Raw genomic sequence first — 57243 nt, 5'->3', positions numbered from 1 at the left:
AACGCAGATAGGGCTTGAGCGGCTGCGCGAAATCGCGTCGTGCATGCAGCGCGAGCCCCTCCTCGATGGCTTCCACGTAAGGCTGCGAGCGATCGCCGCCGAGCGCGATCAAATCCTGGCGACCGAGATAGAGCAAATCGGAGTCAACGTGAGATGTCATGTCAGAGAACCTCGTCGAGCGATGGAGTGGTGAAGGATTGAGCGAAGCGGGCCCGGCGGCATTCGCGCGGGACGCAGCGATGCGGGCGAGCCAATCGTTGTCGTAAACACTTTCGAGATAGCGTTCACCGCGGTCGGGCAGCAGCGTCACGATGCGGGAGGCACCGACGTGCTGCGCGCCGACGTTGAACTCGTAGTCGATCGCCCCGTGGCTGCCTGAGAAAAACTGCTGTACCTGACCGCCCAGCCCTGAGCCAGAAAGATGCGATAGCGGCGATGTCATCGTGAATAGCGTTTCCGCGCGCGGCTCGCCACCTGCCGGCCGTGTCGTGATCGACACGATGCCGCCCGTCGCGCCACTGCCGTAGATCGCGCTGCTGCCGCGCAGTACCTCGATCTTCTCGATATTGTTCGGATCGACGCTGGCGAGATTGCGGGCGGAGTCGCGATTCGTGTTGAGCGGGACACCATCGACCAGCACGAGCACGCTGCGCCCGCGCAGGGTCTGCCCATAGTCGGTGATGGTGTGGCTCGAATCGGCCATCCCCGGCACTACCTTGCTCAGCACCGTGGCGAGGTTGTTCGAGCCTGTCTGGAGCTCCTGCAGTTCATCGTGGTCGATCACCGTAACCTGTTGGGTCGGCTGCACGACGTCGCTGTGCGTGCGCACGTCCGAGATCTGGATCGGTTCGAGTTGCATCGGCTCCGGCTCTGCTTGCGGAGGCGCGTTGAGCGTGGCAGTTGCCGGCTCAGCTTGAGCAGCTTGAGCAGCTTGAGCGGCTTGCGCAGGTTGAGTAGCCTGAGTGGCTTGAGCGGCTTGCGCAGCTTGAGTAGCCTGAGCGGCTTGAGCAGGCTGAGCAGGCTGAGCAGGCTGAGTGGCTTGCGCAGCTTGAACAGGTTGAGCAGCCTGAGTGGCTTGTGCCGACGCGGACAAGGCGACGGCAACCGCGATACATCTGTACTGACCCGCACCCCGGCGGTCCCCGGTAAAGCTCATGCAACGGCTCCTTATAAGAATGTTTTGATCTCACAGGGGTTACCGTTCAGGCGGACGCCGTTGTTGACGTCGGGGTGGAAAAAAATCGCAGAGAAAAAAACGCGTCAGTGACAGGCGATCAGGCGGCCCCGTCGTGTGCGCGAGTGACCGTGTGCTTGCTCACGACCGTGTGAAACTGCTCGATCCGATGGGCGTGATCGAGGATCCACGTGCACACGCCGGCCGCCGCGCACACGACGGCGCCCGCCGCCGCGCGCCGGACTCGCCGGCGACGCGATGCCTTGCGCACAAGGTCTTCAAGAGGGAATAGTTCCCGCAACGCGTCCCTATAGTCTTCGAGCGCGGCGTCTTGGAATGAATCGGAGTCGGGGTCGTGGGAATGCTTATGCGGCATCGGCAGTTGCCGTCTTGTCTTGCAGTGTTGTCCGAAGGAGGGGGGCGAATTCGATCATCGCACGAGAGAGGTGTTTAGCAACCATGTTACGCGAGATGTTCAAGTGTGCAGCCACTTCGTCCTGCGTCATCTCATGAATCTTGTGCAGGACAAATACCTCGCGACAGCGGGTCGGCAGGCCCTGAATGACTTTCTCGAGTTCCCGAACGGTCTGTTTGTAGCTCAATAGACGCTCCTCGCCGATCAGGTCCGCGTGAAGTCCGGCGACATCCTGCTCCTCCTCCAGGACATACGCCGCATGCCTTTCGTCGGCACGCCACCGATCGATAGCGCGATGGATCGACAAATGTCTCAGAAATGCGAGGGGCGTATCCATGGCCTCGCCCGGCGGACGGCGAAGTAGCTGTACACAGACGTCCTGCACGACATCGTGAGCGAACGTCTGATCGCCGAAGCGGCGCCGTACATAGTCAACGAGCTCGTGGTAATGCTTGACTAAGACGCCTACGAGAAATGATTGGGAAGAATCGCAATGAAGGCCGGTCAAGATGCCGAGCGATGCTCACGCATCGCCACCTAAATGTTAACGATTCTCATTGTCAATTTCAGATTGCGTTGCTGTCAACTTGCTTTCGATTAGCTTTCGAAATGACTGAAGCTCCCCAAGCATCCGTCTGACATCAGACCGACGGTGCCATCCTGCTAATCCATCGCCGTGATAGGTATTCGGAATTCGTCATCGCGATTCTTATATTTTGGGATGCCGCCGCGAAGGCGGCGATCGGATGCGATGTGGACTAAGTCAATGCAGCAGATCTGGCGCGTCGATAGCGCAGTCTTAATAAGTTCTGAGATGCGCGGGTGAGGGTTGCGATGCGGGAACTTGCGCAGTCCCCGAATCCGATTGTCTATCGCTCGTCTTCTTCGTCGAGCATTTTCAATACGCCGCGCAGCGCATGCGCGGCCGTCTGGATCCGAATCTGGCGGCGGTCGCCTTTGAGGTGCATCGTCTGACAGGTCGTGTGGATCCGGTCGCTCCAACCAAACGAGACCGTGCCGACCGGTTTCGTCTCCGTACCGCCGCCGGGGCCGGCGACCCCTGTCACCGACAACGCGAGCTGCGCGCGGCTATTACGCAGCGCGCCCTCGGCCATCGCTCGCGCAACAGCCTCGCTGACCGCACCATGACGCTCGATGAGCTCCGGCGGTACGCCGATCATCTCGGTCTTCGATTGGTTCGAATAGGTCACGAAACCGCGTTCGAACCATCCGCTGCTGCCCGAGATATCCGTGATCGCGCCTGCAATCAGGCCGCCCGTGCACGATTCGGCCGTGCTGAGCATCAGGCGCGATTCGCGCAGCCGGTTGCCCACGCGGATCGCAAGCTGGTGCAGGGTGTTTTCATTGTCCATAGTGAATACGTCCCACCGCGATCACGAGCAAAGTCATAAAGGCCGCGACGATATCATCGATCATGATGCCGAAGCCGCCCTTGAAACGCTGGTCGAACCAGCGGATCGGCGGCGGCTTGAGCATATCGAACAAACGGAACAGCACAAAAGCCGCCAGTTGCTGCGAAAACGTCGACGGCATCACGAACAGCATCACGAGCCAGAACGCGACGATCTCGTCCCAGTTCACCGCGCCGGGGTCGGCTGCGTCGAGCCGGCTTGCCGTGAAGGCCGTGGCCCAGATTCCGACGAAGAAACCGAGCACGATCAAGGCAACCCAGCCGGCCGACGTCAGATACGGATTGAGAACCAAGAACGAGACCCAGCCGAACAACGTGCCGATCGTCCCGGGTACGAAGCGCGACAGCCCCGTGCCAAAGCCGAGAGAAAGCAAGTGAGCAGGGTGCGAGCGCATGAAGGCGGCCGTCGGTCGCACGCCGCGATCCTTGGCGGCACCCGCGTTTGTGCCTGCTCCGCCGGCCGCCCCCGCCGAACCACCGGCCGCATTGGCACTTGCGCCGGTTGCGCCCGCATCGGCCCCGCGGTTGCGGAAGTAGCCGAAGCGGCCACCGAAACGCCGGTGCAGCTGCGCCGAGCGTTGGGCCTTCCGTTCAGGGTCGGCGTCGATAATGTCTTTCGGGTCAGTCATCGAAGTGATCGAATCCACGCAATGCAAGCGCCAGCGGTTGACCGCCGGCATCGGTCCAGACGATTCGCGCCGCATCGGCAGCCTCATCGAAGGCCGTAATTGTACCGACGCGGCTCACAGATGTACCGGCCTGGCTACTCGCCGAAAGCACGACGTCTCGTGCGCGCACGGAAGCGGTAAAACACAGCTGGTAGTCGTCGCCGCCCGCAATCGTGCATTGGCGCTGGATTTGCGGGGTCTGTCGCGCGAGTGTCGCCGAGCGCGGCAGTGCATCGACATTGATGCGTGCGCCGACATTCGATCTCGCCACGATATGGCCGAGGTCGCCCGCCAAGCCGTCCGAGATGTCCAGTGCGGCATGCGCAACACCCGCGAGCGCCATGCCGAGGGCGAGTTGCGGTTCGGGCCAGTCCAACGAGCGCTGGACCTCGGCGAGTTCGGCGGCGTTCAAGGTCCATTCGTTGCGCAGGGCGCCGAGCGCGAGCCGCGCGTCGCCGAGCGTGCCCGAGACCCAGACGTCATCGCCGACCTGCGCGGCGTCGCGGCGCAGCGCGCGCCCTGCATCGACGTCGCCGAACACCGTGACACAAAGCGTCAGCGGGCCGCGCGTCGTATCGCCGCCGATCAGTTCACAGCCCGCGGGGTCGGCCAGCGCGAACATCCCCGCGGAAAATTCCTCCAGCCACGCTTCGTCGATAACCGGCAGCGCGAGCGCCAGCGTGAACGCGCGTGGACTCGCACCCATCGCGGCGAGGTCCGACAGATTGACCGCAAGAGTCTTGTGGCCGAGTGCGCGAGCATCGGCCCCCGCAAAGAAGTGCCGCCCCTCGACGAGCATGTCGCTCGAAATGGCGAGCGCCTTGCCCGCTCTCGGTGCGAGCAGCGCACAATCGTCGCCCACGCCGAGCACCGCGCTGCCTGGCGCCTGCGACGGTCGCGAAAAATACCTGCTGATGAGACTGAATTCGTTGAGCATTCGATGAAGATCGCCTCAGGCGTCGTGTCGTGTGGCACCGCAGCAAGCGGTTCCGACCAGGGTTGGCCCGGGTTGAGAAGGGTTTCGGCGCTACAATGGATCTAGATAACTGATTCTAATCCGCCTAGCTTTAAGCGCCTCCATGTCCTCTCCTGCAGACAAACTCCGCGAAGCCGCTCTCGATTATCACGAGTTCCCCACACCCGGCAAGATTGCCATTGCCCCCACCAAGCAGCTCCTGAACCAGCGCGACCTCGCGCTTGCGTATTCGCCCGGCGTCGCCGCGGCCTGCGAAGAGATTGTCGCCGACCCGCTCAACGCGGCGCGTTTCACGGCTCGCAGCAATCTCGTGGGGGTCGTCACCAACGGATCGGCGGTGCTCGGCCTCGGCAATATCGGCCCGCTCGCCTCGAAGCCCGTCATGGAAGGCAAGGCGGTGCTGTTCAAGAAATTCGCCGGGATCGATGTGTTCGACATCGAGCTCAACGAGAGCGACCCGTTGAAGCTCGTCGACGTGATCGCCGCGCTCGAACCGACCTTCGGCGGCATCAATCTCGAAGACATCAAGGCTCCGGACTGCTTCACGGTCGAACGCGAATGCCGCAAGCGCATGAAGATCCCAGTGTTCCATGATGACCAGCATGGCACCGCAATCGTCGTAGCGGCCGCGGTCATGAACGGCCTCAAGGTCGTCGGCAAGGACCTCAAGAAGGTCAAGCTCGTGACCTCCGGCGCGGGTGCTGCGGCGCTGGCCTGTCTCGACCTGCTGGTCGACATCGGCCTGCCGCGCGAACACATTTTCGTGACGGATCTCGCGGGCGTCGTCTACGAAGGCCGCACCGAACTCATGGACCCCGACAAGGTGCGCTATGCGCAGCCGACCGAGGCGCGCAAGCTTGCCGACATCATCGCGGACACCGACATCTTCCTGGGCTTGTCCGCCGGCGGCGTGCTCAAGCCCGAGATGGTCAAGGTCATGGCCAACCGGCCGCTGATCCTCGCGCTCGCGAATCCGAGTCCTGAAATTCCGCCCGAAGAGGCGCTGGCTGTCCGGCCCGACGCGATTATCGCGACCGGGCGCACGGACTACCCGAACCAGGTCAACAACGTTCTGTGTTTTCCGTTCATCTTCCGCGGCGCGCTCGACGTCGGCGCGACGACGATCACGAAGGAAATGGAAATCGCCGCGGTCCACGCGATCGCCGACCTCGCGCGCCAGGAGCAGAGCGACGTCGTGGCGACCGCCTACGGGATCCACGACCTGTCGTTCGGGCCGCAGTACCTGATTCCGAAGCCTTTTGATCCCCGCCTGATCGTCAACGTCGCACCGGCAGTCGCGCAAGCCGCGATGGACGGCGGCGTCGCGACCCGTCCGATCGAGGACATGGACGCCTACCGCCAGCATCTGCAGCAGTTCGTCTATGCGAGCGGCACGATCATGAAGCCGATCTTCCAGGTTGCGCGCAGTGTCGAGCCGGCCAAGAAGCGGATCGTGTTTGCCGAAGGCGAGGAAGAGCGTGTCCTGCGTGCGGTGCAGATCATTGTCGACGAAGGCATCGCGATGCCGATCCTGATCGGCCGTCCGGCGGTCATCGAACAGCGTCTGCAGCGCTACGGCCTGCGCCTCGTGGCGGGTCAGGATTTCACCGTCGTCAACCCGGAACGCGATGAGCGTTACCGCGACTACTGGCAGACGTACTTCAAGATGATGGCCCGCAAGGGCATTACGGAGCAGCTCGCCAAGGTCGAGATGCGCCGCCGCACGACGCTGATCGGTTCGATGATGATCCACAAGGGTGAAGCGGACGGCATGATCTGCGGCACGATCAGCACGACCCACCGTCACCTGCATTTCATCGACCAGATTATCGGCAAGCGCCAAGGGTCGTCGGTCTATGCGGCGATGAACGCGCTGATCCTGCCGGGTCGCCAGATCTTCATCGTCGACACCCACGTGAACGTCGACCCGTCGCCGGCCCAACTGGCCGAGATCACGGTGCTCGCCGCCGAGGAGGTGCGTCGTTTCGGGATCGAACCGAAGATCGCGCTGCTTTCGCATTCCAGCTTTGGCTCGAGCCCCGCGCCTAGCGCGCAGAAAATGCGCGATACCTTGACGTTGCTCAGGGAAATTGCGCCGGATCTCGATATCGAAGGTGAAATGCAAGGCGATGCCGCGCTCGACGGACGCCTGCGCAAGAGCCTGATGCCTGAGTCGACCTTCGAAGGCGATGCGAACCTGCTGGTGTTGCCCAATATGGATGCGGCCAATATCTCGTACAACCTGCTCAAGGTTGCGGCGGGCAACAACGTCGCGATCGGGCCGATCCTGCTCGGCGCGGCACGGCCGATCCATGTGCTGACGGCGACGGCGACGGTGCGCCGCATCGTCAATATGACCGCACTCGTGGTGGTCGATGCGCTTGCCGCCAGCCGGGAATGAGTCTCGCACACTTCCCGGCGGTGGATCAGGGTAGCGACCCAGGGGAATGGACCGGAAACGGTTGGAAATAGTCTTGGGGCAGGCCGGGAACAGGGCGGGAGGCGACCCGCCATGAGGCAAAACCGGTTGGTTGTAAGTTTTACGTAAGTCGGTGATCGAACTTGCGGCTCTGTCTGACGGAGATCGCGACGCAGTCACAGCGCGCGCGCTGCCTACACTTCTTTTGGCCGGGATATCGGGACGGGCCGCGGTGCAAGCCGCGGCCCGCCTCATTTTCAGGCGCCGCGGCGCTGTTTCCTTTGTAAGTCAAACCTTTACACTTGCCAATCGAACGTTGATTCTGCGCGCGGTTAGGGATAACCTTACGCCTTCAGTGGTCGGCTCACGTCCGTTGCCGGCCATGCTTAGCTCGGGGATACGGGTTGACGGCTCGCAAGTGGCTTTCGCGCGGCGCGCGGTCGATACGCACGGTAGCGCTGGCTTTCGGCGTCTCGTCGGCATTGCTGGTCGGCGGCGCGCAGGCTCGCGATTCGAATGCGCAGACATCAGCGGTCGAGTCGGTTTCAGTGGCTCAATTGCCCCGCGAGGCTGCGCAGACGCTCGATGCGATTCGCGCGGGTGGTCCGTTCCGGTATTCGAAAGACGGTGGCATTTTCAAGAATTTCGAGCGCGAATTGCCCGCCCGTCCGCGCGGTTATTACCACGAGTACACGGTGACGACGCCGAAGTCGCGAGATCGCGGCGCGCGACGCATCGTTTGCGGCGGTCCGCCCCGAACTCTGGACGACTGCTACTACACGGGCGATCACTACCAGACCTTTCAACGGATTCTAGAATGACCATGAGCGACAACGTTCTAGCGCAAGACGCCGGTGTCGCAAACGACGTGTTCGGGATGAGCGACAACACCAACCTCTTTCAGCGTGTAATGTCGATGCGCGACGGCGGCCGGGAACGGTCGCTTCGTGAGATTCAACCCGACGAGCCGACCATGACTCTCTTCAAGACCGTGCGTCCGAACATCGTCCAGTCGATTCGGGCGTTTCGCGTGCCCGATCTCGCCGTCGAGGCCGCGCGCCTTGGCCACCACTTCCTCTACGCGTGGTGCGCGAACGCGCAGTCGAAAGCCGAAGTGCTCGAAACGATCGCGACTGAATTCCTGCTGCCGAAGCATTTCGGCAAGAACTACGACGCACTTTACGACTGCCTTACCGACATGGTCGACAAGGCCGGCGCGCAACCGGGCTTCGTCATCGTGCTCGAGGGCGTGCCGACGGCGGTGAAGTTCGACAAGGACGCACGCGAGACGCTGCTCGACGTGTTCCGCGAGGCGGCCGAGTTCTGGGCCGAGCGCAAGGTGGCGTTCCGGGTGTTCTATTCGTTCGCTGCCTGAGGGGTTGCCGCCGTTGGCGCTTACCATCCTCCCCAGCGCGTCGCCAGTGCGGCCAGCATCGCGAGGCCGGCTGTTTCGGTACGAAGAATCCTGCTGCCGAGGCTGATCGGCAGATAACCGGCCGCCAATGCGGCCGTTTCTTCGTCTGCGGAAAGACCCCCTTCGGGCCCGATCAGCAACTCCACCGGGACTGCGGGCGCCGCTTCCGGCAACAATTCGAGACTTCCCTGGGCACGCGGTGAAAGCATGAGGCGCAATGGCCCATCCGCCATGCCCTTGCTGTCGAGCCAGCGATCGAGTGGCGCGGGGGCATCGATTTGCGGAACCCGGTTGCGTCCGCACTGCTCGCAGGCTGCGCACGCGAGTGCGCGCCAATGCTCGGCGCGGCGCTGTGCGCGTTCGCCACTCAGGCGCACGACCGACCTCACGGTCACCAGCGGCACCACGCGCCGGACCCCGAGTTCGATCGCCTTTTCGATCAGCCAGTCCATCTTGTCGCCACCGGCAATGCCTTGCACAAGCGTCACGGCATAAGGGGGTTCGACTTCGCGCGCCTGGTGCTCGCCGAGCAGGGCGGCCGCGTGGCGCTTGCCGATCTCACCGAGCGTTGCGGGATATTCGCCGCCTGTGCCGTCGAACAGCGTCACGGCATCGCCGGTTTGCAGGCGCAGCACCTGGAGGTGCCGCACGACCTCTTCAGGCAATTCGACCGTCGCGCCCGACGCCAGCGCCTGCAACGGTGTCGCAATATGGAAGCGGGGCATGCGCGTCAGTTATCCGAGCCGGGCTGGCGGCCAGTCGGGCCCTTGCTCTTGTGAGCGAGCCCCCAGCGACAGCCGTCCGGGTCCTCGATCTGGCAGAAGCGGTCACCCCAGAACTGGTCGCCGGGCGGCAGCAGCGATTTGCCACCGGCCTCGACGGCCCGCGCATGGAGCGCATCGACATCGTCGACATAGAGATAAAACAACTGCGGCGCTTCCGCGCCGGCAGAACGCGGTGTTTTCGCGGTCGAGCCGAAGGCCCCTTCAGGCGCGAACATGATGACCAGCTCGCCACGGTGGGTCATCTCGACATGCATCGTGGCGCCGTCGTCGTCGACCGCCTCGCGGACCGCGAAACCGAACGCCTTTTCATAGAACACGCGGCTCGCCTGCGCATCGCGCACGGTCAGGTAGGGCGTGAGCCAGGGCACGCCGGCAGGGCGCGGGTCGGCAGCGCTGCCGCCGGTGCGGGGGCCGTCGGCGGGCGGCCCGCCATGGTCGGGATCGGGTGTGGCCATCGGTACTCCACGAAAGCTTGCAGCCGATAGTTTGCCATGCGAGCCCGCCAGATATCTCGCAAACCGCAAATCACCGTCATACCCATCTGGTAAAATCCGGTGCTTTGCCGCGCCCCATCGATGTTCCGATTGCGCCGCGGTGCATTCGCCCCCTGTTTCGATCCGGATTTCCGATATGACGACCACGTCTCTCAGCCCTTCCGCTCCCGTCGCTCCGAACGCCGCCTCGCGCATGGCCAATGCCATCCGTGCGCTCGCGATGGATGCGGTCCAGCAAGCCAATTCCGGTCACCCGGGCGCGCCGATGGGCATGGCCGATATCGCGGTCGCATTGTGGCATCGCCATCTGCGTCACAATCCGGCCAATCCGCACTGGCCCGACCGTGACCGTTTCGTGCTGTCGAACGGCCATGGCTCGATGCTGTTGTATGCGCTGCTGCACCTGAGCGGGTATGACTTGCCGATCGACGAGCTCAAGCGTTTCCGCCAGATGCACTCGAAGACGCCGGGTCACCCCGAATACGGCATGACCCCGGGCGTCGAGACGACCACCGGGCCGCTCGGTCAGGGTCTGGCGAACGCGGTCGGCATGGCGCTCGCCGAGGCGCTGCTCGCGCAGGAATTCAACGACGGCGACGACAGGATCGTCGACCACCACACCTATGTTTTCCTCGGCGACGGCTGCCTGATGGAAGGCATCTCGCACGAGGCCTGCTCGATCGCGGGCACGCTCAAGCTGTCCAAATTGATCGCGCTGTACGACGACAACGGCATCTCGATCGACGGCCACGTCGAGAACTGGTTTGCCGACGATACGCCCAAGCGTTTCGAAGCCTATGGCTGGCACGTGATCCCCGCTATCGACGGTCATGACATCGATGCGGTCGACGCGGCGATCAAGGCTGCCAAGACCTCCGACCGCCCGACGCTGATCTGCTGCAAGACGATCATCGGCAAGGGTGCACCGACCAAGTCGAACAGCCATGACTCACACGGCTCGCCGCTCGGCGCGCAGGAAATCGCGGCGACCCGTGCGGCGATCGGCTGGGAATACGAGCCCTTCGTGATTCCGCAGGACGTCTACGACAACTGGGACGCGAAGGCCTCGGGTGCGAAGCTCGAGACGGAGTGGACCGCGCGCTTCGCCGCCTACGCAGGTAAGCACCCGGCCCGCGCGATCGAATTCGAACGCCGGATGAAGGGCGAACTGCCGCGTGATTTCGCCGCGCAAGCGCAGGCCATCATCGATGCCGCGGTCGCGAAGGGCGAAACGATTGCTTCGCGCAAGGCTTCCCAACAGACACTCGACGGCCTCGCCGCGGCGTTGCCCGAACTGCTCGGCGGCTCGGCCGACCTGACCGGTTCGAACCTGACCAACTGGAAGGCGAGCAAGCCCGTGCGCGCGGGCCACGACGGCGCGATCCAGTGGGGCAATCATGTGAACTGGGGCGTACGCGAATTCGGCATGAGCGCGGCACTCAACGGCATCGCGCTGCACGGTGGCTACCTTCCGTTCGGCGGCACCTTCCTGACGTTCTCGGACTACAGCCGCAACGCGCTTCGCATGGCCGCGCTGATGAAGACCCGCTCGCTGTTCGTGTTCACGCACGACTCGATCGGCCTCGGCGAAGACGGTCCGACGCACCAGTCGATCGAACACGTCTCGAGCCTGCGCCTGATTCCGCACCTCGACGTCTGGCGTCCGGCCGACACGGTCGAAACCGCCGTCTCGTGGACCGAGTCGGCCGCGCATCATGGTCCGAGCGTGCTGATCTTCACGCGCCAGAACCTGCCGTTCAACGAACGCAGCGATCGCCAGGTCGAAGGGATCAAGAAGGGCGGTTATGTGCTCGTCGACTGGGATGAAGAGTTCGTCGCGCGCAAGCTGATCCTGATTGCAACCGGTTCGGAAGTCGAACTTGCCGTCAAGGCCATCGAACCGCTCAAGCAGGCGGGGATCGGCGCGCGCGTCGTCTCGATGCCCGCGACGACGGTGTTCGACCGTCAGGATGCGGACTGGAAGGAATTCGTGCTGCCCAAGGGCGTCGCGCGGGTCGCGATCGAAGCCGGTGTGACGAGCTTCTGGGCGAAGTACGTCGGGCTCGAGGGCGGCGTGGTCGGGATCGACACGTTCGGCGAATCGGCGCCCGCCGGCGAGCTGTTCAAGCATTTCGGCTTCACGGTGGAGAACGTTGTCGCGACCGCCAAACGGGTTCTGGGCTAAGGGTTCCCGGCGAAAGGGTTGCCGCCAGCCAGCTTGGCGACCCGTTAGCCGGTTTTGGGATAATGGTCTTGTGTTTCGGCGCGGCCCAGCCGGTTCAGGCGGGCGCGCTGTTTTTGACAATCAGGAGATAAGGACATGGCAATTCGCGTTGCAATCAACGGCTACGGCCGGATCGGCCGGAACACGCTGCGCGCTTTCTACGAGGAAGGCAAAAAGCACGATATCGAAATCGTTGCGATCAACGATCTCGGCAACGCGCATACCAACGCCCATCTGACCCAGTACGACACGGTGCACGGCAAGTTCCCGGGCACCATCACGGTCGACGGCGACTACATGGTCGTCAACGGCGATCGTATCCGCGTGCTGGCCAACCGCAACCCGGCCGAGCTGCCCTGGGGCGAGCTCAAGGTCGACGTGGTGCTCGAATGCACGGGCTTTTTCACGACGAAGGAAAAGGCCAGCGCACACATCAAGGGTGGTGCGAAGAAGGTCGTGATCTCGGCGCCGGGCGGCAAGGATGTCGACGCGACGATCGTCTACGGCGTGAACCACAAGACGCTCAAGAAAGAACACACGGTCATTTCGAACGCCTCGTGCACGACCAACTGCCTTGCCCCGCTCGTGCAGCCGTTGCATGAAAAGCTCGGCGTGGTGTCGGGTCTGATGACGACGATTCACTCGTACACGAACGACCAGGTGCTGACCGACGTCTACCACGAAGACCTGCGTCGTGCGCGCTCGGCCACGCAGAGCATGATCCCGACGAAGACCGGCGCGGCTTCGGCCGTCGGCCTCGTGCTGCCTGAACTCAACGGCAAGCTCGACGGTTACGCGATTCGCGTGCCGACGATCAATGTCTCGATCGTCGACCTGTCTTTTGTCGCCGCGCGCGAGACGACGGTCGAGGAAGTGAATCAGATCCTCAAGGACGCTTCGGAAGGTTCGCTCAAGGGCATTCTCGAATACAACACGCTGCCGCTCGTGTCGCACGACTTCAACCACAACCCGGCATCGTCGAGCTTCGACGCGACGCTGACCAAGGTTTCGGGCAATCTCGTGAAGGTCTCGAGCTGGTACGACAACGAGTGGGGCTTCTCGAACCGGATGCTCGACACGACGGTGGCGCTGGCGAAGGCGCAATAATTGGTGCGGTAAGTGACGCAACACCTGACGCAGCAAGCGGCACAGTAGAACGGTGCAATATCGGGCGCGTACCCCGTGCCCGATATTGCACCTGTGCCAACGACAAGGGCCCATCGAAACGGATGGGCCCTTGTATTTTCAGTCGCGCAGAAAGCTGCAATGCCCGGTAATGCGGGCGCCGCAGCCAAACGTGTAAGACTACGGCACTATGGGCCGGATCGGCACGCTCGCCATCCGGCAGATTCGGCGGATTCGGCCGAAGCGGCAGTGCCGTTCAGTGTTTCCGGTGCGGACAGTTCGTCTTGGTGCAGCCGCCGTAGAGCGCGAGCGCATGTTCGTGCAGCGCGAAGCCGCGCTCGTTGGCGATCGCCTGCTGGCGGCGCTCGATCTCGGCGTCGTAGAACTCTTCGACGCGCCCGCAATCGACGCAGACAAGGTGGTCGTGGTGGGTGCCTTCGTTGAGTTCGAACACGGCCTTGCCGGATTCGAAGTTGCTGCGGTTGAGCAGACCTGCCTGTTCGAACTGCGTGAGCACCCGGTAAACGGTCGCGAGACCGATGTCGAGCTCCTCGTGCAGCAGATGCCGGTAAACGTCTTCGGCGGTCAGATGACGGACATTGCTATTCTGGAATATCTCAAGGATTTTCAGGCGCGGCAGGGTCGCCTTGAGTCCGATATTTTTGAGATCGGCGGGATTGGTCATGGCTAGGCATCCCTAGAGTACAATACAAGGCCCCAATCATAATGGGTTTTCCTGGGCGGCATCAAAGATCTCGCGTCAACGAACGCGGAACAATGGGTGAAATGAGTTCAACATTCTTCAATCGTGGCTCGCGCCACGCGGGTTTCCTGATTGTCGCCGTCGTGAGTACCGTTGTTCTTGCCTCCTGCGAGACATATAACAACGCGACGCACAAGATCGTCGACCGGATGACGCCTTACCACCTGACGATCGAGCAGGGCAATTTCGTTGCGAATGAAACTGCCGCGAAGCTTCAGAAGGGGATGTCACGCGACCAGGTCAAGGCGCTGCTCGGCACGCCGCTGCTGACCGACGTATTCCACCAGGACCGCTGGGACTATATGTTCTCGTTCCGGCGCGGGCCGGTCGAGATCGTCGAGCAACGCGACCTGACGCTCTACTTCAACGGCGATTCGCTCGATCACTGGACCGGTGCCGAGAATCTTCCGAGCGAGCTGGAACTGCTTGCGGCGATCGACGGCGACAACAAGGCGAGCAATCTTTTGAGGCAGGAACGCGAAGATAAGGCCGCCGCTGCCGCGGCAGCTTCCGCCGCGGGTGAGGCCGCCTCCGCGCCTGCGGTCGTGGCGGCACCGGCATCCGGTGCGGCCGCTCCGGCCCCGAATGTCGCCGCGGCGAACGCCGCGAATGCGGCGACGTCGCTCGATACGACGCCGGCGCGCGATCAGAAGCCGGTTCCGAACGGTTCGCAAGTTCCGCAGCCGATCATCGGCGGCAATGTACAGACGCCGACCGGACAGCCCCAAATCAACCTCAAGCGGCCGCAACCGCCGCTGTACCAGGGTGCGACACAGACTAGCGGCTCGAGCGGTCTCGATCGCGTTCTCGGTGCGAGCGAGGCCGTGCCTGCGGGTGAGCCCGCGAGCGCGCCGTCCGCAGCGCCACCCGGATCCGGAAGCACGAACTGATGAAGATCGCAATTGCAGGTGCATCCGGCCGCATGGGCCGGATGCTCGTCGAAGCCGTGCTCGCCGATCCCGATGCACGGCTCTCGGGCGCACTCGACCGCGCCGGCAGCCCAGCACTCGGCCAGGATGCCGGTCTGTTCCTCGGCAGCAACACGGGCGTGGCGATCACGGACGACATCGAAGCTGTCTTGTCGCAATCTGAATATCTGATCGATTTCACGCGTCCCGAAGGCACGCTGGCCCATCTGGCAGTCGCCCGGCGCCATGGCGTGAAGATGATCGTCGGCACGACGGGTTTCGGCGAAGCACAGAAGGCCGAGCTTGCCGCCGCCGCGCAGTCCTTGGCGATCGTGTTCGCGCCGAACATGAGCGTCGGCGTCAATGTGACGTTCAAGCTGCTCGACCTCGCCGCGCAATACCTGTCGACTGGCTACGATATCGAGATCATCGAGGCGCATCACCGGCACAAGATCGATGCTCCGTCGGGCACCGCGCTGCGCATGGGCGAAGTGATCGCCAAGGCGCTCGGGCGCGACTTGTCGAAGGTGGCGGTCTACGGACGTGAGGGCGTGACGGGTGCGCGCGATCCGTCGACGATCGGATTCGCGACGGTGCGCGGCGGCGATATTGTCGGCGACCACACCGCGCTGTTCGCGGGCGACGGCGAGCGCATCGAGATCTCGCACAAATCGTCGAGCCGCAAGAGTTACGCAAACGGCGCGCTGGTCGCCGCGCGTTTCCTGGCCGACAAGTCGCAGGGCCTGTTCGATATGCAGGACGTGCTCGGCCTGCGCTGAGTCCGGCTGCATCGGGCCCGCTCATTTGGCCTAATGCGTTGAGCCGGCAACGGCTCTGATCTCCATCCACGGAGCCGTTGAATGGGCGAAACCGGCGTCATCCATTTTCTGCGCACCGGCGATGCCGTCACCCATGCGGTCGCCTGGCTGCTGCTCGCGATGTCAATCGCGAGCTGGTGCTTCCTGCTGGTCAAAGGCTGGATACTGCTTCGCGCACGGCGCCAGGCGCCTCGTGCGGTCGCTGCGTTCTGGCAGGCGCCGTCGCTCGGTGAAGGGGTGAGCGCGTTGCGCCACGCCGATGCCGAGCGCGTCTTCACGCCGCTTGCCGAAGCGGCACTCCATGGTATCGAAGCGGATGTCCCGGGCGTCCTGCTGTCGCGCGTCGAGCACGGCGATCGTGTGATGCGCGGCCTGCGGCATGCCCTGCAACGTTCCCAGCGCCGGCTCGAGTTCGGCCAGGTCCTGCTTGCCTCGATCGGCAGCACTGCGCCGTTCATCGGCTTGCTCGGCACCGTCTGGGGGATCTACCATGCGCTCGGCAGCATTGCCTCGACCGGGCAGGCCTCGATTGACAGCGTCGCGGGCCCGGTCGGCGAGACGCTGATCATGACCGCCTTCGGCCTCGTCGTGGCGATTCCCGCGGTGCTCGCCTACAACATCCTCGGACGCCAGGTGCGCCAGCTCGGCGAGGACCTCGACGGCTTTGCGCGCGACCTCCATGCGCTTGCCTGTGCGCCGGCGGCCGCGATCCCGCGCGCGAAGCCCTGAACGGAGGCCTGGCGATGGCATTTGGCAGTTTCGGTCAGGACGAGCGCAGCGCGCCCATGTCCGATATCAATATGACCCCGCTGATCGACGTGATGCTGGTGCTGCTCGTGATCTTCATCATCACGGCGCCGCTGCTCACGCACGCGGTCAAGCTCGACCTGCCGCGCGCGACGGCGGCCTCGGCGCCCGACACCGCGCAGACGGTTGCCCTGTCGATCGACGCGAGCGGCCAGCTGTTCTGGAACCGCGACCCGCTCAGCGAGGCCCAGTTGCGCAGCCGTTTCGCCGCGGCGGGCAAGCAGGCATCCGTGCCTGAGATCCATTTGCGCGCCGATCGCGCGACGCGCTATGAGACGATCGCCCGCGTCATGGCCGATGCCCAGCGTGCGGGGCTCTCGCGCATCGGCTTCGTGACGCTGCCCGACGTCGATCAAAAAGAGGACGAAGGCGGGGGAGCCGGGGCGGCCGCATCCGTCACACCCGCCGCGCCGGCAGCACCCGTGGCACCATCCGCGGCAACACCGGCGGCAACACCGGCGGCAACACCGGCGGCAACACCGGCGGCCGCATCCGGCGCGATACCCAGGCAATAGGCCGGTGCAAGCGTGCCGGCGACGGCGCGACGGTATAATTGCGGCTTGCCCTATTTTTTTCGCGCGCTTTCCTTTTACGGCGCGCGGCCCTCGCGTACCACCCGACCATCCGCCATGCAAGAAAAGTACGTTCCCGCTGACGTCGAAGCCGCCGCGCAATCCGAATGGCGCGAGCACGATGTCTATAAGGCCGTCGAATCTCCCGATCCGGCCAACAAGTTCTACTGCGTGTCGATGCTGCCCTATCCGTCGGGCAAGCTGCACATGGGGCATGTGCGCAACTACACGATCAACGATGTGATGGTGCGCTATCACCGCATGCTGGGCCGCAACGTGCTGATGCCGATGGGCTGGGATGCGTTCGGGATGCCGGCCGAGAATGCGGCGATGGCCAACAACGTGCCGCCCGCGAAATGGACCTACGACAACATCGCTTACATGAAGAAGCAGATGCAGTCGATGGGCCTGGCGATCGACTGGTCGCGCGAAGTCACGACTTGCAAGCCCGACTATTACAAGTGGAATCAGTGGCTGTTCCTCAAGCTGCTCGAAAAAGGCATCGTCTACAAGAAGACCGGCACCGTCAACTGGGACCCGGTCGACCAGACCGTGCTCGCCAACGAGCAGGTGATCGACGGTCGCGGCTGGCGTTCGGGCGCGACGATCGAGAAGCGCCAGATCCCGATGTACTACATGCGGATCACCCAGTACGCCGATGAACTGCTCGACGACCTCGATGGCCTCGGCTGGCCCGAGCGCGTGAAGGTCATGCAACAGAACTGGATCGGCAAGAGCTTCGGGGTCAATTTCGGTTTCCCGTACGAGATCGATGGCGAGGCGCAGCTGCTGCGCGTGTTCACGACGCGTGCCGACACGGTGATGGGCGTGACCTTCGTCGCGGTTGCGGCCGAACATCCGCTGGCGACGCGTCTTGCGCGGAACAAGCCGGATCTCCAGCAGTTCATCGAGGAATGCAAGCGCGGCGGTGTCGCCGAAGCCGATATTGCGACGATGGAAAAGAAGGGGCGCCCGACGGGCTTCTTCGTCACCCATCCGCTGACGCAGGACCGGGTCGAAGTCTGGATCGGCAACTACGTGCTGATGAGCTACGGCGAGGGCGCCGTGATGGGTGTGCCTGCGCACGACGAACGCGATTTCGCGTTCGCACTCAAGTATGCGCTGCCTGTGCGGCAGGTCGTCGGTGTGGAGGGCGAGACGTTTTCGAGCATGGTCTGGGCCGACTGGTATGCCGACAAGGAGAAGGGGCGCCTCGTCAACAGCGGCAAGTACGACGGCCTCACGAGCAAGGAAGCGATCGATGCGATCGCGGCCGATCTCAAGGAACTCGGCCTCGGCGACAAGCAGGTCACGTGGCGCCTGCGTGACTGGGGTATCTCGCGGCAACGTTACTGGGGCACGCCGATTCCGCTGATCCACTGCGATCATTGCGGCGATGTGCCGGTGCCCGAAGCCGACCTGCCGGTCGTGCTGCCCGAGAACCTCGTGCCGGACGGCACAGGCAATCCGCTCGCGAAGTCGGCCGAGTTCCTCAACGTCGCCTGTCCGAAGTGCGGCGCGCCCGCGCGCCGCGAGACCGACACGATGGACACCTTCGTCGACTCGTCATGGTACTTCTACCGGTACGCCTGTCCGGACGCGGCAAACATGGTCGATGCGCGCACCGACTACTGGATGCCGATGGACATGTACATCGGCGGGATCGAGCATGCGATTCTCCACCTGCTGTACTCGCGTTTCTGGGCCAAGGTCAGCCGTGATCTCGGCCTGATCAATTTCGGCGAACCGGCGGCGAACCTGCTCACGCAGGGCATGGTGCTCAACGGCACCTACTATCGCGAAGACAATTCCGGCAAGCGCGTCTGGTACAACCCGCTCGACGTGACGGTCACGCCGACCGGCGCGACGCTCAAGGCCGATGGCGAGCCGGTGATCGTCGGCGGTATCGAGAAGATGTCGAAGTCCAAGAACAATGGCGTCGATCCGCAATCCCTGATCGACTCATACGGGGCGGACACCGCGCGGCTGTTCACGATGTTCGCCGCGCCACCCGAGCAAAGCCTCGAATGGGCCGATTCGGGTGTCGAGGGGGCGAGCCGTTTCCTGCGCCGCCTCTGGCATTTCGGTTTCAATCATCGCGAGGTGCTCGCGAGCGCGAAGTCGGACCGCGCGGCCCTGCGCGCCGCCTCGCTCAGCGATGCCCAGAAGACCTTGCGCCGCGAGATCCACAGCGTGCTCAGGCAGGCCGAGTTCGACTATCAGCGCATCCAGTACAACACCGTGGTGTCAGCCGCGATGAAGATGCTCAACGCGATCGAAGGCGCGAAGGATGCGATCGAGGGCCCGCACGGTCCGGCCGTCCTGCGCGAATCGTACGGCCTCCTGCTGCAGGTGCTCTATCCTGTGGTTCCGCACGTGAGCGTCACGCTCTGGAACGAACTCGGCTATCGCAGCGAGTTCGGCAGTGACCTGCTCGATACGCGCTGGCAGGGGGTCGACGAGAAGGCGCTCGATGTCTCGGAGGTCGAACTCGTGCTGCAGATCAACGGCAAGGTGCGCGGTGCGCTGACGGTGGCAAAGGATGCGACGCGCGAAGTCATCGAGCAGGCGGCGATCGCGCACGAGATGTTCGAACGCTTCGGCAATGGCCAGGCACCGAAGAAGGTGATTGTCGTGCCGGGCCGTCTGGTCAACGTGGTGGTTTGATTGAGGGAGCGAGCGTGATCCGGCTAATGTTTTCCGCGGTAGTCGCCGCGTGCGTGCTGTCCGCTTGCGGTTTCCAGTTGCAGGGGCATGCGGACTACCCGTTCAAGAAGCTCTACATCTCGTCGACCGGCAGCCGTGAAATGACGGCACTGCTCAAGCGCAAGATCGAGGCGGGCACCGACACGAAAATCCTGAAGGACGCGAAAGAGGCGAAGGATGCGGATGCCGTGCTGTCGATCACGGAAGGTCGCGGCCAGGCCACGCTGAGCCTGAATGCCGAGGGCATCGTGGAGGAATATGAGCTCGATCTCACCGTGGCCTACCAGTTGACCGGGAGGAACGGCACGGTCCTGATTCCGGCGTCGAATATCTCGCTGAACCGTTCGATGACCTACAACAACGAGTTCGCGCTCGCCAAGCAGGCCGAAGCGGACCTGCTCTATCGCGATATGGAGCACGACGCGGTCGATCAGCTGATGCGCCGGCTCGCGGTCGTGCATACCCTGGAGCCGGGCGAGGAGCCCGCCGTGCCGGCGATCAATCGCAGGGCGCCGCTGCCGACGCCGCCGCTCTGAGCGGGGACATCGATGCAACTGCGCGCGGATTCGCTCAGCGGCCATCTGGCGAAGGGCCTGGGTCGGCTCTATACCGTCTATGGCGACGAGCCGCTGCTCGTGCAGGAGACGCTCGACGCCCTGCGCGCGGCCGGGCGCGCGGCGGGCTTCACCGAACGCAATGTGTTCACCGCCGAGCGGGGTTTCGACTGGAGCACGCTGCTCGGTGCTAGCCAGTCGATGTCCCTGTTCGGTGATCGCCAGCTTGTCGAGTTGCGCATCCCGACCGGCAAACCAGGCAAGGACGGCGCCGAGGCGCTCCAGCAACTCGCGAAAATGGCCGGCGACGATGTGCTCACGCTGATCAGCTTGCCGAGACTCGACGCCGCGACGCAGAAGACGAGCTGGTTCGGCATGCTGCTCAACGAGGGCATCGCGATCAAGATCGACAAAGTCGAGCGGGCGCAACTGCCGGGCTGGATCGGCCAGCGGCTCGCCGCGCAAGGGCAGAAGCTCGCGCCCGGTGAAGCGGGGCGTCGGGCGCTCGAATTCATTGCCGAGCGTGTCGAAGGCAATCTGCTCGCCGCGTATCAGGAAATCCAGAAGCTCGCGCTGCTGCACCCGGCCGGCGTGCTCGATCTCGAATCGGTGCAGGATGCGGTGCTCAATGTCGCGCGCTATGACGTCTTCAAGCTCAACGAGGCCGTACTGGCGGGTGATGTCGGGCGCACCGCGCGCATGCTCGACGGTCTCAAGGGTGAAGGCGAAGCCGCGGTCCTCGTGCTTTGGGCGTTGACCGAGGAAGTCCGTACGCTGCTGCGGGTCAAGCGGGGAATCGCGGCCGGCAAGCCGCTCGCGACCCTGTTGCGCGAGAACCGGGTCTGGGGGCCGCGCGAGCGGCTGATCGGGCCGGCGCTGTCGCGTGTCAGCGAAGCCGCGCTCGAACGCGGCCTCGAGCTTGCGGCCCGACTCGACCGCCAGGTCAAGGGGCTCAGCGGCATCGGAGGCACGCGACGCGGAGCGGCGATCGCGGGCGAGCTGCCGCCGGCCGATCCCTGGGCGGGCCTCTTTGAACTCGCCATGACGGCCATGACGGCGCCAGCGCGAACGGCATAGAAAACGGCATAGAATCAACCAACCGGCGGCACCGGCTGCCGGGTGAATATGGGTGTGAAGATGGGTGTGAACGAACAAGTATCGGCGCGCGAATCCGCGACGGGCGATGTCGACGAATACATGGATGCGCTCGGCCGCCGTGCACGGGCCGCGTCCCGCGCGATCGCGCGTGCCGGTACGGCCGTCAAGAATGCCGCGCTGGTGGCGATCGCCAAAGCCATCGAACGCGATGCGCCGGCCCTGCGCGAAGCCAATGCGCGTGACGTCGAACGCGCGCGCGCGAACGGCCAGGATCCCGCTTTCATCGATCGCCTGACGCTGTCGGACAAGGCGCTCAAAAGTATGATCGAGGGCCTTCATCAGGTGGCGGCCTTGCCCGATCCCGTCGGCGAGATCGGCAACCTCAAGTTCCGTCCGACCGGCATCCAGGTCGGCCAGATGCGCGTGCCGCTCGGCGTGATCGGCATCATCTACGAGTCGCGCCCGAACGTGACGATCGATGCGGCCGCGCTGTGCCTGAAGTCCGGCAATGCGACGATCCTGCGCGGCGGCTCGGAAGCCATCGAAAGCAATACCGCGCTTGCGCGCGCGATTGGCGAAGGTCTCGCCGCGGCCGGCTTGCCCGCCGATGTCGTGCAGGTCGTCGAGACGACCGACCGTGCGGCCGTCGGCAAGCTGATCACGATGACCGGCTACGTCGACGTGATCGTGCCGCGTGGCGGCAAGAGCCTGATCGCCCGGCTCATGGCCGATGCGCGGGTCCCGATGATCAAGCACCTCGACGGCATCTGCCATGTCTACGTCGACGATCGCGCGGATCTCGACAAGGCTCTGACGATCACCGACAACGCCAAGACTCATCGCTACGGCACCTGTAACACGATGGAGACGCTGCTCGTCGCACGCGGCATCGCGGAGCGTGCACTGCCTGTGCTCGGTAGGCGGTTTGCCGAAAAGCAGGTCGAGCTGCGCGCCGATCCGGCGAGCAAGGCGATCCTGCAGGCCGCGGGCATCGAGCGCGTCGTCGAGGCGACGCCCGAAGACTGGTCGACCGAATATCTCGCGCCGATTCTCGCCGTCAAGGTCGTCGACGGTCTCGACGAGGCGATCGACCATATCAACCAGTACGGTTCGGCCCATACCGATTCGATCGTCACCGAAGATCACGACCGCGCGATGCGCTTCCTGCGCGAAGTCGATTCGGCCAGCGTGATGGTCAACGCATCGACGCGCCTCGCCGATGGTTTCGAGTTCGGTCTCGGTGCGGAGATCGGCATCTCGAACGACAAGCTTCATGCACGCGGGCCGGTCGGGCTCGACGGCCTGACCTCGCTCAAATACGTTGTGCTCGGGCACGGCGAAGTCCGGCAATAGGCGGCGCGCGCGATGCTCTGGATCAAGGCGCTGCACATCGTTTTTGTCGCTTCGTGGTTTGCCGGTCTGTTCTATCTGCCGCGAATTTTCGTGAATCTTGCCATGGAGACGGAGCCCGCGGCGATCGCCCGGCTGCTCCTGATGGCGCGCAAGCTGTTCCGCTTCATGACCATCCTGGCGGTGCCGGCGCTCGCATTCGGGCTCTGGCTATATGTCGGCTATGGCATCGGGCAGAAGCAGGGGTGGATGGACGCGAAACTCAGCATCGTGGTCCTGCTGATCGCCTATCACATCGCCTGTGGCCGCCTGCTCAAACGCTTTGAACGCGGCGAGAACATGCGTCCGCACCGCTGGTACCGGTTCTTCAACGAACTGCCGGTGCTCGGCCTGCTCGCGGTCGTGATGCTCGTGGTGGTCAAGCCGTTCTGAGCGCGGGAGCTCTCGGGGCGCAGAGCAGAAAGGACGCCATGGCTGTGCGTATTAACCTCAGGGGCGAAAAATAGCTCGACTGCGCGTTTCGAATTGCTTGCGAAGTTTCGCCGCTGCCGGTTACACTTTGTAACAAAATGTACCAGTTGCGGCATCTCAGCCTCCTTGTCGTGCTGTCCTTGTAGTGCGGTCTTTGTAGTGCGGTCTTTGTCGCGCTGCTTTTGCCGCGCAGCTTTGTCTTGGCGGGTGCACAGGGTCCTGGTCGTTTTCCGAGTCAACTCGAAATTCCTCACAAGGACCTACCATGGGCAGTCCAGGATTGCTGGCGATCGTCACGCCCGCCGAATTCAGAAAGCGCACCTCGCTGAGGCTGAGCAGTCGGAGCGGCACCACGCTGGCCTTGGACAAGGCCTACGACGACTATTATTCCACCCGCTCGGAAGAGAACAGAAAGGCGCTCTATGCGCAACTGAGCGCGTACCGCAAGGCGCATGGCGGTTCGTGGAACAAATGCGACCGCAACGCCGTCAGCGGTGGCTTGCTGGAGTATCTCCACAACACGACGTACTCCGGGGCCTTGAGTCCGGCGGCGGCGGCGGCACTCGACAAAAAGGTGGCAGCCAACATCCGTGACGTGGAGATTCCGCATGCCCGTTACGGCGTGCTGTACTTGCTGGGCAACGTCAGGCTCGAGATGGACCCCGTGGGAATGGCCATCGAGGGCGCCGGCCTGATAGGCGGAGCGATCGGCGCTGGCGTGACCACCCATTTCAACGAACTCGGTAGCGCCACGAAAGGGACGCGTGCTGCCCTGACCGTGAAAGGCCAGGGTGTTTCGGCACCTCGGCTCGCGTGGATGGGCGCCAAGGCGGTGGATGCGCTAGGGAAGGACGGCATCGAGTCGGCGGTCGCCGCGGCGACGAAGCCCGCCGCTGCCCCCGCGCCGGCGGTCTCTTTCGAGAGCACTGTCGCCAACGCCCTGCCCCTCACCGCGACCGCGCTAAGGATAGCCTCGCTCGGCCTGTCGACGCAGTGGAACAAGAACAAATACCTCGGCGCCGTAGCCTACGTGGGTGCCGCGGCTGTTGCAGTGCCGGCGACGGCGCTCGCCGCGGTGGGGGATGCCGGATTCGTGCTGTGGGAGAAGCTGAAGAAGGCGTTCGACAAGCTGAGCCAGATACTGATGACCGCCTGGCGGGCACGCTACGACCTGTCGATCGCGGAGAAACTGGGCATGCTCCTCAAGAAGGGCGTCGTCATAGCGATAGACCTCATCATGAAGAATGCCGTGCCCTTCCTCAGCGGTGCCGTCGACATCGGCACGGGCGTGGTGCGCACGATCAGCGAGGCCTGCACTCGCATCGCTTCGTGGAACGATCGCCGCCACATTCGCATCCGGTCCGGCCACCCGGAAGAGATCGCCAATTCGATCGAGCACGAGATGACTTTGGGCGTCTGCGGCGGATTGGGCGCGATACTGAAGGGTGCGAGCAGCGTGGCCCTGAGCGTGTTCCTGCCCGGCCTCGGCAGCCTGGTGTCGGCGGTGATATCGGCCGTCGAGTGGCTGGTCAAGCTTTTCAGCCGCCTGGCCGAACAGTTCGCCATCGAGCGTTTCCTCGAGCAAGCGCGCAAATACTACGAAGACGAGGTGAAGCGCTCGACCCTGGTCGACGGGGTCCGTCAACCCAACACCGAGCCAGGCTCCCTGATCACGAACGACAAGAAGTTCGCCGACTTCTTCCGGGAGGGCTGCAACGCCAGCCCGCTGATCCCGATGCTGACGCTCAACGCGGGACTCGGCGGCAGCCTATGGACGATGATCGAGCTGTTCGATACCAACGGCGCGCAGTCGACCACCTTGCACCGTGGCCGCAAGGAGTTCGACATCGGAGGTGACTACTTCAGCCGCCTGAAATACTACTCGGTCAACTATATGAAAAAGAGCGGGTTCAAGATCATGCCGATGGCGACGGGCGACAAGGGCGTGGCCGGCTTCCTGACTCACGCCCAGGGCACCCAGAAGACGGGGCCGCGAAGCCATGTGGCGCCCGCCAGCTGGGGCGGTCGGGCGGTGTCCGCCCTGGCGGGCTGAACGACGGCGTGCATCCGCTGTTGAAGCGGTTGCACGAGCCCGGTCACAGTCGATTAGCGGCCGATCGTTTCCCACAGGAACCGGTACACGAGTGCCGTACTGCGCGCGGCATCGCGTGGATCGGGCGTGGCGCTGTGACCTCCCTGCGTTTCCTCGTAGTACCAGACGTGCGGATGCCCCATGGCCTGCATCTTTGCGGCCATCTTGCGCGCGTGCGCCGGGTGGACGCGGTCGTCCCCCGCGGACGAAGTCAGCAGGATCGGCGGATAGCTGACGTCCGCCGCGACCCGGTGATAGGGCGAATAAGCGGACAGGAATCGGGCGTCGTCGGGCTTGTCGGGATCGCCGTATTCCTCGATCCACGAGGCACCTGCGAGCAGTGTGTGAAAGCGCTGCATATCGAGCAGGGGCACTTCGCAGATGACCGCGCCGAACAAGCCGGGATGCCGGACCATGCATGCCGCGACGAGCAGGCCGCCATTGCTGCCGCCCTGGATCGCCAGTTGCCGTGCGGTCGTGAATCCTTGGTCGACCAGCGCCTGCGCGACCGCAACGAAATCGTCGAAGGCGACCGACCGCTTCTCGCGAAGGGCGGCACGATGCCACTCGGGGCCGTATTCGCCGCCGCCGCGGATGTTCGCAACCACATACACGCCACCCTGCTCGAGCCAGCCCATGCCGGCGGTGCTCGCATACGAAGGTTCGAGCGCGATCTCGAAACCGCCATAGCCATAGAGCAGGCACGGCGCCGCGCGGCGAGTGCCGGCTTCGATGAGTTCGCGCTTGCCGACCACCCAATAGGGGACGGCGGTGCCGTCAGGCGCACGCGCACTGGCGCGAATCACGGTCATGCCGGAAGCATTGAACGAGGCGGGCAATTGCTGGATCCACTTGCGTTCGGCGAGGTCCGTGGCGCGCGCGTCGCCGAGCCAGAGAGTCGGCGGTTCGAGGTAGTGGTTGCTCATCAGGAACAGCGTGTCGTCGAGCATGTCGTCGATGAACCAGACCGAAGTCTCGCTGTCCGCATCGACCGGCAACTCGCGAAACGCGTGGACCTGGGGATCGATGGACGCATGCGCCGCGGCGATGAAGGCGCCGGCACCCGGCGTGGCGTCGGCACTGATCGCGCCGGCGGCAAACGCCATCGCGCCCGAGGCGGCGGACGCGCTCTCGAACGCCGTGATTTCGACATCGGCCACGGGGGGCTTCCAGAAACGCGTGCGCGTCAGCAAGTCGTCGCTATAGCTGATCGCAGCCCACTCCTTGCCGGTTTCGAAACCCGCGAGCGCGGTCTTGTCCGTCGGCGTGAACAATGGCAGGAAGCTGCGCTTGCCTTCGAGGAACGCGTCCTCGGGGATCGCGAGCAGGCAGCCACCGCGGTGCGTCGCCCCGCCGACGGTCCAGTCGCGGCTCGGTGCGATCATGAGCCACTTTTTCCAGGTGTAGACATCCGCATCGAGCGGCACCTCGTATTGCCGCCACGTGTCGCCATCGAGCCAGCTGGTCGTCCCTTCCTCGAACGTGATGCTGCGCATCGCGAAATGCCGACGGCTCTCGATGTCGAACGAGGCCGATGCGGAGATATCGCCCGGCAGGCAACTGAACACCACCGGGGCGTCCTCGAGTGCGGTGCCGCGCGACCAACGCCTGACTTCGCGCGGATAACCCGACTGGGTGACGCTTGGATGGGCCGGGTCGCCGCCGCTCGCGTCCCACTCGAAATAGATCGTGTCGCGATCGATCCAGCTTGCGTGATGCTTGCCGTCGGTCTCGACATTGAAGCCGTCGTCGACGAAGGTGAGCGCGACCAGGTCGAATTCGCGGACCACGATCGCATCGCCTCCTCCTGGCGAAAGAAAGAGCAGCGCACGCTCGCGATCCGGGTAGTGCACCGAGGCGCCGTGCCACGACCAGTCGACGTCCTCGTCTTCGCTGAGTTCGTCGAGGTCCAGCAGCGTCTGCCAGTGCGGTGTGCCGGCGAGCCAGTCCGCCCAGCCGCAGCGGCGCCAGATGCCGAGCGGGTGCGCTTCGTCCTGGCGGAAGTCGTGCGCCCACTTGCCATGTCGCGTCGGCACCACGAGCTGGTCGGGCGACAGAGCGTCGTCGACGAGGCGCTGGACAAGCGTCTCGAAGGCCTCGCCGTGGGCATAGGCGTGCAATGTGCGCGCATTCTGCAAGGCGACCCATTGCGCGACCTCGGGCGTCTCGCTTTGTTCGAGCCAGCCATGGGGATCGTCGCCGGCGGGCCAGGCCGGCGGGGTGTCGCGCGCTTCGCCGACTGAAGCGGGGGCGTCGGACGACGGCGGGGTCGGGGAAAGCCTCGGGGGAAGACTCGGGGGCAGCGCAGGGGGCAGAATCGGCATGAAAAAGTGTTCACTCACATTGGATGTACCTCCGGCATGGTCGCATAAGCCGGGATACGGGGGGGAATGGCGGTCAAACGGGACCCCGGCTCGACACCCCTCGAACCGGATGAGCACTCGCCAAGACTCGATGCACCGGGACACGGAGGTGTCGAACGTTTGGGTTAAAATCCCAGGCTCCACATCTGATAAAACAACAATTCGATCGCGGCGAAGCGGCCGGCAAGGAGTACATTCAATGGTTTCCCCGCATACCCAACTGAAGAAGGTCACCGACCGCGTGATCGAACGCAGCCGTGCGACGCGAGCAGCCTATCTGCAGCGCATCGACGATGCGCAGGGCAAGTTTCCCGCGCGTGGCGCGCTCTCGTGCGCGAACCTCGCACACGGTTTTGCCGGGCTTACCGGCGACGACAAGATGAAGATCAAGGCGATCCGCGAACCGAACATCGCGATCGTTTCCTCGTACAACGAGATGCTCTCGGCGCATGCGCCGTTCGTGAGCTATCCGGACATCATCAAGAAGGCCGCCCGCGAAGCCGGCGGCGTCGCGCAATTCGCCGGCGGCGTGCCCGCGATGTGCGACGGCATCACGCAAGGCAACGCCGGCATGGAGCTCTCGCTGTTCTCGCGTGAAGTCATTGCGATGTCGACTGCGGTAGCGCTAACACACAATATGTTCGACGCTGCGCTGTGCCTCGGGATCTGCGACAAGATCGTGCCGGGCCTGCTGATCGGCGCGCTCCAGTTCGGCCATCTGCCGACCATCTTCGTGCCGGCGGGCCCGATGACGAGCGGGCTGTCGAACGACGACAAGGCCAAGACGCGCCAGCGTTTCGCGACGGGCCAGTGCGGCCGCGATGAACTGCTCGAGGCCGAGGCCCAGGCCTATCACGGCCACGGTACCTGCACCTTCTATGGCACGGCCAACAGCAACCAGATGCTGATGGAGGTCATGGGCCTGCATCTGCCGAGCACCGCCTTCGTTCACCCGCACACGCCGCTGCGCGATGCGCTGACCGCCGAGTCCGCGCGCCGCGTGCTCGAGTTGACCGCGCAAGGCAAGACGTACACGCCGATCGGCCACGTCGTCGACGAGAAGGCGATCATCAACGGCATCGCGGCGCTGCTCGCGACCGGCGGCTCGACCAACCATACGCTGCACCTTGTGGCGATCGCGCGCGCGGCCGGCATCCTGATCGACTGGAACGATTTCGACGACCTGTCGCAGTCGACCCCGCTGCTCGCCAAGATCTATCCGAACGGCAAGGCCGACGTGAACCACTATCACGCGGCGGGCGGCATGGCCTTCCTCGTGCGCGAGATGCTCGCCGCGGGCCTGCTCCACGAGGACGTCACGACCGTCGCGGGCAAGGGCCTGTCGCACTACACGAAGGAACCGAAGCTGATCGACGGGAAGCTCCAGTGGGTCGAGGGCACGACACAAAGCCACGACACCGCGGTGCTGCGCTCGGCTGCCGAGCCGTTCCAGCCCGATGGCGGGCTGCGCCTGATGCAGGGCAAGCTCGGCCGTGGCGTGATCAAGATCTCGGCCGTGGCGGCGAGCCACCGCGTCGTGCGTGCGCCGGCGATCGTGTTCGACTCGCAGGAAGAAGTGCAGGCCGCGTTCGATGCGGGCGAACTCAAGCGCGATTTCGTCGCGGTGGTGCGCTTCCAGGGTGCGCGCGCGAACGGCATGCCCGAGCTGCACCGGCTCACGCCTCCGCTCGGCGTGCTCCAGGACCAGGGTTTCAAGGTCGCGCTGGTCACCGACGGCCGCATGTCCGGTGCCTCGGGCAAGGTGCCCGCAGTGATCCACCTGTCACCCGAGGCTTTGCTCGACGGCCCGCTTGGCAAGGTGCGCACGGGTGATATGCTGGTTATCGATGCCGAAGCCGGCGTGCTCGACGTTGAAATCGATGCTGACGAATGGGCCAGGCGCGAGGTCGCCAAACCCTTGCATCAGGATGCGAATGAAGTCGGCTTCGGCCGCGAGCTGTTCGGCGTGTTCCGCGCCGCGGCCGCGCCCGCGGAATTCGGTGCATCGGTGTTCGGACCCCTGCCGTGCGAAGGCTTGCACGCGGTACCGACGGCCGGCGTCACGGTGTCATAAATATTTTTGAGGCCACAGTCGGAGGAGCAAATAATGATCAAAATCAGTGACATCGTTCGAATCGGTCCGGTCATCCCGGTCCTCGCGTTTGATTCCGTCGATGAAGGCGAAGCGGTCTGCCGCGCGCTCTATGAAGGTGGCGTCAAGGTGCTCGAGATCACCCTGCGCACCGAGGCCGGCCTCGGCGTGATCGAGCGGGCCAGCAAGATCGCCGACGATATCGTCGTCGGCGTCGGCACCATCACGAAGCCGGAACAAGCCGCGGCGTCGCGGCGCGCGGGTGCGCAGTTCGGCGTCTCGCCGGGACTCACGCGCGCGCTGCACGAAGCCGCCGTCGACGCCGGGCTGCCGCTGCTGCCGGGCTGCATGACGCCCACGGACCTCGTGCATGCCATCGCGCTCGGCTATGAAACCGTCAAGTTCTTTCCGGCGCAGCAGGCCGGTGGCGTGCCGATGCTCAATGCCTTCCATGGCCCGTTTCCGACGTTGCGCTTCTGCCCGACCGGCGGCATCTCGCCCGAGACCGCGCCGAATTTCCTCGCGTTGCCCAACGTCGTGTGCGTCGGCGGTTCGTGGATGACGCCCAAGGCTGCCGTGGCGGCCAAGGACTGGGCGGAAATCACGCGCCTCGCACGTGCTGCGAGCCAGCTCGGCCATCACGCGGCAAAGGCAGCCTGAGGTTCGCAGCTTCGAGCTGGGGTGGCCTTCAAAAGTGGGTGGCAGTCGTCAGGGCGGCAAAAAAAGGAACGGAGCCATGATTCTGATAGCGATGGGCGTGTCGGGCAGCGGCAAGACGACGGTCGGCGAGCAGCTCGCGGCCCGTCTTCACTGTGGATTCGCCGATGCGGACGAGTTCCACAGCGAGGCCAACAAGAAGAAGATGCACGAAGGCCATCCGCTGACTGACGAGGACCGCTGGCCCTGGCTGCGCTCGATCCGCGAGGCTATCGAGGCGAAGCGCGCGGCGGGCGTCGATTTCGTGTTCGCGTGTTCGGCGCTCAAGGTGGTCTATCGCGACATCCTGCGCGCCGGCGACAAGGATGTCGTGTTCGTTTACCTGCATGGCACGCGCGAGGTCCTCGCCACGCGGCTCGGGGCGCGCAAGGGACATTTTTTCGACCCATCGCTGCTGCAGAGCCAGCTCGACACGCTCGAGCCGCCGACCGAGGAAGAGGCCATATTCGTCGATATCGACCAGACGCCCGAGCAGGTCGTCGACGAAATCGTCGAGAAGGTCACGCTGCGCCGGTAGGGCAAGGTGGGCGGCGCGTGCGCAGGCTCGTGGGGCGGATAGGTCCATCGACATGCAGTGCGCAGACCGGCGCGGATACGTCGCCGGTATGTAGCGAACAGGCCGGCGCGGATACGTCACCCGGTATGCAGCGAACAAGCCGGCGAGTATGTCAGGGGGCATGCAGCGAGCGGACCGGCGCGTGCGCGGAGTGCGTGCCGCGTACAATGTCGGCTTGATCTTGCCGCTGGAACCCTTGATGTCTTCTTTCGAATTTTTCGCACCGTGCCCGCGTGGTCTCGAAGCCCCCCTTGCTGCCGAGCTCCGCGAAATCAGCGCCCATGCGCCGCTGAAGGTCGGGGCTGAAGTGCCCGGCGGCGTGCACTTCGCCGGCGAGTGGGCCGCGGCCATGGCGGCCAATCTGCATTCGCGCATCGCGAGCCGCGTCCTGATGAAAATCGCGCAGCGGCCCTATCGGAGCGAACACGACATCTTCGCGTTCGCGCTCGAACAGCCGTGGGAGCGCTGGTTCACGGCGAATCAGACCTTGCGCATCGATGTCACGGCGATCAAGTCACCGCTCAAGAGCCTCGAGTTCACGACGCTCAAGGTCAAGGATGCGGTCTGCGACCGGCTGCGCGAGAAGACCGGGGCGCGCCCCAACATCGACACGGCCGAACCGGACGTGCGGATTTTCGTGTTCGTCACGGCGACCGACTGCACACTCTATCTCGACACCTCGGGCGAGCCACTATTCAAGCGTGGCTGGCGCCTCGACAAGGGAGCCGCACCGCTGCGTGAAAATCTCGCGGCCGGCATCCTGCGGCTGACCGGATGGACGCCTGGCACACCCCTCTACGATCCGATGTGCGGCAGCGGCACTTTCCTTGCGGAGGCGGTCCAGCAATCGCTCGGTGTCGCCCCGGGTGTGCAGCGCCGCTTCGGTTTCGAAAAGCTCAAGCAGTACGACATCAACGCCTGGCAGGCGCTGAAGGTCGCGGCGCTCGACAAGCAGCGTGCCGCGCGTACGGCGAAGGTCGACGATCTGCGGATCTTCGGCAGTGACATTTCGGGCGATATGCTCGAAAAGGCGCGCAGCAATCTCGCGCGTGCGGGCGTGCCGACCCTCGTGCTCAAGCAGCTCGACGCGCGCCATATGGTCGCGCCGGTCGACGAGCCCGGCGTGCTCGTCGCGAACCCGCCGTACGGCGAGCGGATCGAGGTGCGTGGCCGCGGCCCGCGCGGCGAAGCGCGGCCGACCTCGCGCAGCGAGCGCGAGCCGGGCCGCGTGCAGCGCGGCGGATACCAGCGCGATGGTGAACGTGCCGGCGATCGCAATCGTGACGACGACGGTGACGGTTCGCGAGGTTTCGAGCGTGCCGAAAGCGAAGAGCTCGGTGCTGAATTCTTCCAGGCCTTCGGCGATGCGCTCAAGCAGCGCTTCACGGGCTGGCACGCGTTCATGCTCTCGTCCGACCGTGGCCTACCCGGCCAATTGCGTTTGCGCGAATCGACCAAGACGCCACTGTTCAACGGCGCGCTCGAGTGCCGGCTGTTCCGCTTCGACCTGATCGCGGGCTCCGTGCGGCGCCGCGAACCGGAAGCGTGATCAGCAGGCGTGATCAAAAGGCTCCCTATCTCCCATCCCGAGGCCGTGCGTTAGTCGGCCGTTCTCGGCAGTCCGCTCCATCCCGGACCATGGTTCCAAGCGCTGGTCGATGCGCTTGAATCAAACCGACCTCTAGCCAGGCGGTTTGCTGGCGCGATCGCGGTCGTCTTCACCCACCTGCGCGTGTGCGGCACCCAAACTGGGTCGTGTTTCGTTGACGAGCAATGCGGTTGAAAAGAAGCAGCCCATGACCGCGGACAGAATAATGAAAATCGAGGCCGCGTCGACCAGGAATCCGAAGTACTTGAAAATGAGGAGACAGCTGTACAGCGTCAGCAAATTCAGGGATAGGCCCAGAATGGCGGAAGACTTCGGAACCGCTCGGATGAATCTCGCAAGCCGGGAATCCGTACGCGGGAAGTACCAGATGATGAGCAACCCGAACGCCATGATGAAGGCGCATTCGGCCGATTTCAGCCAGGCCGGACGTCGCAGGAAGTGTCCTTCGAAAATGGTCTCGATGACCTGGGCCTGGATTTCGATGCCCGGCACCAGTTCGCCCAGCACGGTGGTGCGCATGTCTGTCAGGCCGGAGCCCGTGAGACCGACCAGCACCAGCTTGTTGTGGATACGGTCTGCATCGACTTTCCCCTGCAGGATATCGCTCGCGGACACATAGCGGTTCAGCGTCGACCGAATGGAAGCAAAATGCAACCAGAGATCACCGTCAGGCTGCGTTGGCACCAGCACATCCGCGACGCCTACTGCTTGCACGCCCAGGCGATTGGTATAAACGTCGAGCGCGGATGAACCCGTGGCGACGCGCAGCATTTCTATCGGCAAGCTCGGGACCAGCTTGTCGCCCAAAGCCATGATGAGAGGAATGCGCCGAACCGTGCCTCCTTCGAGCGCCACGTTCAGCATCGCCTGCCCGTGCGCCGCAGCCTGCAACTCCGGCAGGCTGGCAAGCACATAGTTGAACCGTTGTACTTTGTTCAGCGGGTCGGGGCCATGCAAATGGATGGGTGCGCTTCGCATATCGGTGCTGGTGGCGAACGCCGAATGATCGAAGGCCGCTGCACCCAGTATGGACGGTGTCGCGCGCAACGATCTGGCAAGAATGGCCTCGTGACTCGGAAGTCGCCGCAAATTGGCTGCGAGGCTCGCGGCCGCTGGCGGCAGGTTGTCGGCCACCTTGTCGGGCGAGGTTTGATCGGGCTCGGGCATATAGATGTCGAGTCCGATCGCCACCGGTTTCTGTGCGGCGATGGCATCGATCAGGCTCGCCAGTCGATTACGCGGCCACGGCCATTGACCGATGCCGGCCAGCGTCTTGTCGTCGATTTCGACAATGGTCACGGGCTGTGCAGTCGGAATGCGTGGAAATCGGCGCTGATATTGATCGAACAGCAGTTGCCGCGGCGCGCCAAACGAGTCGCGCACCATCTCGCCAAGCGTGGTGACAAATGCCGGACGCGACCCATTGAGAGGCAATTCACTGCACAGGTTGAGCAGGCTCAGGCAGAACAGGAGCACGAGCGCCACCGGTCGCCCCATGCCTGCCCTCATCATGATCTTGAAGAAGGTGAGCCATGAGTCGCGAGAGCGTTTCATGTCTTCCGAGGCTAGTTAGTGCCGATCACAGGCGCGGTCGCGGATGGCTCGGATCATTGAATGGTGATGACGACGCGTCGGTTCAATTGGTTGGGAACGCCGTCCGCCGTGCGCACGAGAGGCTCACGCTTGCCCCGCCCGGCAGTCTCTATTTCCCGGGCAGGAATGCCTGCCTTGATCAGGAACTTCGTAACAGTCTGCGCTCGCTGCATCGATAGCTTGTCATTGAACTCTTCAGAGCCTGCCAGATCGGTGTGGCCGATGACCGTCAGGTGAGGTGCGGGCCAGCTCGCCAGCGCGGCCTTCAACTTGTCGACCGTGGCCGGTGACTCCGGGGCCAATTGGGTGGCAGAGTCAAACAGAAAGTTGATTGTAAACGCCATGGGGCGCGGGGGCCGTGCAGTGAGAAGCTCGCCATAGCGAGCCTCCACATTGGATTGGCTGTCGGCCGTTTCTTCGATGGCGCCGCCCTTGACGACATCAACCCGCGTGTAGGCCTTGTCGATCACGTGCGTCTGGGTGTCGTTTCGGACAATCACCGCACCGACGCTGCCGTCCGGATTCGGCAACAGAGTGATTTTGTCCGGGGTCGAACTACACCCGGACAGGAACGCCAGCACGGCGAATACCGCAACCGATATCAGTGGGTGTTTCCGGATCGCCGTCCTCAACGTGCACGCTCCCCGTCGTCGCCGACCTCGATGATGAATTCAGTACCGCGCACGCCCAGGGTCGTGTTCGGCGTGCTGTAACGTACCGCATCAGGGTTGGCCTTTGCCAGCTTGCCATCGACGACCGCAAGAGAACCGCGCTTGATCGTGGCATCGAGCGCGCCATCATAGGTCGTCGAATTGAAGACGAATTTGTTGAGTTCGAGGACGGAATTGGCCCCCTCGGAAAGCAGTGTGTTGTCGCGCAGGGTGATGCCGACGGAGGATCCGGGGCCTGTCACGATGCGGTCATTGTTGTAGATCTCGCTACCGATGGCCGCGTCCAGGCTTCGCTCGGCCCGTTCGATGTGCACGGCGCCTTTAAGCGTCTTGACGACGCCAACTACATCTGCAGCGCATGCGTCGACCACAGGCAGGCACCCGCAGGCGAAGATCAACGCATATTTGACGGGATTGCTACGCATAGGCGGCAACCGTGATAGCGGGTTAACGTGCCGTTCGCGGAGCCACGCTGATCTCTAAGCCTAACGCGTGGTTGTGAGCGATGAATTGCCGTTACTCATGCGACAGAGACTTGTCAAATGACCTTCCGAAACCATGCGCCCGGGAATCGAACGTGGACGGTGATCGACGTGAGGATAGGGTGTCGTTCCTGATCACTCCGTGCGCTAACGCGCATATCGCGACGCGTGGTCCTGCAAATAGCGGCACAAACGGTTCAAGTCTGTGTGAAAAAGAGCCCTTGCATTGGGCAAGGGCAGGTTGCCGCGGGGATAGGTGGCGCGCTAGGAGGAGCGGATCGAATGGACGAGAGCGGGCGCCCGGCGAATGGCCCATTCGATATGCGCTCGCGCCTCCCTCAGGACCGGCAGGCGCGTGGCAATCAGGTCCTCGGCCGTGGTGCGTTCCGTCTCGGACGAGCAGTTGATCGCCGCGATCACATGGCCCTGGGGGTCGCAGACCGGCACCGCGATGGATATCACGCCTATTTCGATCTCGTCCTGCTGGGTGGCAAAGCCGTCGGTCAGCGCCATCGCAAATTCGCGGGCGAGGTCATCGCGCTGGACCAGGGTCTTGGCCGTGTATTGCGGAAAAGGCGCGCGGGCCAAGAGACGTTGCTGTTCTTCGAGCGGCCGATTGGCCAGCAGGACCCGCCCGAGCGACGTGCAGAAGGCGGGCAGCCGATATCCCACGGACGCGCGTCGCAGGATGCTGCGCTTGCTGGGTACATGACCAAGATAGACCACGTCGTCGCCATCGAGGATCGCGAAGGACACGGAATCACGATACTCGTCCGCGACCTCCTGCAGGTAGGGGTTGACCAGGTCCCTGAAATTCATCGAGCGCAGATACGCGATCCCGAGCGACAACACTTTCGGCAACAGCAGGAACCGCTTGCCCTGCATTCCCACGTACCCGAGCGAGTGCAGGGTGAGCAGCGCGCGCCGCGCCGTGGCGACGTTCATCTGCGCCGCCTGGGCGACCTCGCTCAACGTCATTTCCGGCCGATCTTCGGTAAAGGCCTGGATCACCGCGAGGCCGCGCGCAAGCGCGGCCACGAAGTCCCGGTGATTTTCATCGATACGGTCCGGCGGCGGTTGGGTCATGAAAGAGAGTAGGCGTTCATCGACAGGCGTAAGTATACTGATTTTCGCCATGCGAAATACAGTTCGGCAGCGATGCGTCAGAACCGATGCCGGATGCCCAGGCTGACGATGGTCTGGTTGCCGCCGCTCGAAGGCATTGCCGTGAACAGCGTGGCTTTGACGTCGTCACCATGCACATGCTCGTAGTTGAGCAAGGCGTAAAGATCGGTTCGCTTCGAGAGGAAATAATCGGCCGTGAACATATATTGCCCCCAGCGGGCTTCATTCAGCTCCGAATAGGCATAGCCGCCGACCAGCGATACCACGGGCGAGAGCCAATAGGTCACGCCGCCCTCCCAGGTGCTCAGCACGGCGGTCGAATTGCCGCTCTTCATGTCGGTGAGCGAATACACGCCATGCAGCAGCGCGGGACCAAACTGATAGCTGCCTCCCGCCGCGACGGTCGAAATCCGGCTGAGTTCGATCGTTCCGCTTTGCGGCGTGCCGAACAGGTCCGGAACACCGATCGTCGTGGCCGGCGTGATGGCCGTATTGTTCACGCTCGTGTATGCGGCGGCGAAATTCAGGGAGCCGTGACTGTACGAGATGCCATAGCTCTGCGCGCTACCGGCCGCCAGATGGCCGGGCTCCCCGCCCGGCGCGTACAGCATGCCGACTTTCAATCCGCCGAACGTGGGGCTCTGGTATGCAATGGCATTGTTGAGACGTTCTCCGCCGAGGCGGTCGTAGTCTCCCAGATGGAAACCGTACGTACCGGTGTCGAACAGGTTGGTCATCGAATACAGATAGATCAGGAAGTCGTATTGCCTTCCTAACGTGATCGTGCCGGCGGGCATCGCGAGTCCGACGAAGGCTTGTCGTCCGAATTCGAGGCCGCCCTGACCGAATGCTCCGTTGTTCAGCGCGAAGCCATTTTCCAACGTGAAGATGGCCTGGTATCCGCCGCCCAGGTCTTCCGTGCCCTTGAAGCCCCAGCGGCTGCCCTGCACGTTGCCGGACGTTTGCGTGAAAGCGCTGTGGCCGCCTTCGTTGCTGACGTAATTGAGACTTTCGTCGATCAGTCCGAACATCGTTACATTGCTTTGCGCATATGCGGTCCCCACGCCGTACAGCGAGCATGCGACGGTAACCGACGACAACAATTTGGCCTTGGTGGCTCTGTTCACTACGGGTCTCCTGGAAGCTATTTTGTTAGAGAGGACGTTCTGGTTTATTGAAAGGATCACTAAATGATTGATAACGGCTTGCAGTGTCCTTCCGTCAGCTTCCCGGCATTTGCCGGGAAACCTAGCTCAATCCGGTCGTCCGGTGGACGCCATCGCGCGGGGAATCGAAAGAATCAGGCAGCAGCACACCAGCAGGCATCCGCCCAGCACATAGGTACCGCTGTTGACGTCGCCGGTCAGGTTCTTCGCCGTGTTGGTGATCATTGCGCCGGTGATACCGGACAAGCTGCCGATAGAGTTGATCATCGCGAGTCCGGCCGCTGCCGCCGCGCCTGACAGCAGGCGTCCGGCAAAGGTCCAGAAAATCGGCATGATGCTGATGATCCCGGAGGCGGCGATCGAAATAAGCAGGATCGACACCGAGATCTGGTGCGTGAATGTCGCGCTGAGAATCAACGCGATGCCGGCCAGCAGCGCCGGAATGGCGGCGTGCAGTCGCCGTTCCCCGGTGCGATTGGAATGCACGGCGTTCGCGACCATCGCGATACTGGCGGCGACATAGGGCACAGCGGCAAGCAAGCCGATATGAAAAGCGTCCTTGAGTCCCGCGGCACTGATGATGGACGGCAGCCAGAACGACAAGCCATAGAAGCCAGTGTTCATGGTGAGCAGGATGCCGCACAGCATCCATACGCCCCGGCTCTTCAAGGCGGCGCGAAAGTCGTGGGTCTTCGTCACGTTCTCCGACGAGAGGTTGCGCTTCAAAAGCGACTTCTCTTCGGGCGTGAGCCAGTGCGCGTCATCGATAGTTTCCGTCAGCTTGAGCAGCACGGTCACTCCGAGAATGATGGCGGGCAGACCTTCCGCGAACAGCATCCACTGCCAGCCTCGATAGCCGAACGTATCGTGCATGTTCTGCAGCACCCAGCCTGAGACCGGTCCGCCGATGGCCAGGCTCAGCGGCAGCGCCACCATGAAGCCGGCCATGACGCGGTTCTGCTTGTGCGACGGGAACCAGCTGTTCAGATAGAGAACCACGCCAGGAAAGAAGCCCGCTTCGCATATGCCCAGCAAGAAGCGCAGCACGTAGAACATGGTCGCCGAGCCGGTGTGGAAGAACTGTCCGAGCGGCCCGATAAACATCAGCAGGATGGAGACGAGACCCCACGTCACCATGATCCGGGCAATCCAGCGCCGCGCGCCTACGCGGTGCAGCACGATGTTGCTCGGCATCTCGAACAGGACGTAGCCCCAGAACAGCATGCTCGCGCCCAACGCGTATACGTTGTCGCTGAGATGCAGGTCTCCCAGCATCTGCAGCTTCGCAAAACCGATGTTGACCCGGTCGAGGTACGACACCATGTAGCAAAGAAAGAACAGCGGGACGCAGCGCCAGAACACCTTGTCGTAAGTTGCTTTCTCCAGGTCCGGCGAGAGCTCGCCCATGCCCGCTTTTTCCACGCTCAACGCCATGAAAGTCTCCTGATTGTTGTTCTTGCCGCGCGGTCCGGCCGCGCGTCCCCGCCCCATATATCGGCCAGCGCGGCGAAATCTCAAGCGCGCAGAGGCCCGAGGATTTCTTCGTTGTGTTCGCCGAGCACCGGCGGCGGCACGATCGCGAGCGAGCGCTCGCCGTTGTAGCTCACGGGGCTGCGCACGGTCTTGTATTCGCCCATCGTGGCGTGTTGCGCAGACACCAGCAGTTCCAGATGCTTCGCCTGCGGGTCTTCCAGCGCTTCGCTGGAGTCATACATCGGCGCATGTGGCACGTCCTGCGCGAGCAGCAGGCGGCACCACTCGTCGCGGTCGCGCTCGACGAAGACTCCAGTGAGCACCTCGATCATGGCGTCCTGGTTGTCGATGCGGCCCTCGCGCGTCGAAAAGCGCGGGTCTTCGAGCAAGCCCGGTCTGTTGATCACCGCGGCGAGCCCCTGCCAGAATTTTTCGGGCGACGACATATGCAGCGCGAGCCATTTGCCGTCCCTGCACTTCATGACGTACGACTGCGAGACCATGGGCCGGCTGTAGGGTCCCATGACTTCGTCAGCCGAATAGTAGTGAGTGAACGCGTCCATGTTGAAGTGCGTCATGGCCTCGAGCATCGACACTTCCACGCTCAGGCCCGTTCCCGTGCGCGTGCGCTCCTGCAGCGCCCCGAGAATGCCGTAGGCGGCGTAGAAGCCCGTGATCGAATCAGCGATTGCCGGTCCAACCACACGCGGGTTCTCCGGATTGATCAACAGCCCGAGAAATCCGCTGGCGGCCTGCGCAACCGTGTCGTACGCAGGACGGCCCACGGAAGGCCCCGACTGGCCGAAGCCGCTGATCGAGCAGTAGATGAGGCGTGGATTGATCGCGCGAAGACGCGCTTCGTCCACGTTCAGGCGAGCCGCCGCGCCTGGGCGGAAGTTCTGGATGTACACGTCCGCCGTGCGAATGAGCTCGTCGAAAGCGGCGAGATCGCCGGCATCTTTCGTGTTGAGCGTGACGCTGCGCTTGTTGCGGTTGTACGTCTGGAAGTGCGGGCTGTACAGGCCGCCGCGAAAAGCCCGGAAAGGGTCACCCGTTTCGGGTTGCTCCACCTTGATGACGTCGGCGCCGAGGTCGCCGAGCAGCATTCCCGTGGCCGGTCCGGTAATGAAGGTGCCCTGTTCGATGACACGAATGTTCTGCAATACCTTGATCACTTCGATTGTTCCTTGAGCGGCGCTCGCCGCGTTGTGTTCCGGGAGTGCCGGGTTACGCGACGTACTCGATCGCGTTTTCGCCGGCATGGGCCAGCGCGAAGCCGATCGGCTCCACGCTCTCTTCCAGCAGGTGCGCCACGAGGCTCACGCTCCGTGCGACGAGCGGCACGCCCTTCAGGGCCTTGAGAGGAAAACCGACGTCCAGCAGCACAGCGGGAATCGCGCCTGACACGTTGATCGGCAATGCCCGGCCATAGATGTTCGGCACTGCGGCAGCGATGGCGCGCAGTACTCGCACGTTCTCTCCCGCGGTGCCATGTTCGTCCGCCATGGCGAGCAGGCGCGTGGCGCGCGGATCTTCCTGCTGGTGCAGCGGATGCCCGAAGCCAGGCAGCGGAGCGCGCCGCGCCCGCAGCGCCGAGATTTCGCGCTCGACCACTTGTTCGAGCGTGCCCTCGTGCGGCGTTTTCGCGAGCAAGCTGGCGAAGAGCTTGCCCGCCTCTTCGGAACTGCCGAGCACGACCGACCCGCATCCCAGCAGGCCGGCGGCCACCGCGCCCTGCAAAGCCTCGGGCGCTGCCGCGAAGGTCATGCGGGCGGCTTGGATGGATGGCACCAGCCCATGTTCCGAGATCGATACCAGGGATGCGTCGAGGAACAGGCGCTGGACGTCCGTGGGTGGTTTGCCCGTCAGGAGCAGGCAAAAGAATTCGGTCAGGCTCACCTGCCCAATCAACTCCTTGCAGAGATCGCGGTTACGGACGGTGATGCTGTCAGGCGCGGCGGTCGAAATCGACGTGCGTCGCTGACTGGGTTTTCCGATTTGCATGGTGACCTTTGAAGATGCGATGGATGGCACGGTTCGAGCCAAGCATCATGTTTTCGCGTAACGCTTATTATTGCGCTAGGCGAAACTTTACCGATGACCCAGATCGGCCACCAATAGGTGATTTCACCTAGCGAATATATTTTCGCCTAGCGAAATTACTTCGCTGCCCGGGAATAACCAGACAGGTTCGATGCGTTAGAAACGCAAAAGGCCGCGCTCATTGCTGAGCGCGGCCTTTCTTCAATAGGTGACATCGAGCGCGCTGTCGCGAGCGAGCGGCTCACTCAAATCTCTCGATCACGCGAATTAATCGTTCTCTTTTGGACGTTTCACCTGCACCCGGCTCGCGTTGAGCATCGAACAATTTACTGGATGCGCCAATTCCGCGGACAGAACGCCCGCCATGAAGGCAATGCATGCGAGCAAGCGTTTCATGCGTCCTCCACAACGGAAAGGCTGGCGCGTCTTAGAAACGGGCGACGTCGATCACGGCGTCAGCAAACGCTTTGGGTGCTTCCTGCGGCAGGTTGTGTCCGATGCCGCCACTGATGTTCCGGTGCGCGTACTTGCCGGTGAACTTCTTCGCGTAGGTCGACGGCTCCGGATGCGGCGCGCCGTTGGCGTCGCCTTCCATCGTGATGGTCGGTACCGAAATGGTCGGCCCCTTCGCCAGACGCTTCTCCAGCTCGTCGTATTTCGCCTCGCCCGTGACGAGCCCCAGACGCCACCGGTAGTTGTGAATCACGATCGCTACATGGTCCGGGTTATTGAACGATGCGGCCGAGCGCTCATAGGTCGCGTCATCGAAATTCCACTTCGGCGACGCCAGGCGCCAGATCAGCTTGTTGAAATCGTGTCGGTTCGCGTCATAGCCGGCATAGCCGCGCTCGGTGGCGAAATAGAACATATACCACCATGACAGTTCCGCTTTCGGCGGCAACGGCGCCTTGTTGGCTTCCTGGCTGCCGATCAGATAACCGCTCACCGACACCATCGCCTTGCATCGCTGCGGCCACAGCGCGGCAATGATATTCACCGTACGTGCGCCCCAGTCAAAGCCGCCGAAGATCGCCTTGTCGATCTTCAGTGCGTCCATCAGGTTGATGACGTCAACCGCAACGACCGCCTGCTGGCCGTTGCGCGGCGTGTCCGCGGAGAGAATCCGCGTGGACCCGTAGCCTCTCAGATACGGCACGATGACCCTGTAGCCCGCGGCGGCGAGCAACGGCGTGACTTCGGCGAAGCTGTAGATATCGTAGGGCCAGCCGTGCAGCAGGATCACCACAGGCCCATTCTGCGGGCCCGCTTCCGCGTAACCCACGTCGAGCGTGCCGGCCTTGATCTGCCGCAGGTTTTCGAATGAAGCGGCGCTTGATCCGGACGCCGTGCTGTTGGACTGCGCTTGCGCGAGTCCGCTCAGCCCCAGTTCCATCAGGCTGATGCCCGCAACCGTCGTGCCGAGAAGACGACGGCGCCGGGTATAGATCTGGTCAGACATGGCTCGTTTCCCCTCTATTCCACGAATCACCGCCGCGACGACGCCGTGAATGTTTCCTCCGATCGAAACCGGCGCTCTGCAGGCTGTCCAATGAACCGCGAGACCCCGGCATGGCTAACGATGACGCTCGCTGGCACTGGAAGCACCTCGTGAGACAAGTCTATGCATTAGAAACGCAAAAAGCCGCGCTCATTGCTGAGCGCGGCTTCTTTTTCAAGTCAAGCTTGACTGGACGGTCCTAGGCCATCGCTTCCTCTCCGCCCCAATCCGTTCTAATCGACCGCCTTCACCATATCCTCGACGACCTTCTTCGCGTCGCCGAACACCATCATCGTCTTGTCCATATAGAACAGCTCGTTGTCGAGCCCCGCGTAGCCGGAGGCCATCGAGCGCTTGTTGACGATCACGGTGGCCGCCTTGTAGGCCTCGAGGATCGGCATGCCGGCGATCGGCGACTTCGGGTCCTTCGCGGCGGGATTGACCACGTCGTTCGCGCCGAGCACCAGCACGACATCGGTTTGCCCGAACTCGGCGTTGATGTCGTCCATCTCGAACACCTGCTCGTACGGCACCTCGGCCTCGGCGAGCAGCACGTTCATATGGCCCGGCATGCGCCCCGCGACCGGGTGGATCGCATACTTGACGTCGATGCCTTTCTCGGTGAGCTTGGTCGCCAGTTCCATGAGCGCATGCTGCGCACGCGCGACCGCCAGCCCGTAGCCCGGCACGATCACGACGGATTGCGCATTACCGAGCATGAAGGCCGCATCGTCGGGCGAACCCGACTTGACCGGACGCTGCTCGCCCGCCGCGCCGCCGACGGACACCGCGGCAGCGCCGCCGAAGCCGCCGAGCAGCACGTTGAAGAACGAGCGGTTCATCGCCTTGCACATGATGTACGAGAGGATGGCACCCGATGAGCCGACCAGCGAGCCCGCGACGATCAGCATCGAGTTGTTCAGCGAAAAGCCGATGCCCGCCGCCGCCCAGCCCGAATACGAGTTCAGCATCGACACGACGACGGGCATGTCCGCGCCACCGATCGGGATGATGATCAGCACGCCGAGCGCGAACGCGATCAACGTCATGATGATGAACGGCAGCCAGGCCTGCGACAGGAAGAAGATGATCCCGAAGCCCAGCATCGCAAGCGCGAGCAGCAGGTTGATCAGGTGCTGGCCCGGGTAGATGACCGGCGCACCCTGGAACAGCCGGAACTTGTACTTGCCCGAGAGCTTGCCGAACGCGATGACCGAACCGGAGAACGTGATCGCGCCGACGAAGGTGCCAATGAACAGTTCGACGCGATTGCCGTAGGGCAGCGTGGGATCGCCCTGCGCCGAGATCCCGAACGCGGACGGCTCACAGACCACCGCATACGCGATGCAGACGGCCGCGAGGCCGATCAGCGAATGCATCGCGGCGACCAGCTCGGGCATCTTGGTCATCTCGACCTTGTTCGCGACAAACGCGCCGATCGCACCGCCGATCACGAGCGCGCCGAACAACAGGCCGAGGTCGGTGCCCAGAGGCAGCTGCATCTCGGCCGCGCGGTTGTAGATCAGCGCGAGCGTGGTGAGCACGGCGATCAGCATGCCGCTCATCCCGAACACATTGCCGCGCCGCGCAGTCGTCGGATGCGAGAGGCCCTTGAGCGCCTGGATGAAGCAGACCGAAGCAATCAGGTAGAGCAGGGTGACGACTTCGTAGCTCATTTCGCGCCCTCCGCGCCGCTCTCGAGCGCCTTCCTCGGCGTCTTCTTGCGGAACATCTCGAGCATGCGGCGTGTAACCAGGAAGCCGCCGAACACATTGATCGCCGCGAGCAGCACGGCGATCGTGCCGAATGCCTTGCCCGCGGGGCTCACGGTCAGCGCGGCGGCCAGCATCGCGCCGACGATCACGATCGCGGAGATCGCATTGGTCACCGCCATCAGCGGCGTATGCAGCGCGGGGGTGACCGTCCAGACCACGTGATAGCCGACATAGACGGCCAGCACGAACACAATCAGATGATTAACCAGTTCCATTGCACTCCTCGTCAGGCGCGTTGCGCGTTGCGGATGACTTCGCCGTCGCGCGCGAGCAGGGTCGCGGCGACGATATCGTCGTTGAGATCGATCATCAGCTGACCGTCCTTGTCGATGATCAACTTGAGGAAGTCGAACAGGTTGCGGGCGTAGAGCGACGACGCATCGGCCGCGACGGTCGCCGGAAGGTTCGTATGCCCGACGATCTGCACGCCGTAGCGGATCACGGTCTTGTCGGTCTCGGTCAAGGGGCAGTTGCCGCCGCGCCCATGCGGCTGTTCGGTGCCGCGGCCAGCCGCGAGATCGACGATCACCGAGCCGGGTTTCATCGCCTTGACGGTCTCTTCCTGGATCAGCGTCGGCGCGGCGCGCCCCGGGATCAGCGCGGTCGAGATCACGATGTCGGCGAGCTTGAGGCGTTCATGGACCGCAAGCGACTGCCGCAAGAGCCAGCTCTCGGGCATGGGCCGTGCATAACCGCCGACCCCGACAGCGGCCTCCCGCTCTTCGTCGGTTTCATAGGGGACGTCGATGAATTTCGCGCCGAGCGATTCGATCTGCTCCTTGACCGCGGGCCGCACATCAGAGGCCTCGATCACGGCGCCGAGCCGCTTGGCTGTCGCGATCGCCTGGAGCCCCGCGACGCCCGCGCCGAGCACGACCACGCGCGCGGCCTTGACGGTGCCCGCCGCGGTCATCAGCATCGGCAAAAAGCGCGGATACAGCTCGGCGGCCATCAGCACCGCGCGATAGCCGGCGATATTCGCCTGCGACGACAGCACGTCGAGGCTTTGCGCGCGCGTCGTGCGCGGCGCCGATTCGAGTGCGAAGGCGACCAGCCCGGCTGCCGCGAGCCGCGCTGCCTGTTCCGCGTCGAACGGGTCGAGCATGCCGGCGAGCACGGCCCCGCGCGTGAAAAGCGGCAGTTCGTGATCAAGCGGCGCGCGGACCTTGAGAACGATGTCCGCGCCGAAGGCTGTCGCCGCGTCGACGATTTCAGCGCCCGCATCCCGATAGGCCGCATCCGGGAAAAAGGCCTGTGCGCCGGCACCCTCCTGAACTTGTACCTGGTGCTTCGCGGCCGCGAGACGCTTGACCGTCTCCGGTGTCGCCGCGACCCGCGACTCTCCATCCCGCACTTCGGCGGGTATGCCAATTCGCATTGCATTCTCCTTCTTGTTCTCGAGATCCCGCGTAGTCCGAAGCGCGTCCACGCGGGCAAACCGGCCGGATCGTGGCTGCCCCACTGTACCCGACGCGTATGCGCATGACAGTCGGGGCTACCCGCGGGCGACCCGGCAAAACAACGGCCCGCCACACTGTACAGAAAGCCACGAAGCGGCGATACAGGCAAAAGGCAACGTGTTGCACGAATCCCGTGTCGAGCCGAAGCATGTTGTCTCCCTTCACGGTAAAATTCGAAGTCATTGAAATTCCGAAGGAAAATTCCGAACGCCGGGCGGCTCCGAGCCGCGGGCCGTAGCCGGAGCCGCACGCATATGGCGAAGCAAAAAGTGGTGGTGGGCATGTCCGGCGGCGTCGATTCGTCGGTGACAGCATGGCTGCTCAAGGAGCAGGGCTACGATGTGGTCGGCCTGTTCATGAAGAACTGGGAAGATGACGACGACAGCGAATACTGCTCGACCCGTGAGGACTGGATCGATGTGGTCTCGGTCGCCGACCTGATCGGCATCGATGTGGAGGCGGTCAATTTCGCGGCCGAATACAAGGACCGCGTATTCGCCGAATTCCTGCATGAATACTCGGCCGGCCGCACGCCGAACCCCGATGTGCTCTGCAATGCCGAGATCAAATTCAAGGCCTTTCTCGACCATGCGCTCGCGCTCGGCGCGGACACCATCGCGACCGGCCACTATGCGCGGGTCCGGCAGGCGCGCGATGGTCGCGTCGAACTGTTGAAGGCGACCGACCTCAGCAAGGACCAGAGCTATTTCCTGCACCGGCTCAACCAGCAGCAGTTGTCGCGCACGATGTTCCCGCTGGGCGAGATGCCGAAGACCGAGGTGCGCCGACTCGCCGAACAGATCGGCCTGCCCAATGCGAAGAAGAAGGATTCGACCGGGATCTGCTTTATCGGCGAGCGGCCGTTTCGCGAGTTCCTGAACCGCTACCTGCCGACCCAGCCGGGACCGATGAAGACGCCCGACGGCAAGGTGATCGGCGAGCATATCGGCCTTGCGTTCTATACGCTCGGCCAGCGCAAGGGCATTGGCCTCGGCGGCAGCCGCGACGGCAGCGGCGAGCCCTGGTTCGTCGCGCGCAAGGCGATGGACACGAATACGCTCTATGTCGTCCAGGGCCACGATCATCCGTGGCTGGCGGCGCCCGCGCTCGAGGCGATCGATGCGAGCTGGGTCGCCGGCGAGCCGCCTGCCGAGGGCGCCCATATCGCGGCCAAGACGCGCTACCGGCAGGCGGATGCGCCCTGCACGGTGCTTCGCGCGGGCGCCGGCGGCGCTTTCGCGCTCGGTTTTACCGAGCCTCAATGGGCGGTGACGCCCGGCCAGTCAGCTGTCCTCTACGACGGCGAAGTCTGCCTCGGCGGCGGGATCATCGAGCGCGCCGGTGCCGAAGGGCTGGAGGGCGCGGCCGTCACGGGCATGCGGGCACTTACGGCCGCAGTTGCGTCGTAGGGCCTTGCCGAAAGGCCGGGGCACTTTCCATGTCTTTCAATTCCTGCAGTGGCGGGATCGTCTCGAACATATGCGCATCGAGCAGGTCCCAGACGATGCCGCAGGTCGGCTTGTGGGGATTCGTCACCTCGATCGTACGCGTCGGGGTGAAGATCGCATCGACGACGGTATCGAACACTTCGGGGTGCAGCGTTTCGCCGAGCACCTGGCAATCGTGAACGAGTGCCGCGGCCGGCGTGTCCGCACCGATCTTCCCGATCCGGTACAGCATGCCCCATTCGGCATCGAAAAAGCCGTGGCCCTTGCCGAACCGGATGCCCGCGTCGTTGATCGCGCCCGTGCCGGTCACCATGTAGTCGAGTGAGGGTAGCGCCATGATCTCGCGCAGCGAAACGGCCTGCGCCAGGCGCTCCATCCCGTCGAGCGTTGCCGCGTAGAGCAGCTTGTCCGCCGGGATCCTGGCCGGGTCGAGCAGCCAGAAGCCGCGCCGGATCGCGTACGAGGTGATCAGCACACGCTTGCCGTCCCGCAGCGCTCGATAGCGAAGCTGCTCGAGGCAGTTGTCGGGCGTGATGAACAGGAATGCCGCCTGCTGGTAAAAGCGATGGGCGATCAACCTCTCGAGTGCGTCATCGCTGCCGGCGAAATCCGTGATGAATTCGCCGAAGTCGTAATGAAAGCGGCTATCCGGAAAGGCGACCTTGCGCAGTTCGGCGAATACGCGATCTCTGACGATCGATTTATGGTCCATGAGGAAACCTTTGTTCGGAGTTGGATGGAAAAACACGACCGGTGCCGGCACGCCCTCATTGGGGTACGGCGAAGCGCCGCAGCACGCGTCGTTCGACGAGGCGCACGGCCAGATAGATACCCAATGCGATCACGACCGCGGTGATCGCGACATTCCAGACCATGCCGTAGTCGAGTGTCCCGCGCGCCTCGTTCAGCAGGTTGCCGATACCGGTACCGGTCGCTAGCCATTCGGCGATCATCACGCCGAGAAAGGCTCGCGGGGCGCACAGGCGGGCGGCGGTGCAAAGATAGGGCAGCGACCACGGCAGGATGACGAGCCGCATGCGCCGCCAGCGGTCCCCGCCATAGGTGCGCACGAGGTCGATCGCGGTGGATGGCACGAGACTCAGGCCTTGCGAGATCGTGACGTAGGCTGGAAAGAACGTGACCGACACGGTGATCGCCAGGATCGCAGCAGCTCCGCGGCCGAACACCAGGACGATCAGCGGCGTCAGCGCAACCAGCGGCATCGATTGCGATATCAGCGACACCGGCAGCAAGGCAGCATCGAGCGCCGGCTGCAGGCTGCCGAGCACGGCCAGCAGCAGGGCGAACGCCAGTCCCGCGGCCATCCCGGCGAGGCAATACGGGAGCGTTTGTCCAAGCGCCTGCCATAGAGCATCGCGCGCGTCGGCCGCGCCATCGCCGCCTGTCAGTCCGGTGACCAGTTCGAGCGGCGTGCGCAGCACGATCGGTGAAACGTCGAGACCGCGCAGCACGACGATGCACAGCCACCACAGCAGCACGGGCAGGCAGACGGCCGTCACGCCGATCAGCCCGTCGGCCAGATGGAACCTCCCGGGCCCCCGGGCCGTGACGCCGACGTTCAATGTCGCGCTCAGCGTGTCACTTGCAAATATCCTCGCCGCGCGGCTGAACAGCAGGTAGCCGGCCGCGCTGATCGCGGTGGCGAGCAGCCCGATTCCCCACAGGCGCGCGGGGTCGCCGCGTCCGAGCGAGCCGATCAGGTAGGTGCCGAGTCCGGCGTTTCCACCGCCCCCGAACTCGGCCAGCAGCGAGCCCAGCACCGCATTGGGTGCGGCGACGCGCAGTCCCGCGAGGATCGCGGGCAGGCCGCTGCGCAGGCGCACCCACCGCGAGATCGCCAGCTCGCCGCCGCCATAAACCCGCACCACATCACACAGGCGCTCGTCGACCTGGGTCATGCCGAGCACGGTCGCGGCCATCGTCGGATAGTAGACCGCCAGCGCGGCGAGCACCACGCGCGGCGCATCGCCGCTCAGCGCGATAATCAGGATCGGCGTCAATGCGATCGGCGGCATCGCGAAGAGCATCATGTTGACCCCGGCCATCATGCGTTCGATCGGACGGAACCGGACGAACATGATGCCTGACGCAATCGCTACCAGATTGCCGATGAGGAAGCCCGCGAACGCCGTCCTGAGCGTGCCGAGCAGATGCGGCGGGTAATCCGCGCGGTCTCGCCACAACTGGTGCAGGATTGCGCTGGGTGCCGGCATCGCACCATGCGCGATCCAGCCCATGCGTCCGGCCCCTTCCCAAGCGAGGAGCAGGATCAGCGAGACGGTCCAGGGGCCTGCCCTGTTGCTAGCTCGCATGGTGAGGCGCCTGGTCTTCGTAGAGACACGCGGCAATCGTGTTTTCGATTTCGTGGAACGCCGGGCTGCCGAACAGGGCCGGCAAGCGGGGCCGCGCGAACGGAACGTCGACCACGCGCGCGATGCGGCCCGGCCGCGCGTGCATGACCACCACTTGGTCCGCGAGGAAGACCGCCTCGTCGATCCCGTGCGTGACCATGACCGTCGTCGTCGGCCGTTCCATCCAGATTCGCTGCAGCTCGAGATTCATCGTCCGGCGCAGCAACTGGTCGAGTGCCCCGAAGGGTTCGTCGAGCAGTAACACTTCGGGCTCGGTCGCGAGCGCCCGCGCAATCGCGACCCGCTGGCGCATGCCGCCGGATAGTTGCGCGGGCAACGCCTGCTCGAAGCCCTTGAGTCCGACCAGATCGATCAGACGGTCCACGCGAGCGGCGTCGTCGCGCGACCATCGGCCGATCACATCGAAAGGCAGACGGATATTGGTCTGCACCGAACGCCACGGCAAGAGTGCCGCATCCTGGAACGCGATCCCGAGTGCACCGCGCCGCTGCATCGCAAGCGGCGTTTCATCGCCGACCCGCAGGCGCCCGCTGTCCGGCTGGTCGAGGCCCGCGACTAGCCTCAGCAGCGTCGATTTGCCGCAGCCCGAAGGTCCGATTAACGCCGTGAACGAACCCTCCCTGAGCGCGAGCGACACATCCTGCAGTGCGACGATCTCTCGGCCGGCGACAGAGAATGTGCGCCGTGCCGACTCGATCACGAGATCGCGCCCCATCAGGCCTTGATCTCCTGCAGCAGCGTCGTGTCGAAGTGTTCGCGCTTCGCCTTGATGCCTACGGCGTTCAGTGCCTCGACGCACTTCGCGATGCTGTCGTCCGACATCGAGAAGATACCGCCGGGCGCTTCGACCAAGGGCTTTTGTGCCTGGTTGAAATACACTTCGTTGGCGGTTTCGCGACCATTGCCCTTGAAGCGGGTGTCCTTGAAAAGGGGCGGATATTTGGCAGGATCCTGAAGGTTTTCCTGCCAGCCCTGGCGGCTTGCACTCAGGTAGGCGACCAGTTCGCGGCGCTTGTTCTTCAGGGTGTCGCGCGTCACCACGACGGTATCGTTGAAGACCGGGAAGCCGAAATCGTAGAGCAGGAAGCTCGCCGCTTCTTGGCCCTGCATCTTCAGCACGTATGGAACGTTGGTGACGAAGTCGAGCGACGCGTCGATCTCGCCCTTGAGCAGGGGCGTCGGGTCATAGGCGTACGGCACGATATGGACCTTGGATTTGTCGATGCCGTTGAGTTTCAGCATCGCCTCGACGGCCAGGCGGTTGGCGGGTGGCACGGCGAGCGTCTTGCCCACTAGGTCCGCCGGCTTGCGGACCGGGTTCTTGGCGAGGCTGACGATGCCGGCCGGACTCTTCTGGTATTGCGTGCCGATCACGACGAGCGGCGCATGTTGTTTGGTGACGGCCGACAGGGTGTCTTCGACGGTCGTCAAGGCGACGTCCGCCTTCTTCGAGAGCAGCGCGCTTTCCGGAATCACATCGGGGCCGCCAGACAGGTAGTCGAGTTCGACGCCGTGCTGGGTGTAGTAGCCGTTCTGCATGGCCACGAAATAGCCGGTGAATTCAGCGTCGTTGACCCACGACGCCTGCATGACCAGCTTCGCGGGCGACCCCGCGGCCTGTGCGAACGGGATGCCGGCACCGGGGAGGGCACTGCCGACAGCCGCGCCGGCCGCCAATTGCATGAAACGCCTTCTTGATAGGGACATGTTTTTTCCAGGAAGAGAAGGGTGGACGTCAGGACAAAAGACCGTGCGTTTTCAGGCGAAACCCGGACGGGACCCGGGCGAACCAGGATGCGAATCTGATGAAACCTGGACGAAGCACGCACCCGAACCTCAGGCGAGTCCGCGGTCGCGTCGCAGTTCCTGCAACGGGGGTATCGCGTCGATGAGTTCGGGTTCGAGGACGTCCCAGAAGATGCCGCGCGGCCTCGGCAGGGCGCGTTTGACTTCGATGGTCCGGGTCGGGGTCGCGATCAGGTCGACGATGATGTCGGTCGAACTGGGAAAAAGCGCATCTTCGACGACCTGCACGTCGTGAACGACGGTCATGACCGGCGTGCTCTCGACGACGACGCCCAGATCGCTGAACATTCCCCATTCGAGGTCGAAGAAACCGTGACCCTTGCCGAACCGCACGCCCCGGGTTGTCACAGCCGACGCGCCCGTGACCATGAGGTCGAAACGTCCGCGCTGCGCGAGCGCCTCGAGGCTGACGGGCTGGCCGAAATGTTCAAGACCGTCGAGCCACGATGCATAGCGTGCATGGCCGGGCGGGATCGTCGCAGGATCGAGGAGAACGAAGCCGCGCGCCATGTCGAAGGTCGCGACGACGAGCGTGATGCCGTCTTCGAGCATCCGTCGGCGCACCGGCATGAGGCTGTTGTCGGGCGTCACGAACGCATAGCCGTTGGGGCGCCATGCGGGGAGTGCGGCAATCCGCTCGCAGGCCTTCTCCGAGCCCGCGAAGTCGGGGATCATCTCGGCAAACCGCATGTGGAAACGCGAGTCCGGCACCGCGACTTCCCGCAGGCTGGGCCAGATCTTGTGCCGCGCGAGTCGCAGGGTGCTCATCGCTAGGGGGGCTGGAACAATTGTTTCAGCCTCGCGAGTTAGTATGGAACGAATGTTACGATAGGCCAAAAATCCTGTCACCGGGGAACGATCATGGGTCACAGAATTTTCTGCAATGATTCTCGCAGGCGTGGCTGCCGCGCCGGATGCCGCTCGTCATGAGCATGTCGGCCCGCCTTGTTCTAGCAATTCAGGAACGCTACGAGACGCTTGCGCCGAGCGAGCGCAGGCTTGCGTCGCTGTTGCTCGAACAACAGCAGGACATGCTGACTTATACGGCGACGGAATTGGCCGGTATGGCCGGGGTCTCCAAGGCGACCGCGGCGCGGCTGTTTCGCAGCCTCGGTTACAAGGATTTCAATGAAGTGCGGCTGCAGGCACGCGAGGAACGCAATCGCACGCAGCCGTTCGAGCAGACTCTGCAGCCCTCGGTCGCGCCGGTGCCGGCCGCCGACCATACGGTCGCGGGCCATCTGCAGGCGGAGATCGCCGATCTGACGCGCACCTTCGAATCGATGAGCAACCACACGGTGTCGGCGGCGGGCGAGCTGCTCGCACGTGCACCGCGTGTCTGGCTGCTGGGTTTCGGCGCGGAGGACGGACTAGTCCGTTCCATGCGGCCGCTGCTCGCACGCGTGCGTCCCGACGTGCACGTGCTTGGCGGGCAGAGCGGCATCTGGGCGGAGGAACTGGCAATGACAGGCCCGGGAGACGCCTTGCTGCTGGTCGTCACCTCGACGCGCACGGAATTGCTCAAGCAGGTGGTCAACAGCGCGCGCATGACACGGGTGCGTCTCGTGACCGTGAGCGACCTTCAGAATGCCGCATGGGCCAAGCGGATCTCCCAAGTCGCGTTGCCGTGCCACGTGTCGTCGTCGCTCGCGGGCCCCTCGGCAAGCACGGTCGTCAGCATGCTGAACCTGCTCGTGCGCGTGGTCGCCGGCCATATCGGTAAAGCGGCGGCCCAGCGGACCTCGCTGATCGCGGATATCCGTGACGAATTCGGCGATGCGGGCATCCTGTAGAGATCGGCTCGGAAGCCTGAGCGAACGCCTTATCGGAGATGGCCGTGGCGGCCACAGCCGAGACCGCTGCGGAGGCTTGAAGCCGTACGCGAAACCGCTCAGCCTTTCGGCACCGTGTCGGCGAACGAGGCGCGCAGGCTCAGCTTCTCGAAATGCTTCGAAAGGTTCGGGTAAGTTTCGCGCCAGTTCAACTCGGGCATCCGGAAGCTCAAGAAACCGAGCGCGCAGCACACCGAGATGTCGGCGAGCGTCAGGTGGTTCGATGCGCACCAGGCTTTTTCACCGAGTCCCTTTGCCATCGCCTCGACGCCGTGCTCGACCTTGCGGGTCTGCCGGGTCACCCAGCTTTCGCTGCGCTGCGCGGGTTCGCGCAGCAACGTTTCCTGGCGGATCAGCGCGCCCGCATCGCAGACACCATCGCCGAGTGCTTCCCAGCAGCGCACTTCGACGCGTTCGCGTCCCGCGGGCGGAATCAGCTTGCCTACGGGTGTCAGCGTGTCGACATATTCACAGATTACGCGCGAGTCGAACACGGCCTCGCCATCGTCCAGCAGCAGGCAGGGAACCTTGCCGAGCGGGTTGAAATTTTCGATTGTCGTGTCGGGCGCCCAGATGTTCTCGGTAACGAACTGGTAGTCGATTTTCTTTTCAGCCATGACCACTCGTACCTTGCGCACGTACGGGCTGGTCGGCGATCCGATGAGTTTCATCATTGCACTATATTTGACCGGAGGGGGAAAACGGCTTGTCCTTAACGCTTGGACACAGGAGAAGGAATACAGCTTGAACCGGCGTAGCCCGGTTTTTGATCGCTCTTTCGACTGCAAATGTTTACGACTCCCTACTTTGACGCGCGCCGCAGCGCTCTAACAGGAGTCGCGCGGCGTCGATGGTAAAATCCGCGCTTGTCTGTTTGCCTGCTTCATTTTGCTTTCGTCGTTCCTTTCTTGAACGCTCTCGATCGACCGCCCTTGTCGAGCGCCGCCGCGCGAAAACGCGTTTTCGCAGATTCGCGCGTTTGCCCGAGGCACGCCGTGGCGCGCGGTCTTCAGCCCAAATCCTAGCCGATCATGTCCGAACTCAGTCCCGAATCCCTCCTGGCCCTGACCGCGCTGTCGCCGCTCGACGGCCGCTACGCGCCGAAAACCGAGGCGCTGCGCGTCTGGCTGTCCGAAGCGGCCTTCATGCGCCATCGCGTCCAGGTCGAGGTCAACTGGCTGATCGCGCTCTCGCATGCGGGCCTCGCCGAGGTGCCGCGCTTCTCGGCCGAAGCCGAAGCCTTTCTGCTGGGCCTCGTCGAGCGCTTCTCGACCCCGGACGCCGCGCGCATCAAGGACATCGAGCGCGTGACCAACCACGATGTGAAGGCCGTCGAATACTGGCTCAAGGAATCGGTCAAGGGCCATGCGGAACTCGAGCGTGCGAGTGAATTCATTCACTTCGCATGCACATCGGAAGATATCAACAACACCTCGCACGGCCTGATGCTCAAGGGCGCGCGCGAGCACGTAATGCTCCCGGCGCTGCGCAAGCTGCACGGGCGGCTCGTCGCGCTCGCGCACGAACATGCGGCGGTGCCGATGCTGTCGCGCACGCACGGTCAGCCGGCGAGCCCGACCACGCTCGGCAAGGAACTGGCGAACGTCGCCGCGCGCCTGTCGCGTGCGATCGAGCGCATCGCCAGCGTGCAACTGCTCGGCAAGATGAACGGTGCGGTCGGTAACTACAACGCGCACCTGAGCGCGTATCCCGAACTCGACTGGGAAGGCTTTGCGCGCGGGGTGATCGAGCAGCGGCTCGGCCTGGGCTTCAACCCCTACACGATCCAGATCGAACCGCACGACTATATGGCCGAGCTGTTCGATGCGATCGCGCGCGCCAATACGATGCTGCTCGATCTGAACCGCGATGTCTGGGGATATATCTCGCTCGGGTATTTCAAGCAGCGCCTGAAGGCCGGCGAGATCGGCTCGTCGACGATGCCGCACAAGGTCAACCCGATCGATTTCGAAAACTCTGAAGGCAACCTCGGCCTTGCGAACGCCTTGCTGCGTCACCTCGCCGACAAGCTGCCCGTGTCGCGCTGGCAGCGCGACCTGACCGACTCGACCGTGCTGCGCAATATCGGCGTCGCATTCGGCTATTCGTTGCTCGCCTACGATGCGTGCCTGCGCGGACTCGACAAGCTCGAAGTGAATCCCATGCGGCTTGCCGAAGATCTCGACAACTGCTGGGAAGTGCTGGCCGAGCCGGTCCAGACGGTCATGCGCCGCTACGGCATCGAGAACCCGTACGAACAGCTCAAGGAACTGACGCGCGGCAAGGGCATCACGCGTGAAGCCTTGCACATCTTCGTGCGCGGCCTGGCGATTCCCGACGACGCGAAACAGCGCCTGCTCGAGATGACGCCGGGCTCATACATCGGCAAGGCCGCCGAGCTCGCCGCGCGGCTCTGAGTCATCTCATCAAGGGCACGGCACCACCGGCGCAGCGGGCCGCGCCGCGACGACCGGCGGCTTGCCCTTGACTTGCGGCGCCGGCGGGGGTGACACGGGCGCCGGCGTTTCATTGAGCGTCGTGATCACGCCGCCGATGTCCGCGGCAATCTGCTGAAGTCCACGCCGATGGCCCTGCGCGATCGCGTCGTAGCCCACGCCGATCTTCTCGGTGACCACCGATCTGCACGTGACGAGCGGCGTCTCGTGCGCGTCCTGCTGATCGCGGCCTCGCACGGTCCAGACCATGTCGATCGCCGTGCTCTGCGAAGGCACGGAAACAAAGCGCCGCACATTCATCGAGACCCGATAGACCGGCAGGCGATCGGCGGTCGGCGATCGGTACACATCGATCGTGTGCAGGGAGCGGGTCAGGTAGTCGGACACCGCCTGCGAGATCTCCGTCGATAGCGGGGCAACCCAGCGCTGGTGCTCGACCACGCTGATGCGCCCGTCGCCCATGTCGAGCACCATCTGCGGGCGCGCCACAGTATCGGGAATCGTCGTATCGGTGACTTCGATGTAGAACGGCGCGGCATCGGCGGCCGACGGATGGTAGATCGTCGCCCCCTCGCGGCCGCTGAGCGTATAGAAGTGATCGGGCGGGGTGGACGCGCAGCCGGCTACGAACAGTGCCGCCGTGCAGACCGCGAGCGCGGCGACAGTCTTGCCCAGCGCTTTCCTGAGTGGTGTCGATCGAATCGGCATCATGGTTGTGGATCCTCGGGTTTGCCCCGCAACAGCGATTCGGGGTGTCGTTCCAGATATTCCGCAAGCGCGTTGAGCGACTGCATCGTCCGGTTCAGTTCCTGCAACGCCTGGCTCACATCAGACTGCAGCGGTGAGTCGGACTGCAGCGCCTTGTTCGCGGACTTGAAGGTCTTCTGCGCTTCGTCGAGCGTCTGCTTCGCCTCCGGCGCGATTTCGGTGTTCAACTGCCCGAACAGCACATTGGCATTCTTCAGCGTCTCGTTCAGGTTGTTGCCGATCTGGTCGAACGGCACCTTGTTGAGCTTCGAGGCGATATCGGCGACCTGTTGCTGGAGTTCGTCGAGCGTGCTCGGCGTCGTCGGCAGTTCGACCGGATCCTTCGTGTAGTCGATTGTCGCGGGCTGCACGCGCGGGAAGAAGTCGAGCGCGATGTAGAGCTGGCCGGTCAGCAGGTTGCCGCTGCGAAGTTGCGCCCGCAGACCGTGCCGGACCATCGCCGCGAGCCGTTCACGCCCGGTCTCGGTACCCGGCGCATCGGCGTTGAAACGCGCGCCGAGCCGCAGCGGATAGATATCGACGGCGACCGGCATCGCAATGGTCTTGGTCGCACGGTCGTAATCGATGCCGATCGACACGACCTTGCCGAGCGTGATACCTCGGAAGTCGACGGGCGCCCCCGGTTGCAGGCCGCGCAACGACTGGTTGAAGC

General features: G+C 63.8%; 53 protein-coding genes and 1 pseudogene (2 of these 54 only partly in view). 22 read left to right on the top strand and 32 right to left on the bottom strand.

Translation table 11 applies throughout. From position 1 onward, the window contains the following. The 7 genes and pseudogenes from sbnB to thiL all read right to left on the bottom strand — a co-directional run. Positions 1–160, bottom strand: partial view of a 2,3-diaminopropionate biosynthesis protein SbnB gene (gene sbnB, locus HV670_RS01745; RefSeq protein WP_175103003.1) — the 5' end (the start) only. The gene continues 860 nt to the left of window position 1, outside the view; 160 of the gene's 1020 nt are visible here — the first part of the coding sequence; it begins with the start codon at positions 158–160; its stop codon lies beyond the left edge, outside the window. A 156-nt stretch (positions 161–316) separates the two neighbouring features. Next, positions 317–835, bottom strand: a pseudogene (locus HV670_RS32160) (TonB-dependent receptor plug domain-containing protein); the annotation flags it as partial. 439 nt (positions 836–1274) lie between these two features. Beyond that, positions 1275–1550, bottom strand: a complete 276-nt coding sequence (locus tag HV670_RS01735; RefSeq protein ID WP_175102886.1) for a hypothetical protein — start codon at positions 1548–1550, stop codon at positions 1275–1277. After that, positions 1540–2097: an RNA polymerase sigma factor gene (locus HV670_RS01730; protein WP_175102885.1), complete on the bottom strand. Its 558-nt coding sequence runs from the start codon at positions 2095–2097 to the stop codon at positions 1540–1542. Before HV670_RS01730 ends, HV670_RS01735 begins: the two co-directional genes overlap by 11 nt. Before the next feature lie 361 nt (positions 2098–2458). Next, entirely contained in the window at positions 2459–2962 is a 504-nt protein-coding gene (locus HV670_RS01725) for a CinA family protein (protein WP_175102884.1), read from the bottom strand. After that, on the bottom strand, positions 2952–3437 hold the full coding sequence (locus HV670_RS01720; RefSeq protein ID WP_246256914.1) for a phosphatidylglycerophosphatase A family protein: 486 nt from the start codon (positions 3435–3437) through the stop codon (positions 2952–2954). The genes HV670_RS01725 and HV670_RS01720 overlap by 11 nt, the downstream gene beginning before the upstream one ends. A 205-nt stretch (positions 3438–3642) precedes the next feature. Continuing rightward, a complete protein-coding gene (thiL, locus tag HV670_RS01715; RefSeq protein ID WP_175102882.1) occupies positions 3643–4626 on the bottom strand; it encodes a thiamine-phosphate kinase in 984 nt (327 codons plus the stop codon). 142 nt (positions 4627–4768) lie between these two features. Between thiL and HV670_RS01710 the strand changes: the two genes are divergently transcribed. From HV670_RS01710 to HV670_RS01700, 3 genes are all read left to right on the top strand, one after another. Next, positions 4769–7066, top strand: a complete 2298-nt coding sequence (locus HV670_RS01710; protein ID WP_175102881.1) for an NADP-dependent malic enzyme — start codon at positions 4769–4771, stop codon at positions 7064–7066. Positions 7067–7488: 422 nt separating this feature from the next. Beyond that, a complete protein-coding gene (locus HV670_RS01705) occupies positions 7489–7905 on the top strand; it encodes a guanyl-specific ribonuclease (RefSeq protein WP_175102880.1) in 417 nt (138 codons plus the stop codon). Positions 7906–7907: 2 nt separating this feature from the next. After that, positions 7908–8459 carry a barstar family protein gene (locus tag HV670_RS01700; protein ID WP_175102879.1) on the top strand — a complete coding sequence of 184 codons (552 nt, stop codon included), beginning with the start codon at positions 7908–7910 and terminating at the stop codon, positions 8457–8459. Between the two features lie 20 nt (positions 8460–8479). On the opposite strand, the gene HV670_RS01695 is transcribed toward HV670_RS01700, so the two are convergent. Then, positions 8480–9223, bottom strand: coding sequence for a 16S rRNA (uracil(1498)-N(3))-methyltransferase (locus tag HV670_RS01695; protein WP_175102878.1), 744 nt, complete (start codon positions 9221–9223; stop codon positions 8480–8482). Positions 9224–9228: 5 nt separating this feature from the next. Continuing rightward, positions 9229–9738 carry a VOC family protein gene (locus HV670_RS01690; protein WP_175102877.1) on the bottom strand — a complete coding sequence of 170 codons (510 nt, stop codon included), beginning with the start codon at positions 9736–9738 and terminating at the stop codon, positions 9229–9231. A gap of 175 nt (positions 9739–9913) precedes the next feature. Between HV670_RS01690 and tkt the strand changes: the two genes are divergently transcribed. Both tkt and gap read left to right on the top strand, forming a co-directional pair. Then, complete coding sequence (gene tkt / locus HV670_RS01685) at positions 9914–11962, top strand: transketolase (protein WP_246256867.1); 2049 nt, start codon at positions 9914–9916, stop codon at positions 11960–11962. Positions 11963–12097: 135 nt separating this feature from the next. Continuing rightward, a complete protein-coding gene (gap, locus tag HV670_RS01680) occupies positions 12098–13108 on the top strand; it encodes a type I glyceraldehyde-3-phosphate dehydrogenase (RefSeq protein ID WP_175102876.1) in 1011 nt (336 codons plus the stop codon). Positions 13109–13382: 274 nt separating this feature from the next. Here gap and fur read toward each other — a convergent pair whose 3' ends face one another. Next, on the bottom strand, positions 13383–13811 hold the full coding sequence (fur, locus tag HV670_RS01675; protein ID WP_175102875.1) for a ferric iron uptake transcriptional regulator: 429 nt from the start codon (positions 13809–13811) through the stop codon (positions 13383–13385). 101 nt (positions 13812–13912) lie between these two features. Between fur and HV670_RS01670 the strand changes: the two genes are divergently transcribed. The 10 genes from HV670_RS01670 to HV670_RS01625 all read left to right on the top strand — a co-directional run bounded on the left by HV670_RS01670 (position 13913) and on the right by HV670_RS01625 (position 25226). Then, complete coding sequence (locus HV670_RS01670) at positions 13913–14779, top strand: outer membrane protein assembly factor BamE (protein WP_175102874.1); 867 nt, start codon at positions 13913–13915, stop codon at positions 14777–14779. Next, complete coding sequence (gene dapB, locus HV670_RS01665; RefSeq protein WP_175102873.1) at positions 14779–15576, top strand: 4-hydroxy-tetrahydrodipicolinate reductase; 798 nt, start codon at positions 14779–14781, stop codon at positions 15574–15576. The genes HV670_RS01670 and dapB overlap by 1 nt, the downstream gene beginning before the upstream one ends. Before the next feature lie 81 nt (positions 15577–15657). Next, a complete protein-coding gene (locus HV670_RS01660) occupies positions 15658–16344 on the top strand; it encodes a MotA/TolQ/ExbB proton channel family protein (protein ID WP_175102872.1) in 687 nt (228 codons plus the stop codon). A gap of 14 nt (positions 16345–16358) precedes the next feature. Next, positions 16359–16937 (top strand): ExbD/TolR family protein, encoded by a 579-nt coding sequence (locus HV670_RS01655; protein WP_175102871.1) that lies wholly within the window; start codon positions 16359–16361, stop codon positions 16935–16937. A 114-nt stretch (positions 16938–17051) separates the two neighbouring features. Next, complete coding sequence (gene leuS / locus HV670_RS01650) at positions 17052–19661, top strand: leucine--tRNA ligase (protein WP_175102870.1); 2610 nt, start codon at positions 17052–17054, stop codon at positions 19659–19661. A gap of 14 nt (positions 19662–19675) precedes the next feature. After that, a complete protein-coding gene (locus tag HV670_RS01645) occupies positions 19676–20236 on the top strand; it encodes an LPS-assembly lipoprotein LptE (protein ID WP_175102869.1) in 561 nt (186 codons plus the stop codon). Positions 20237–20248: 12 nt separating this feature from the next. Then, a complete protein-coding gene (gene holA / locus HV670_RS01640; protein ID WP_175102868.1) occupies positions 20249–21331 on the top strand; it encodes a DNA polymerase III subunit delta in 1083 nt (360 codons plus the stop codon). A 120-nt stretch (positions 21332–21451) separates the two neighbouring features. Continuing rightward, positions 21452–22705 carry a glutamate-5-semialdehyde dehydrogenase gene (locus HV670_RS01635; RefSeq protein WP_246256911.1) on the top strand — a complete coding sequence of 418 codons (1254 nt, stop codon included), beginning with the start codon at positions 21452–21454 and terminating at the stop codon, positions 22703–22705. 12 nt (positions 22706–22717) lie between these two features. Then, positions 22718–23134, top strand: coding sequence for a CopD family protein (locus tag HV670_RS01630; RefSeq protein WP_175102866.1), 417 nt, complete (start codon positions 22718–22720; stop codon positions 23132–23134). A gap of 304 nt (positions 23135–23438) precedes the next feature. Next, positions 23439–25226, top strand: a complete 1788-nt coding sequence (locus HV670_RS01625; RefSeq protein WP_175102865.1) for a hypothetical protein — start codon at positions 23439–23441, stop codon at positions 25224–25226. A 53-nt stretch (positions 25227–25279) separates the two neighbouring features. On the opposite strand, the gene HV670_RS01620 is transcribed toward HV670_RS01625, so the two are convergent. After that, on the bottom strand, positions 25280–27607 hold the full coding sequence (locus HV670_RS01620) for a prolyl oligopeptidase family serine peptidase (RefSeq protein ID WP_246256866.1): 2328 nt from the start codon (positions 27605–27607) through the stop codon (positions 25280–25282). Positions 27608–27827: 220 nt separating this feature from the next. Here HV670_RS01620 and edd point away from each other — a divergent pair, with 220 nt between their 5' ends. The 4 genes from edd (at position 27828) to HV670_RS01600 (ending at position 32542) form a co-directional block, all read left to right on the top strand. Further along, positions 27828–29702, top strand: coding sequence for a phosphogluconate dehydratase (gene edd, locus HV670_RS01615; protein WP_175102864.1), 1875 nt, complete (start codon positions 27828–27830; stop codon positions 29700–29702). A 33-nt stretch (positions 29703–29735) separates the two neighbouring features. Further along, positions 29736–30380 carry a bifunctional 4-hydroxy-2-oxoglutarate aldolase/2-dehydro-3-deoxy-phosphogluconate aldolase gene (gene eda, locus HV670_RS01610; protein WP_175102863.1) on the top strand — a complete coding sequence of 215 codons (645 nt, stop codon included), beginning with the start codon at positions 29736–29738 and terminating at the stop codon, positions 30378–30380. A gap of 76 nt (positions 30381–30456) precedes the next feature. Beyond that, positions 30457–30954: a gluconokinase gene (locus HV670_RS01605; RefSeq protein ID WP_175102862.1), complete on the top strand. Its 498-nt coding sequence runs from the start codon at positions 30457–30459 to the stop codon at positions 30952–30954. 238 nt (positions 30955–31192) lie between these two features. After that, positions 31193–32542 carry a THUMP domain-containing class I SAM-dependent RNA methyltransferase gene (locus HV670_RS01600; protein WP_175102861.1) on the top strand — a complete coding sequence of 450 codons (1350 nt, stop codon included), beginning with the start codon at positions 31193–31195 and terminating at the stop codon, positions 32540–32542. 132 nt (positions 32543–32674) lie between these two features. Here the strand turns inward: HV670_RS01600 and HV670_RS01595 are convergent, their stop codons facing one another. The 13 genes from HV670_RS01595 to HV670_RS01540 form a co-directional block, all read right to left on the bottom strand. Beyond that, positions 32675–34156 carry a CHASE2 domain-containing protein gene (locus HV670_RS01595; protein ID WP_175102860.1) on the bottom strand — a complete coding sequence of 494 codons (1482 nt, stop codon included), beginning with the start codon at positions 34154–34156 and terminating at the stop codon, positions 32675–32677. Positions 34157–34209: 53 nt separating this feature from the next. Then, a complete protein-coding gene (locus HV670_RS01590; protein WP_175102859.1) occupies positions 34210–34827 on the bottom strand; it encodes an OmpA family protein in 618 nt (205 codons plus the stop codon). Then, a complete protein-coding gene (locus tag HV670_RS01585; RefSeq protein WP_175102858.1) occupies positions 34824–35291 on the bottom strand; it encodes a FecR family protein in 468 nt (155 codons plus the stop codon). Before HV670_RS01585 ends, HV670_RS01590 begins: the two co-directional genes overlap by 4 nt. A 321-nt stretch (positions 35292–35612) precedes the next feature. After that, the gene (locus tag HV670_RS01580) at positions 35613–36434 is read right to left on the bottom strand and encodes an IclR family transcriptional regulator domain-containing protein (RefSeq protein WP_175102857.1); all 822 of its coding nucleotides are present in this window, start codon (positions 36432–36434) and stop codon (positions 35613–35615) included. Positions 36435–36511: 77 nt separating this feature from the next. After that, positions 36512–37600 (bottom strand): porin, encoded by a 1089-nt coding sequence (locus HV670_RS01575; RefSeq protein ID WP_175102856.1) that lies wholly within the window; start codon positions 37598–37600, stop codon positions 36512–36514. A gap of 126 nt (positions 37601–37726) precedes the next feature. Then, positions 37727–39073 (bottom strand): MFS transporter, encoded by a 1347-nt coding sequence (locus HV670_RS01570; protein WP_175102855.1) that lies wholly within the window; start codon positions 39071–39073, stop codon positions 37727–37729. Positions 39074–39153: 80 nt separating this feature from the next. Next, positions 39154–40287, bottom strand: a complete 1134-nt coding sequence (locus HV670_RS01565; RefSeq protein ID WP_175102854.1) for a CaiB/BaiF CoA transferase family protein — start codon at positions 40285–40287, stop codon at positions 39154–39156. Positions 40288–40339: 52 nt separating this feature from the next. Then, complete coding sequence (locus HV670_RS01560) at positions 40340–41116, bottom strand: citryl-CoA lyase (RefSeq protein ID WP_175102853.1); 777 nt, start codon at positions 41114–41116, stop codon at positions 40340–40342. A 306-nt stretch (positions 41117–41422) separates the two neighbouring features. Then, entirely contained in the window at positions 41423–41551 is a 129-nt protein-coding gene (locus HV670_RS31810; RefSeq protein WP_281362347.1) for a hypothetical protein, read from the bottom strand. Between the two features lie 31 nt (positions 41552–41582). Further along, positions 41583–42614: an alpha/beta fold hydrolase gene (locus HV670_RS01555; RefSeq protein WP_175102852.1), complete on the bottom strand. Its 1032-nt coding sequence runs from the start codon at positions 42612–42614 to the stop codon at positions 41583–41585. A gap of 272 nt (positions 42615–42886) precedes the next feature. Next, the gene (locus HV670_RS01550) at positions 42887–44329 is read right to left on the bottom strand and encodes an NAD(P)(+) transhydrogenase (Re/Si-specific) subunit beta (protein ID WP_175102851.1); all 1443 of its coding nucleotides are present in this window, start codon (positions 44327–44329) and stop codon (positions 42887–42889) included. Continuing rightward, complete coding sequence (locus HV670_RS01545; protein ID WP_175102850.1) at positions 44326–44643, bottom strand: NAD(P) transhydrogenase subunit alpha part 2; 318 nt, start codon at positions 44641–44643, stop codon at positions 44326–44328. Before HV670_RS01545 ends, HV670_RS01550 begins: the two co-directional genes overlap by 4 nt. Before the next feature lie 11 nt (positions 44644–44654). Next, positions 44655–45806: a Re/Si-specific NAD(P)(+) transhydrogenase subunit alpha gene (locus tag HV670_RS01540; RefSeq protein WP_175102849.1), complete on the bottom strand. Its 1152-nt coding sequence runs from the start codon at positions 45804–45806 to the stop codon at positions 44655–44657. A gap of 336 nt (positions 45807–46142) precedes the next feature. On the opposite strand from HV670_RS01540, the gene mnmA reads away from it, so the two are divergent. Further along, positions 46143–47297, top strand: coding sequence for a tRNA 2-thiouridine(34) synthase MnmA (mnmA, locus tag HV670_RS01535; protein ID WP_175102848.1), 1155 nt, complete (start codon positions 46143–46145; stop codon positions 47295–47297). Here the strand turns inward: mnmA and HV670_RS01530 are convergent. The 5 genes from HV670_RS01530 to HV670_RS01510 all read right to left on the bottom strand — a co-directional run bounded on the left by HV670_RS01530 (position 47275) and on the right by HV670_RS01510 (position 52303). Further along, positions 47275–48048, bottom strand: a complete 774-nt coding sequence (locus HV670_RS01530; protein WP_175102847.1) for a 5-formyltetrahydrofolate cyclo-ligase — start codon at positions 48046–48048, stop codon at positions 47275–47277. The genes mnmA and HV670_RS01530 overlap by 23 nt on opposite strands. A gap of 55 nt (positions 48049–48103) precedes the next feature. Next, on the bottom strand, positions 48104–49669 hold the full coding sequence (locus HV670_RS01525; protein ID WP_175102846.1) for an ABC transporter permease: 1566 nt from the start codon (positions 49667–49669) through the stop codon (positions 48104–48106). Continuing rightward, positions 49659–50444 carry an ABC transporter ATP-binding protein gene (locus HV670_RS01520; protein ID WP_175102845.1) on the bottom strand — a complete coding sequence of 262 codons (786 nt, stop codon included), beginning with the start codon at positions 50442–50444 and terminating at the stop codon, positions 49659–49661. Before HV670_RS01520 ends, HV670_RS01525 begins: the two co-directional genes overlap by 11 nt. After that, the gene (locus tag HV670_RS01515) at positions 50444–51412 is read right to left on the bottom strand and encodes an ABC transporter substrate-binding protein (RefSeq protein ID WP_175103000.1); all 969 of its coding nucleotides are present in this window, start codon (positions 51410–51412) and stop codon (positions 50444–50446) included. The genes HV670_RS01520 and HV670_RS01515 overlap by 1 nt, the downstream gene beginning before the upstream one ends. A 153-nt stretch (positions 51413–51565) precedes the next feature. Then, a complete protein-coding gene (locus tag HV670_RS01510) occupies positions 51566–52303 on the bottom strand; it encodes a 5-formyltetrahydrofolate cyclo-ligase (protein ID WP_175102844.1) in 738 nt (245 codons plus the stop codon). A 158-nt stretch (positions 52304–52461) separates the two neighbouring features. Here HV670_RS01510 and HV670_RS01505 point away from each other — a divergent pair, with 158 nt between their 5' ends. Further along, positions 52462–53328, top strand: a complete 867-nt coding sequence (locus HV670_RS01505) for a MurR/RpiR family transcriptional regulator (protein ID WP_175102843.1) — start codon at positions 52462–52464, stop codon at positions 53326–53328. A gap of 98 nt (positions 53329–53426) precedes the next feature. On the opposite strand, the gene HV670_RS01500 is transcribed toward HV670_RS01505, so the two are convergent. Then, complete coding sequence (locus HV670_RS01500) at positions 53427–54041, bottom strand: glutathione S-transferase N-terminal domain-containing protein (protein ID WP_175102842.1); 615 nt, start codon at positions 54039–54041, stop codon at positions 53427–53429. 357 nt (positions 54042–54398) lie between these two features. On the opposite strand from HV670_RS01500, the gene purB reads away from it, so the two are divergent. Beyond that, positions 54399–55784 carry an adenylosuccinate lyase gene (purB, locus tag HV670_RS01495; RefSeq protein WP_175102841.1) on the top strand — a complete coding sequence of 462 codons (1386 nt, stop codon included), beginning with the start codon at positions 54399–54401 and terminating at the stop codon, positions 55782–55784. Between the two features lie 9 nt (positions 55785–55793). Here purB and HV670_RS01490 read toward each other — a convergent pair whose 3' ends face one another. Together HV670_RS01490 and HV670_RS01485 are read right to left on the bottom strand one after the other, a co-directional pair. Continuing rightward, positions 55794–56534 (bottom strand): PqiC family protein, encoded by a 741-nt coding sequence (locus HV670_RS01490; protein WP_175102840.1) that lies wholly within the window; start codon positions 56532–56534, stop codon positions 55794–55796. Continuing rightward, positions 56531–57243: the 3' end of a PqiB family protein gene (locus tag HV670_RS01485; RefSeq protein WP_175102839.1), read on the bottom strand. Its footprint extends 928 nt past the window's final position; the window shows 713 of its 1641 coding nt (coding positions 929–1641); the start codon falls outside the window, past its right edge; it ends in the stop codon at positions 56531–56533. Before HV670_RS01485 ends, HV670_RS01490 begins: the two co-directional genes overlap by 4 nt.

It is taken from the genome of Pararobbsia alpina (assembly GCF_902859895.1).
GTDB lineage: Bacteria > Pseudomonadota > Gammaproteobacteria > Burkholderiales > Burkholderiaceae > Pararobbsia > Pararobbsia alpina.
Note: the sequence above shows the minus strand (reverse complement) of the source record. Positions and strands in the feature narration are given on the sequence as shown.

Excerpts from the sequence above, each read along its gene's own strand:
- HV670_RS01515 (WP_175103000.1), bottom strand. The coding sequence starts at position 51,412 with ATGCAATTGGCGGCCGGCGCGGCTGTCGGCAGTGCCCTCCCCGGTGCC.
- HV670_RS01555 (WP_175102852.1), bottom strand. The coding sequence starts at position 42,614 with ATGTCTGACCAGATCTATACCCGGCGCCGTCGTCTTCTCGGCACGACG.
- HV670_RS01525 (WP_175102846.1), bottom strand. The coding sequence starts at position 49,669 with ATGCGAGCTAGCAACAGGGCAGGCCCCTGGACCGTCTCGCTGATCCTG.
- HV670_RS01585 (WP_175102858.1), bottom strand. The coding sequence starts at position 35,291 with ATGCGTAGCAATCCCGTCAAATATGCGTTGATCTTCGCCTGCGGGTGC.
- thiL (WP_175102882.1), bottom strand. The coding sequence starts at position 4,626 with ATGCTCAACGAATTCAGTCTCATCAGCAGGTATTTTTCGCGACCGTCG.
- HV670_RS01695 (WP_175102878.1), bottom strand. The coding sequence starts at position 9,223 with ATGCCCCGCTTCCATATTGCGACACCGTTGCAGGCGCTGGCGTCGGGC.
- HV670_RS01605 (WP_175102862.1), top strand. The coding sequence starts at position 30,457 with ATGATTCTGATAGCGATGGGCGTGTCGGGCAGCGGCAAGACGACGGTC.
- HV670_RS01550 (WP_175102851.1), bottom strand. The coding sequence starts at position 44,329 with ATGAGCTACGAAGTCGTCACCCTGCTCTACCTGATTGCTTCGGTCTGC.
- HV670_RS01595 (WP_175102860.1), bottom strand. The coding sequence starts at position 34,156 with ATGAAACGCTCTCGCGACTCATGGCTCACCTTCTTCAAGATCATGATG.
- HV670_RS01600 (WP_175102861.1), top strand. The coding sequence starts at position 31,193 with ATGTCTTCTTTCGAATTTTTCGCACCGTGCCCGCGTGGTCTCGAAGCC.
- fur (WP_175102875.1), bottom strand. The coding sequence starts at position 13,811 with ATGACCAATCCCGCCGATCTCAAAAATATCGGACTCAAGGCGACCCTG.
- eda (WP_175102863.1), top strand. The coding sequence starts at position 29,736 with ATGATCAAAATCAGTGACATCGTTCGAATCGGTCCGGTCATCCCGGTC.
- HV670_RS31810 (WP_281362347.1), bottom strand. The coding sequence starts at position 41,551 with ATGAAACGCTTGCTCGCATGCATTGCCTTCATGGCGGGCGTTCTGTCC.
- edd (WP_175102864.1), top strand. The coding sequence starts at position 27,828 with ATGGTTTCCCCGCATACCCAACTGAAGAAGGTCACCGACCGCGTGATC.
- HV670_RS01520 (WP_175102845.1), bottom strand. The coding sequence starts at position 50,444 with ATGGGGCGCGATCTCGTGATCGAGTCGGCACGGCGCACATTCTCTGTC.
- HV670_RS01570 (WP_175102855.1), bottom strand. The coding sequence starts at position 39,073 with ATGGCGTTGAGCGTGGAAAAAGCGGGCATGGGCGAGCTCTCGCCGGAC.
- dapB (WP_175102873.1), top strand. The coding sequence starts at position 14,779 with ATGAAGATCGCAATTGCAGGTGCATCCGGCCGCATGGGCCGGATGCTC.
- HV670_RS01490 (WP_175102840.1), bottom strand. The coding sequence starts at position 56,534 with ATGATGCCGATTCGATCGACACCACTCAGGAAAGCGCTGGGCAAGACT.
- HV670_RS01580 (WP_175102857.1), bottom strand. The coding sequence starts at position 36,434 with ATGACCCAACCGCCGCCGGACCGTATCGATGAAAATCACCGGGACTTC.
- HV670_RS01540 (WP_175102849.1), bottom strand. The coding sequence starts at position 45,806 with ATGCGAATTGGCATACCCGCCGAAGTGCGGGATGGAGAGTCGCGGGTC.
- HV670_RS01725 (WP_175102884.1), bottom strand. The coding sequence starts at position 2,962 with ATGGACAATGAAAACACCCTGCACCAGCTTGCGATCCGCGTGGGCAAC.
- HV670_RS01700 (WP_175102879.1), top strand. The coding sequence starts at position 7,908 with ATGAGCGACAACGTTCTAGCGCAAGACGCCGGTGTCGCAAACGACGTG.
- HV670_RS01560 (WP_175102853.1), bottom strand. The coding sequence starts at position 41,116 with ATGCAAATCGGAAAACCCAGTCAGCGACGCACGTCGATTTCGACCGCC.
- HV670_RS01690 (WP_175102877.1), bottom strand. The coding sequence starts at position 9,738 with ATGGCCACACCCGATCCCGACCATGGCGGGCCGCCCGCCGACGGCCCC.
- HV670_RS01635 (WP_246256911.1), top strand. The coding sequence starts at position 21,452 with ATGGATGCGCTCGGCCGCCGTGCACGGGCCGCGTCCCGCGCGATCGCG.
- HV670_RS01735 (WP_175102886.1), bottom strand. The coding sequence starts at position 1,550 with ATGCCGCATAAGCATTCCCACGACCCCGACTCCGATTCATTCCAAGAC.
- HV670_RS01530 (WP_175102847.1), bottom strand. The coding sequence starts at position 48,048 with ATGGACCATAAATCGATCGTCAGAGATCGCGTATTCGCCGAACTGCGC.
- HV670_RS01655 (WP_175102871.1), top strand. The coding sequence starts at position 16,359 with ATGGCATTTGGCAGTTTCGGTCAGGACGAGCGCAGCGCGCCCATGTCC.
- mnmA (WP_175102848.1), top strand. The coding sequence starts at position 46,143 with ATGGCGAAGCAAAAAGTGGTGGTGGGCATGTCCGGCGGCGTCGATTCG.
- HV670_RS01505 (WP_175102843.1), top strand. The coding sequence starts at position 52,462 with ATGAGCATGTCGGCCCGCCTTGTTCTAGCAATTCAGGAACGCTACGAG.
- purB (WP_175102841.1), top strand. The coding sequence starts at position 54,399 with ATGTCCGAACTCAGTCCCGAATCCCTCCTGGCCCTGACCGCGCTGTCG.
- tkt (WP_246256867.1), top strand. The coding sequence starts at position 9,914 with ATGACGACCACGTCTCTCAGCCCTTCCGCTCCCGTCGCTCCGAACGCC.
- HV670_RS01660 (WP_175102872.1), top strand. The coding sequence starts at position 15,658 with ATGGGCGAAACCGGCGTCATCCATTTTCTGCGCACCGGCGATGCCGTC.
- HV670_RS01500 (WP_175102842.1), bottom strand. The coding sequence starts at position 54,041 with ATGATGAAACTCATCGGATCGCCGACCAGCCCGTACGTGCGCAAGGTA.
- HV670_RS01630 (WP_175102866.1), top strand. The coding sequence starts at position 22,718 with ATGCTCTGGATCAAGGCGCTGCACATCGTTTTTGTCGCTTCGTGGTTT.
- HV670_RS01545 (WP_175102850.1), bottom strand. The coding sequence starts at position 44,643 with ATGGAACTGGTTAATCATCTGATTGTGTTCGTGCTGGCCGTCTATGTC.
- holA (WP_175102868.1), top strand. The coding sequence starts at position 20,249 with ATGCAACTGCGCGCGGATTCGCTCAGCGGCCATCTGGCGAAGGGCCTG.
- HV670_RS01625 (WP_175102865.1), top strand. The coding sequence starts at position 23,439 with ATGGGCAGTCCAGGATTGCTGGCGATCGTCACGCCCGCCGAATTCAGA.
- HV670_RS01670 (WP_175102874.1), top strand. The coding sequence starts at position 13,913 with ATGAGTTCAACATTCTTCAATCGTGGCTCGCGCCACGCGGGTTTCCTG.
- HV670_RS01710 (WP_175102881.1), top strand. The coding sequence starts at position 4,769 with ATGTCCTCTCCTGCAGACAAACTCCGCGAAGCCGCTCTCGATTATCAC.
- HV670_RS01510 (WP_175102844.1), bottom strand. The coding sequence starts at position 52,303 with ATGAGCACCCTGCGACTCGCGCGGCACAAGATCTGGCCCAGCCTGCGG.
- gap (WP_175102876.1), top strand. The coding sequence starts at position 12,098 with ATGGCAATTCGCGTTGCAATCAACGGCTACGGCCGGATCGGCCGGAAC.
- leuS (WP_175102870.1), top strand. The coding sequence starts at position 17,052 with ATGCAAGAAAAGTACGTTCCCGCTGACGTCGAAGCCGCCGCGCAATCC.